This window comes from Indioceanicola profundi (assembly GCF_003568845.1).
In the GTDB taxonomy this organism is placed as follows: Bacteria; Pseudomonadota; Alphaproteobacteria; order Azospirillales; family Azospirillaceae; genus Indioceanicola; species Indioceanicola profundi.
In genome coordinates this window covers 277,420-334,095 of sequence record NZ_CP030126.1, presented here as the reverse complement: position 1 = coordinate 334,095, position 56,676 = coordinate 277,420, and the positions used below count along the sequence as shown (strand labels likewise).

Here is a 56,676-nt window from a genome sequence, read left to right as displayed (position 1 = left end):
GATGCCGGAATAGGGGTATCCGGCTGCGTCGTCGGGTTCTGAGCAGGGGCTTCGTCCTTCGACAGGCTCAGGACGAGGGTGGAGATGGTGGGGTGAGGAGCCGGCGCTGTCGCCCGACACCAACCACCCGCGCTTTCCTCACCCTGACCCTGTCGAAGAGTGAACCCGAAGGAGCACGGGCCGCCCAGACTTACCCCTGCGCCTGCGGGGTCGCCTTCGGCTTCACCGCATTGTGCAGGATGGTCTGCAAGGGGCCGTGCAGGAGCGGGTTGGCGGCCAGGATGCTGGCCCCGGACAGATGGCCCTTATGGCCGGAGATTTCCGACACGAAGCCGCCGGCCTCGGTCACCAGCAGGGTGCCGGCGGCGATGTCCCAGGGCTTCAGGTCCTTTTCCCAGAACCCGTCGAAGCGGCCAGCCGCCACATAGGCCAGATCGAGGGACGCGGCGCCCCAGCGGCGGATACCGGAAACCTGGCCGGCAAGAGCCTGGAGCTGGGCCATGAACGTGCCCATGTCGCCATGGCCCTTGAAGGGAATGCCCGTGGCGATCAGCGCGTCGGCCATGGTGCGGCGGGCCGACACGCGCAGGCGCTGATGGTTCAGGAAGGCGCCCGCCCCCTTCTCCGCCCAGAACAGCTCGTCGCGCACCGGCTCGTACACCAGGCCGGCGATGATCTCCCCGTCCCGCTCCAGCGCGATGGAGATGGCGAAGTGCGGCAGGCCGTGCAGGAAATTGGTGGTGCCGTCCAGCGGATCGACGATCCAGCGGTGGGACTTGTCCGATCCCTCGATCGTGCCGCCCTCTTCCATCAGGAAGCCGAAGGCGGGACGGGCCTTCTGCAGCTCCTCGCGCACCATGCGCTCGGCCTTGCGGTCGGCGGCGGAGACGAAGTCCGCCGGACCCTTGCGGGAGACCTGAAGCTGCTCGACTTCGCCGAAGTCGCGCACCAGGGCGCGGCCTGCCTTCTCGGCGGCCTTCGCCATGACATTGAGTACGGCCGAACGGGCAGCCATGGGCGGTCTCCTTCACGGATTTTCAAGAACAATGGCGCCCGTCCCCTGACAGGCACCGCGGACAGCGGACAACAGTCGAAAACACAAAAGGCACCCGGCGGAAAAGAGAAGGGCGCCCGCCGATAGGGCGGGCGCCGCGCTTCCGCTCGGGTCCTGGCCGGATCAGTCCTTGGCGCGTTCCAGATAGGAGCCGTCCTCGGTGTTGACCACGATGCGGGTGCCGGACTCGATGTGCGGCGGAACCAGGACGCGGACGCCATTCTCCAGCAGGGCCGGCTTGTAGGAGGAGGAGGCGGTCTGCCCCTTCACCACCGGATCGGCCTCGGTGATCATCAGCGTCACGGTCTGCGGCAGCTCGACCGAGAGCGGGGCGCCCTCGAAGCTCTGCACCTGCACTTCCATGCCGTCGTTCAGGAACACCTTGCCCTCGCCGATCACGTCGCCGGGGATCTGCACCTGCTCGTACGACTCCTTGTCCATGAAGGTGTACATGTCGCCGTCGGCGAACAGGAAGGTCATCTCATGCTCGTCAAGCCGGGCGCGCTCGACCGTCTCCTGGGTGCGGAAGCGCTCGATATTCTTGGTGCCGGTCCGCACATCCTTCATTTCCAACTGGATGAAGGCGCCGCCCTTGCCGGGCTGCACGATCTGGGTACCGGTGATCACCCACAGCTTGCCGTTATGCTCAAGGATGTGCCCCTTGCGCATGGTGTTCGCATTGACCTTCATGACACGTAATTTCCTAAGGTGGACTCGAGCGGCGCGGACCCTACCAGCATCGCCCAGAACAGGCAATGTCACGCGTGCGCAGCCCCGTCCGGCGTCCGGCGGGATTGAAACGGCTTCCGCCACAAGGCTTGCCCCGGCCATCCCGATCAGCCCATGATGTCCTTCCAGTTCAAACGGTTAATAAATTTCCACACGGAACAGGGTGGACATGAAGAGACAGAAACTGAGGGCCGGCCCGATCGCGGCGGCCCTGATGGGGCTGGCCGTGCTGGCCCCCGCGGCGGCCCAGCCGCAAGCGCAGGCCGCGTTGCTTCCGGGTCTGGACCCGACCCAGAACAGCGATCCCTTCCCCAGCACCTACCGGCCCCTTCCCTCGGTCACCACCGCCATCACCGGGGCCACCGTGCTGACCGGCACCGGCGAGGATGAGATCCAGGGCGCCACGGTGCTGATGCAGGACGGCAGGATCGTCGCCGTGGGAACCGATGTGGCGGTTCCGCCGGACGCCACCGTGATCGACGCCAAGGGCAAGTGGGTGACGCCGGGCATCATCGACGCCCATTCCCATCTGGGCGTCTATCCCTCCCCCTCCCTGCAGCCGCATTCCGACGGCAATGAGATGACCAGCCCGAACACGCCGGGCGTCTGGTCGGAGCATTCGGTGTGGCCGCAGGATGCCGGCTTCACCCGGGCGCTGGCGGGCGGCGTGACCTCGCTGATGGTGCTGCCGGGCTCGGCGAACCTGTTCGGCGGCCGCACGGTGGTGCTGAAGAACCTGCCGGCCCGCACCATGCAGGCCATGAAGTTCCCCGGCGCGCCCTATGGCCTGAAAATGGCCTGCGGCGAGAACCCGAAGCGGGTCTATGGCGGCAAGGGCCAGCCCCCCGCCACCCGCATGGGCAATGTGAAGGGCTATCGCGAGGCCTGGATCGGCGGGCAGGAGTACCGGGCCAAGTGGGACCGCTACCGCGCCGATCTCGCCAAGTACGACCGCGACCTGGAGGAGTGGCGCGGCAAGCCGGAGGCCGACCGCGGGCCGGAGCCGTCCCGGCCGGAACCGCCGACCCGCGACCTGGACAATGAGACGCTGGCCGGCGTGCTGGCGGGCGAGATTTCGGTGCAGAACCACTGCTACCGCGCCGACGAGATGGCGGTCATGGCCGACATCGCCGACGAGTTCGGCTTCAAGATCACCATGTTCCATCATGCCTCGGAGGCCTACAAGATCGCCGACCTGCTGGCGAAGCGGGATATCTGCGTCGCGACCTGGGCCGAATGGTGGGGCTTCAAGATGGAGTCCTATGACGGCATCGAGGAGAATGCGGCCCTGCTGCACAGCAAAGGCGTCTGCACGGTCATTCATTCCGATGACGAAACGATCATCCAGCGCCTGAACCAGGAGGCCGCCATCGCCATGGCCGCCGGTCGTCGCATGGGTATCGAGATCGACCGTGGCGACGCCATCACCTGGATCACCCGGAACCCGGCCAGGGCCATCGGAGTCCTGGACCGGACCGGCACGCTGGAGCCCGGCAAGATGGCGGACGTGGTGATCTGGAACACCGATCCCTTCAGCGTCTACGCCGTGGCGGAGCGGGTCTATATCGACGGCGGTATCGCCTATGACCGTTTCGACCCGAAATACAGGCCGCAGACCGACTTCGAGCTTGGCCAGGCGGGCAAGGAGGCCCGGCGATGACAACCCGCATCACCCACACCCTCGCCGCCGCCCTGCTGGGGTTCAGCGCGCTGACCTCGGCCGGTTCAGCGCTGGCCGAGACCATCGCCGTCACAGGCGCCCGCATCCTGACGATGGGGCCGGCTGGCGAGATCGCCAGCGGCACTGTCGTCGCTACCGACGGGAAGATCACCGCCGTGGGCGCCGATGTGCAGGTTCCGTCCGGAGCCCGGATCATCGACGGCGCCGGACGGATCGTGACGCCGGGCATCATCGCCGCGAACAGCACCCTGTCCGGGGTCGAGGTTTCGGCCCATGACGCGGCGGAGGATCTGTCTGCCGCCGACCCGGACCTGTCCGCCGCCTTCGACGTGCAGTACGGGTTGAACCCGAACAGTACCCTGATCCCCATCGCCCGCACCGGCGGCGTCACCCGCGCCATCGTCACGCCGGAGCTGCCAGGCGGGGACGAGGCGCATGGCATCGTCTTCGCCGGTCAGGCCGCGGCTATCCACCTCGCTCCCGGCTACGAGCTTCTGATGAAGCCGGGGGTGGCGATGGTTCTCGCCCTGGGAGAGGATGCGACGGAGCGGTCCGGCGGCACGCGCGGAACCGCCCTTCTGGCCCTGAAAGGGGCGCTGGAGGAGGCGCGCGCCTATCATGAGGACCCGGACGCCTATGAGGAGGGGGAGAGCCGCCCCTACCGTCAGTCCCGCGCCGACCTCAAGGCGCTGGGTTCCGTGATCCGCGGGGAGCAGCCGCTGCTGATCCGGGTCCATCGTGCCGCGGACATCCTGCAGGTGCTCCGGCTGGCCGAGGAGGAGCGGGTCCGGATCATCCTGGAAGGGGCTGAGGAGGCCTGGATGGTGGCCGACCGGATCGCTGCGGCCAAGGTCCCGGTGGTCGTGAACACGCTGGCCAACCTTCCTGCCCACTTCGAGACCCTGGGCGCCACGCTGGAGAATGCGGCGAAGCTGCATGCGGCGGGCGTCACCGTCGCCATCCAGGGCAGCCGCGCCGGCCACTATGCCCGCCAGACCCGGTACAATGCCGGCAACGCCGTGGCACAGGGCATGCCCCCTGCGGCGGCGCTGGCCGCAATCACCATCAACCCGGCGCGCATCTTCGGCCTGGACAAGCAGGTCGGCAGCATCGAACCGGGCAAGGAGGCCGATCTGGTAGTCTGGTCCGGCGATCCGCTGGAAATCTCCAGCCAGCCGGAGGCGGTGTTCATCAAGGGCGTGGAGACGCCGCTGGAGACCCGCGGCCGGGCCCTGGCGGAGCGGTACCGCAATCTCGACCCCGACGGCTATCCGCCGGCCTATCGGTAGCCGGTCGGTCGCTGTGTCGGACGGGTCGTCAGCCCGTCCGGCGCACTACAGCACGTCCTTCGGCAGCCGCAGCAGTTCCTTCCGGATTTCGGCCAGCCTGGGACGGCGCTGTTCGGAGAAGGGCAGCGGACGGCAAAGATGCATCGCCGTCAGGCCGATCCGGGCGGTCAACAAGCCGTTGATCATACCCTGCCCCAGCCTTGCGGAAATCGAAGCGGCCAGCGTGCCGCCCAGCGCATCCGCCACCAGCGTGTCGGACGCATCCGCTACGCCGGCCACACCGATATTCTCCGCCATGCGCCGCACCAGCCGGGCCGAGCCGATCAGACCGGGACGGGCCGCATAGAGGGTGGCGATTTCCCGCACCAGCCTCATGTTGCGCCAGAGCACGATGGCCGCATCAAGCAGGGCGGCAGGGCTGAGGGCGGTTGCGATGCCGACATCGCGGCTGGCATTCATGACCAGCCGGTAGGCCGCCCGGTCCAACGGGGAGAGCAGCGTGCGCTCCGCCAGGTCCAGCACCTCCCGGTCGTCATGGGCGTCGTTCAGGCTGGCGCGCAACTCCGCATCCGCCTTGGCCAGTTCCGGCCGGCCGGAATAGAGCCCCTGCACCCGGCGGAGCAGAGGCTCCGCCCCGCCATGCCCGCCCTTGGAGCGGAGCATCGCCGCATCCAGCCGCAGGGCGTCCACCTTGCGCAAACGGGCGAAGGTCCGCCATTCCCGCCCGGCCAGCACGCCGAGGCTGGCGACCGCGATACCCGCCAGCCCGGACAGCGCCCCGCCCAGCACGGGCGAGAAGGCGAAGGCGCGGGACACCATGTCCACCGTATCGAAGCCGATGGCCGTTGCGACCAGCAGGGCGACCGACCCGGCGAACACCTTGGCGGCGCGCAGCCGGCCCTTGCGGCGCTTCGGCGGCGGCAGCACCTCTCCCTGGAGCGGCCCGGCATCGTCAAGCTCCACCGGGGCGGGAACAGCGCGGGCCGGGTCGAACTCCATTGGCGGAATCCAGCCGGGCGGCCTGTCTCCACCGGGGCCGTTCTCAGCGGTCTTGGTGCGGCGGTCGCTCATGCCAGTCGGTCCCCGATCAGGAACTGCAACGCCCGGTCCAGGCGGATATTGGCCAGACCCCTTCCGTCCTGGCCCAGGCCGGCGGGCGGCGCGAAACGGGTGAAGTTGAAGCGCCCCTCCCCCACCGGGCCGATTTCCCGATGGCTGGGCGGAATCTCGCCGGGGAAGAGGACGGTCGGCGTCGTGCGTCCCACCGGCGTGCCCTGGACGCAGGCCAGCTTCTGGCCCTGATAGTCGGTCAGCACGGTTTCGGTCGATTTGACGCTGGCGAGGGCCATGGTTTCCACATCCGCCCCTGCGAAGCGCGCGGCCGACAGCGGCGTCGCCAGAAAGCTTTCCAACAGGCTCTTCAGGTTTCCGTGCTGGCTGGATGCCACATGGTCGGCCTTGGTGGCCGCGAACAGAACCCGGTCGATGCGCGCCCCGCCGAGAAAGTTCAGCCAGCCTGATCGGCCGTGGCGGAAGCTTTCCATCGTGGCGGAGAGGGAGCGCTCCAGATCGTCGAGGCCCGGCGCCCCCGCATTGAGGGCGGAAAGGACGTCCACCAGCACGACCTGCCGGTCCAGGCGGGCGAAATGATCGCGGTAGAAGCGTCGGACCACGCTGTCCTTGTACCCCTCGAACCGCTCCGCCATCAGTGCGGCCAGCGAGCCGTGGCGGGGACGTTCCGCCCCAGGCATGGGACAGAATGTCAGGATGGGCGCCCCCTCCATCTCGCCGGGCTCGACGAAGCGGCCGGGTTGGATCAGGCTCAGCCCCACGTCGCTGGCGCGGCAGTCCTTCAGATAGTCGGTATAGAGTGCCGAAAGCCGGCGTGCCGTGGCCTCGTCAGCCGTATGATCCGGGTCCACCGCGTCCAGCACCTCCCGCCAGCGCCGGGACAGCGAATCGCGCGGGGGCCGGGCCGCCAGATCCAGCATGGTCCGCGACCAGCCGGCGAATTCCTGCTCCAGCATGGGCAGGTCCAGCAGCCATTCGCCGGGATAGTCGATGATGTCCAGCGTGCAGGTGGCGACGCCGCCCAGCCGGCGGCGCACCAGCCCGCCGGGACGGAAGCGGAGATCGATGCGGATTTCGCTGATCGCCTTGGTCTCCCGCGGCCAGGCCGGGGGATTGCTGGTCATCTCGGCTAGCCGACCTTCATAATCGAAGCGCGGAATGGCGGGATCGGGCTGCGGCCGCAGGCGGCTGGCGATGAACCGCCCCTGGGAGACCACGTCCAGGAAAGGCAGCCTTCCGCCCCCGCCCTGTCCCGCCGCCAGCAAATTGTTCAGCAGCGAGGTGACGAATACCGTCTTGCCAGACCGGCGCAGGCCGGTGACGCCCAGCCGGATCTGCCCGCCCGCGAGGCGGGCCGCCACCTGGGCCAGCCCGTCGGCTGCCCGAAGCCCCGCATCCCCGATCTCACCGAACCAGCCGCGTGCCACGCCCCCTCCGATCCCTCTACGCTCCTACCGAATTCCGCGATGCCATAACAGTCGGACTTGGATGTGAGGACCGTTGTGCAACATCGGCACGGATTAACATTCCTAACGCATTAATCGGATTGTCATGACAAAAACGGTAGTGGCACAGTAAATTGATTAGACCACGGCGCGAAGGGTCGCACGCGGAATGAAGGGATCTCCCCTGGGCGTTACCGCTTTCGAGCGGGCGCACGCATGGAACGGGTTGTGATGACCATGGTCGAGCCGCCTGCGAAGCTGCTGGTGCCCGGGGACGCCTCCATGGCCGTCGCCCGGAAGGGCAGCGTGCGTGAGACAGTCGCCCATCATGGCGCGCCGACAACCACCATGATCCCCCTCCGCAAGCGGTTGAGCTTCAAGCAGGCCCGTAACACGGCGCTGCTGACCCTGGTTCTGGGCTTCTTCCTGTCCTCCGCCCAGATCGCCATCGACCTGCTGGACATGGAGCGGCAGACCGACCAGCTCGTGGAGCAGGTGCTGAAGACCCTGCGCGAACCGGCGGCGGAAGCGGCGTACGCCTTCGACCAAGCGCTGGCGGAGCGCGTGCTGACGGGTCTGTTCGAATACCGGCCGGTCTTCCGCGCGGTGATCCTGGAGGATTTCGGCAACCAGCTCGCCATCATGGAGCGCCCGCAGGTGGAAGGCGGGCTGAAGTGGCTGGCGGAGGTTCTGCTGCCGCAGGAGAAGACCTTCTCCATCCCGCTGGTCATCGAGCGGCACAGCCAGAATGTCGGGGAACTGCGGGTCAGCGTCGACCGCTACATGATCGCGCTGGACTTCTTCCGCCGCGCCGGCGTGGTGCTGGGCACGGGCGCGGCCTGGACGGTGTCTCTGGCGCTGATCCTGGTGGTGATGTTCTACGTGTCCATCACCAAGCCGTTCCTGCGCATGTCGACCGCCATCGCGGAGGTGGACCCCGCCAACCCCGCCGGAAAGCCGGTCACTGTGCCGTCCCAGCATGCGGATGACGAGCTGGGGCTTCTGGCCAAGACCACCAACGACCTGCTGATGCAGTTCGATCGGTCGCTGCACGACCGGGAGCGTGCGGAAGGCGCACTGCGTGAGCGCGAAACGCGCCTGTCCGGCATCATGGACAATGTCGCGGACGGCATCATCACGCTGGATGAGGACCTCCGCATCGAGACCATGAATACCGCTGCGCTGGAGCTGTTCGCCTACGGCCCCGGCGAAGCGGTTGGACAGCCCTTCGTAACCCTGATCGAGGAGCGGGACTGGACCCGGGTGGCGATGGCGCTGATGGCCTGCCTGCGCCGCACGGCGGAGGATCGCCGCCGGGAATCCCGCGCCGAAATCCAGGGCAAGCGCAAGACCGGCGATGTCTTCGCCATGGCTTTCGGCGTCAGCCAGATGCGTCTTGGCGACCGCCGCACCGCCATCTGCGTGGTGCAGGACATCACCCAGCGCAAGCGCGCCGAGCATGCCCTGCGGGAAAGCGAGGAGCGGCTGAAGCTCGCCGTGCGGGCGACCCGCTCGGGCGTGTTCGACAGCAACTTCGTCAAGGGCACCTACTGGTGGAGCCCCGAATTCATCGAGATGCTGGGATACGACGCGGCCGAGGCGATGAACGCCAACGTGCTGATGGAAGCGATCCTGCATCCGGACGACCGGAACTCCGTGCTGGCCCACACGGAGAAGTACCTGTCCGGCGATGTCGGCGACTATCTGGCGCTCTACCGTCTGCGCCACCGCGACGGAAGCTGGGTGTGGATCGAGGCCCGCGGGCAGGCGATCCGGGACGATCAAGGCAAGCCGGTCCGCTTCACCGGCACCATGACCGACGTGTCCGACCGCAAGCGGTTCGAGGAGCAGCTGATGTATGTCAGCACCCACGACCCGCTGACCGGCCTTCCCAACCGCACGCTGGTGCAGGACCGGTTGCAGCAGGCCGTGGCCGCGGCCGGGCGCAAGGGCACCTGGGTGGCTGTGCTGCTTCTGGACCTGGATCGCTTCAAGCTGGTCAATGACAGCCTGGGGCATCAGATCGGCGACAAGCTGCTCCGCGCCATGGCGCAGCGCCTTTCCACCACCTCCCGCCCGTCCGACACCATCGGCCGGCTGGGGGCGGACGAGTTCATGATGGTGCTGGAGGATCTGTCGGAACCGCAGATGGCCGCCCGCATCGCCGAGACCATCCTGGTCGGCATGTCCCGCCCCTTCAGCATCGACGGCCACCAGCTCTTCATCAGCACCTCGATCGGCATCGCGCTGTTCCCTGGCGATGCGGTGGACATCAACGCTTTGATGCGCGATGCCGATACGGCCATGCACAACGTCAAGGCCTCCGGCGGCAATGGCTACCGCTTCTTCACGCCGGAGATGAACGAGGCCGCCGTGGCCCGCCTGTCGCTGGAGCACTCGCTCCGCGAGGCCCTGGACCAGGACCAGTTCTTCCTGCACTACCAACCCAAGATCGACCTGGAAACCATGGAGGCGGTAGGCGCGGAGGCGCTGATCCGCTGGAACCACCCGGAACTCGGGCTGGTGTCCCCGGCCAAGTTCATCCCCGTCGCGGAGGAAACCGGCCTGATCATCCAGGTCGGCGACTATGTCATGCGGCAGGCCCTGTCCCAGATCCGGGAATGGCAGGCACGCGGCTTCGAGCCGATGCCGGTGGCGGTGAATGTGAGCGTGCGCCAGATCACCTCCAGCGATTTCGGCCAGCGCGTCCGGGCCTTGCTGGATGAATACGGCGTCTCGCCGGAACTGCTTGAGCTGGAGATCACCGAGACGGCGATGATGTCCAACCTGGCCTACATCGTCGACGCCCTGAACGACCTGCGCGATGTCGGCATCCGTATCGCCATCGACGATTTCGGAACCGGCTATTCCTCCCTTTCCTACCTGCGGAAACTGCCGATCACGACGCTGAAGGTGGACCGCTCCTTCGTGTCGGAAGCGACGACGAACGCCGACACGGCCGCTATCGCCGCCACCATCATCGCCATGGGGCGGCAGCTCGGCCTGCAGGTCGTGGCGGAGGGGATCGAGACGGCGGACCAGTTGGAATTCCTGCGTCATCACAGGTGCGACCTGCTGCAGGGCTATTATTTCAGCCGGCCGCTGCCGCCGGCCGATCTGGAGGACCGGTTCATGCGCCGGATCGGCGTCCCGGCCGCTGCTATTTCCTAAACTCGGTATGGTTATAGTCCGCGGAAGCGGCTATGATTTCCCGTGGCATTTTTGCCAACGGTAGCGGCGAAGCTGCGCCCGTTGCCCCGGCCGGTGCAATGGGCCATTGACGCAACCGAATGGTACCCCTTACTGCTGAGTCTTGAAACGTCTGGGCTGCCGAAGTGCCGCTGGAGCAGCGGCGGAGCCCAAGAAGAAACGTTGAACGAGGAGGAACGCATGTCATCATCCCTTACGCCACAGGTGCGCCTGAATCGCCGGATCCTGGCCGGCGCGAGCGCCGTGGCGTTGCTGGCGCCCCTGTTCGCGGCGGGCTCCGCCCACGCTATCTCGTTCAACCGCGGCGACCTGTCCGGCAGCTTCGACACGACGCTGACCCTGGGCGCCTTGTTCCGCGTGCAGGATCGCGATCCCGATCTGGTCGGCGTGGCCAATGGCGGGCGTCAGCACTCGATCAACGGCGACAACGGAAACCTGAACTACGATAAGGGTCTGGTTTCCCTGGCCGGTCGCGCCACCCATGAGCTGACGCTGAATTACGGCAATGTCGGCGCCTTCGTGCGCGGCACCTACTTCCTCGACCTCGTCAATGTGAAGCGCGACAGCGACAGCTTCGGTCGGACTGGCGCGTTCCCGCTGTCGGACCAGGCCATCGAGCGCGTCGGCAAAGATTTCGACCTGCTGGACGCCATGGTCTATGGCGGCTGGGCCATCGGCGACGCCAGCTTCCTGAATGTCCGCCTGGGCAATCAGGTGCTGAGCTGGGGTGAGAGCACCTTCATCGCCAACGGCATCAATACCATCAACCCGGTCGACGTCTCCGCCCTGCGCCTTCCCGGCGCGGAGCTAAAGGAGGCCTTCGTTCCGGTGCCGATCGCCGATGTCAGCTTCAGCGTCAACGAGAACTTCTCGGTCGAAGCCTTCTATCAGTTCAAGTGGGACCAGACGGAGCCGGAGGCGGCGAACACCTATTTCAGCACCTCCGACGCGGGCAGCCCTGGTGCAGACCACCTGTTCATCGGCTTCGGCAACTATCTCTTCACCGACACCCGCGGCCAGGGCGCGGTGCCGGCCGGCAACGTCTTCCCGGAGGAACTCTATCCGAACCCGGCGCTGGACCCGTTCCGCGGCACGCAGTCCCTGACGCCGTTCGGCACCGTGGTGCCGCGGCTTGAGGACGATCTGCCGAAGGATCAGGGCCAGTATGGTTTCGCCGCCCGCTACTTCGCCCCCGAGCTGGGCGATACCGAGTTCGGCGCCTACTACATCAACTATCACTCCCGCCTTCCGGTGCTGAGCAGCATCCTGGGCACCCTGACCGAGTTCCAGGCCAGCCCGAGCACCTTCACGGAGGCGAGCGGCTACCGGATCGAGTATCCGGAGGACATCCAGCTTCTGGGCCTGTCCTTCAATACCACCATTCCCGGCGGCATCTCCCTGCAGGGCGAATACAGCTACCGCATGGACCAGCCGCTGCAGCTCGACGATGTGGAGCTGCTGCAGGCCACGCTGGCCGCCCCGACCATCGTGGGCAGCATCACCCAGGGTCAGGCAGCCGGTTCCGCCGCTGGTCAGACGGTGGCAGAGGCCCAGCTTGTCGCCGGCCTCCAGGCGGCAGGGCTAATTCCGGCAGGCGTAACCTTCGGCCAGATTCCGGCAGCGCAGCTCGCGATCATCGATGCCGCTCTCCAGGGCGGCGCCCTGGGGACCCCCACCTCCATTGCCGCCATCCAGGCTCAGGGCCGGGCGGCCGGTGCGCTTCAGGGTGGCAACACGGCCGCGGCCCAGGTCGCGGGGCTGTTCAATACCAACCAGATCATCCAGAAGATCGCGCGGGAACGCGGTGTCGGCCTGATCCCGACCGATGCGGCCGGGGCGAGCGCCTATGTCGCCCAGAACTACTTCGGTCAGCGTATCCAGGGGTGGGAGCTGTTCGACGTTTCCCAGTTCCAGATGACCGCCACCAAGGCCTTCAGCCGGTTCCTGGGTGCGGACCAGTGGGTGCTCGTGGGCGAAGCCGGCTTCACCTACGTCCACGACATGCCGGACGGCAGCGTGCTGCGGCTGGAGGGGCCGGGCACAGTGGTCGGCGGCAATCCGTTCTTCCTGGGTCGCGGCGGCATGCCCGAAGTGGCGACCGACGGCTTCGCCACGGAATTCAGCTGGGGTTACCGCGTAGCGGCGCGCTTCGACTACCTGAACGCCTTCTCCGGCGTGAATCTGTTCCCCTCGATCAGCTTCGCGCATGACGTCCAGGGCACGACGCCGACACCGCTGGGCAACTTCATCGAGGATCGCATGGCGCTCGGTCTCGGCCTGCGCGCGGTTCTGCGCGAGTCCATCACCATGGACCTGAACTACTCCTCCTTCTTCGGCGGGGGTGAGAACAACCTGATCAGCGATCGCGACTTCGTCTCCGTCAGCTTCAAGTACTTCTTCTGATCGCAGGATCGGGCGCACTTGGCCTGAAAAGACGTACAGCAGAACAATAATCGCGAAACAGGAGGAAACCCCATGATGCGCATGAAGGCCGCCCTGATGGGCGGCGCCCTGGCGCTGAGTCTGGTCCTGCCGGCGGCAGCCCAGGACCACACCGCCGCCGACCTCGGCAAGACCCTGACGCCCATGGGCGCGATCAAGGCCGCCAATGCCGACGGCACCATTCCGGAATGGGCCGGCGGCATCACCCAGCCGCCGGCCGGCTACGATCCGTCGAAGCAGCACATCGATCCGTTCACGGACGACAAGCTCCAGTTCACGATCAACGCCCAGAACATGGACCAGTACGCCGACAAGCTGCCGGAAGGCTTGAAGGCGATGTTCAAGACCTATCCCGAAACCTACAAGATGAACGTCTACCCGACGCGCCGCAGCGCGTCGTTCCCGGCCCATGTCTATGACGCCACCATCGCCAATGCGCAGTCGGCGCAGCTGGCGCCGGGCGGCAACGGCGTGCTGAACGCGAAGACCGGCACCCCCTTCCCCGTGCCGAAGAGCGGCATCGAGGTGGTCTGGAACCATCTGCTGCGCTATGGCGGGGAGAATGTGTTCCGGCAGTACGGTCAGGCCAATCCCCAGGCCGACGGCTCGTACACGATGATTTCCATTACCGAGAAGATCAAATATCTCTACGGCCGCCCGCAGGGGCCGGAGGGCAATACCGCGATCTACTTCCTTCAGGAAGTGACCGCGCCGGCCCGTCTCGCCGGTGAAATCCTGCTGGTCCACGACACCATCAACCAGATTGCGGAACCACGGTCGGCCTGGACCTATAATCCCGGCCAGCGCCGCGTCCGCCGCGCGCCCAACGTCGCCTATGACAACCCCGGCACGGCGTCGGACGGCCTCCGCACCTCCGACCAGCTCGGAATGTATAACGGCGCGCCGGACCGCTACGACTGGACCCTGGTGGGCCGGCAGGAGATGTACGTGCCGTACAACTCCTACAAGCTGCACAGCGCGGACGTCACCTACAACGAGATCATCAAGCCGAAGCATATCAACCAGGATCTCGCCCGGTACGAGCTGCACCGGGTCTGGGTGGTCGAGGGCAACCTGAAGCAGGGCACCAGCCACGTCTACGCCAAGCGCCGGTTCTACATCGACGAGGATAGCTGGCAGATCCTGGTGGCCGACCACTACGACGCCCGCGGCCAGATGTGGCGCGTGGCCGAGAACCACAACATCAACTACTACAACGTCCCGACCACCGGCGGCACGCTGGAGTGCATCTACGACCTCCAGGTCGGCCGGTACACCTGCAATGGCTTCGACAACCAGGAAGCTCCGTACCGTTACGACATGGAGTTCTCCGCCGGCGACTTCTCGCCGGACTCGCTCCGCCGCGCCGGCGTGCGCTGACCGCAGCCGAACGCCAAGGGCCGGCCGGGAAACCGGCCGGCCCTTTTTCTTTCAGCCCCACAGACGCGAACGCCCCGGACGGCAGGACCGCCCGGGGCGCTGCTTTTCCGCAAGGCGCCCGGCTTGCTTCCGGGCGACTTGCGCCGTCAGTAGGTGACCCGGATGCGGGCAGTGAAGGCGTGGTCGTCGCCATTGCCGCCGGAGACGGCCCCACGGTAGCCGACGGCGGCCATCAGGCCGTCCGACGCCTCCACGGCCAGCCCTGCGCCGACCACGGCCCGGTCGCGGTCGCCCGCCCCCGCCACGCTACGCACCACATCGCCGCCCGGCAGGATCGCGCGGACCTCCCGGTCATCATTGTAGAACTCATGCTCCCAGGCGAGTTCCAGGCTGGGAACGATGGCAAGGGCATCGCTGCCGAAGCGGCCCGACGCCTGCACGCCCAATTTGCCTTCGAAGGACTCGGCCTCCATCCGGCCGACCTCCAGCGCCAGCGGGCCGGCCTGATCCTCCTGGTACCCGTCCATCTCCACCCTGGCGTACCGCAGCTCCGCCAGCGGGCCGAAGCCGAAGCTGCCGACGCCAAAGCTGTAGCCGGTGGTGAAGCCGACGCCATAGGTGTGGGCGTTGGTATCGCCCTCTCCCACCGGGAGCGGCGCGAAACCGGTGGAGCGCGAGACGCCGAGGTCGTCGAAGCTGTAGCCCATGAAGGCATCGGCCCAGAGCCCGCCGGTCGCCATGGTGGCGTAGGCGGTCAGACCGTAGCTCTTCGTGTCGATGGTGCCGGCGCCGTCATCCAGGTCCATCTCGCCATCGCCATAGCTGGCGGCGAGGCCGACGGTAAGATGCTGGTCGATCTGGTAATCCAGCCCGAGGCCGGCGTTCCAGGCATCCTGCTCATAGCCGAGCTGGCCGTCGAACGCATCGCTGTCCGCCGTCGCCCAGGTACCGAAGGTGTAGATGCCCCAACGGGCATCGGCCCCGGCCTGCACCGCCTGGATACCGACATTGTTGCTGCCCGTCCTGGCGCCCGCCATGCGGCCAGCGATGGCGTCGGTTCCCAGCTCGAACATGCTGAGGCTGAGCTGCGTCGCCGCGGCCAGAGCCTGCGGGCCGACCAGAGAGGTCACCATAGAGCCGTTCGCGAACTGCGCGATAAGGCGATGGGCCGCGCTGGTCGGGTGAACCGGGTCGAAGAAGACCGACCCCTGCAGGCCGGCTTCCGTGGCGCAGGCCCCGGTCGCGACCAGAACATCCGCCGCATTCGGCACGTAGCAGGGAACCGTCACATTGCTGAAGCCATAGACTTCCGGCCGGGCCAGCTGGTCCCGGAACAGGGTTTCGATGTCCACGATCACGACCGTGGCGCCGCTGGCCCGCAGGTTCTGCGCCACTCCGCTCATGGCGGCGGCATGCAGGGAGGAGAGCTGGTTGGCGCTATTGCGGGCGTCGGCCCCTGCCCCGGAGGTGGCCGGAATCTGTCCGAGCGGCGGCAGGTTGAACAGCAGGAAGTTCTGCGCTCCTGCGGCCCGCAACCGGCCGGCCTGCGTGCCCACGGAGGTCGCGACGCCGGTGATCGTGGCCGTCGCCTGGGCCGTCGACGGCGCGGTGGGCGATTCGAGAAGGGCGAGATAGTCGTTGCCCCCGATCCACAGCGCGAAGAGCTGGTCGCGGGCAATGGTCGGGCCGCCGGCGAGATAGGCATCGACCTGCGCGGTCAGATCGATGGGTAGGGTCCGGATGGAGCGGGCCCCGCCGAAGGCGCGGCTGGTGGCCGGAATGCCGGTGATATCGTCGAAATAATCGACCCAGACGCCGCCTGCGCTGGTGAAGCGGCCATCCACATAGGGCGCGCCGGGAAACAAGCCGAGCGGAACGAGATTGCCCGTATCGCTGAGACTGTCGCCGAAAACCGTGGTGGACGAGAAATCGAGCTGTTGCCCCATGGCCGGCATGGCGGCGGCCAACATGGTGGCGAGCGCGGTGGTGCCAAGAATCTGGCGGATCATAGGTTGAGATTCCCTCCCGATGCGGGGTGTTCCGTCACCCCTGTGTTTCACGCTCAGCCTAGCCGAGTCCGGATGGGGCGGGAAGGGAATGTATGAAGGAAAAATGACAGGTCGGACTGGTCCGGCCCCAATGAAAAGGCCGGGCACGCTTCCGCGCCCGGCCCGTCACGCATCAATGCGGACTGCTTACTTCGTCGCCTGCTCGAGATAGGCGATGACGTTGTCCAGATCTTCCTGCTTCTTCAGTCCGGCAAAGGCCATGCGGTTGCCCTTGATATAGCCCTTCGGGTCCTTCAGGTACTCGTGCAGGGTCTCATTGCTCCAGACCACATCGCTGCTGGCCATTGCGTCGGAATACTTGAAGCCTTCCGCGCCGCCGGCCTTGCGGCCGAACAGACCGTGCAGATTCGGGCCGACCTTGTGCGGACCGCCGGCTTCCACCGTATGGCAGGCCTTGCAACGGTTGAAGACCTTCTCGCCGGCGGCAGCGTCCTGAGCGGCGGCGGGCGCGGCCATGAAAAGACCGGCGGCAATCACCGGAAGGCAGAACGCGATGGACTTACGCATGGTGGCGAACCCCACTTCTGTTGGTGCGGAATTTTCGGGGACCGAGGCTACGCACCCCTACAGCTCACGTCAATGAACACCCGTTGCCGCACCCAATCGGGTAGGAACTGCCGCCTTAGAGCCCGAGATCGCGGCGGAGATGGTCCGGAAGGTCCGGCAGGATGCCGATCCGGCCCCGCATCTCCCGCGCGGCACCGCTCCCGGCCTCCGCGGCAGGCAGCAGATCATCCAGGCCGCCGAGCACCGTGCCCAGCCGCGAGGGCAGCCGCCCCGGAGAAGGTCCACCAAAGCAGAGCTTATGCATCGTATCCTCCTGTCGGTTTCTAAAGACCCCGCCCTGTGGCGACAGGCTGGATGTAATCCGGCTCGACGACAAACGAGCTTTGCCATAGGCTTCCGACAAGTTCAGCTTATGCACAGACGCCATGGCTTCCCGCCTTCCCCCGCTGACCGCCCTGCGCACCTTCGAGGCTGCGGCCCGCCATCTCTCCTTCACCAGGGCGGCCGATGAGCTGGCGGTCACGCAGGCGGCCGTGAGTTTCCAGATCCGCCAGTTGGAGGAGCATATCGGTGTCAGCCTGTTCCGCAGGATGACCCGCCGGCTGGAGCTCACCCCGCAGGGACGTGAGCTTGCCACGGCGATGACCGACGCGCTGGACCGCATCCGCGGCGCGGTGGAGCGGCTTCAGGTCACGCCGGATTCGGGAATCCTGTCCATCAGCGCCCTTCCGACCTTCGCCGCGCAATGGCTGGTGCCGCGGATGGGGCAGTTCAATATTCTGCATCCCGGCGTCGCCGTGCGGCTGGATGCGTCGAGCCGGCTGGTGGATCTGGAGCGCGGCGAGTTCGATGTCGCGATCCGTGCTGGACACGGCGCTTGGCCGGGGCTGGTGGCCGAGAGGTTGATGGCCCTGGAACTGACCCCCGCCCTGGCGCCCGGCCTTCTGGAACGGGCGGGCTCCATCGAAAGACCGGCCGACCTGCTGAAGCTGTCCTTCCTGGACAGCCAGGACCCGGTCGACCAGACCTGGTGGCGGCAATGGTTTGCGCTGTCAGGCACCCCGGTGGACCGGTTGCCGAGCGGATCGCAGTACGATACGCAACTCATCACCGGCCATGCCGCCTGCATGGGCCAGGGCGTGGCCCTGATCTGCCCGATCTTCTTCGCCGGCGACATCGCCGCAGGCCGACTGGTCCTGCCCTTCCCCGATCTGGTCCTTGAAACGGGTGTCGCCTACTGGCTGGTCTATGCCGAGCGGCGGCGGGAGGACCCGAAGATCCGCTCCTTCCGCGATTGGATAAGGACGGAGGTATCCGCCTGCGCCGGGCAGTGCGCCACGGTGTGAGCCGCCAGCCGGTCCCTCAGTGCCGTACCCACCGTGACAGGGTCAGGGAAGAGGAAGCGCCCAGTACGGCGGCGGCGCCGGCTACGCCCGCCGCTACCGCCGCTGCGATCATCCCCTCGTGCAGGGCTGCCGATCCGGCCCCGGCCGACAAGGCAGGCGCCAGATACGCCGCCAGAACGCCGGCCGCGAGAAGGGCCACGACGCCGGGCGCCTGTCGGGGCGCCACGGCAGACAACAGGAACGCGGCGCCGCCCAGCAGGGAGAGGGTCCAGGCCAGACTGGCGGCATCCTGATCCCAGATGCCGGCGGCAGTGCCAGCGCCAAGGGCCGTTACAGCCGGCCCGACGGTTTTCGCCATGGCAATCAACATCACGCACTCGCTTGGCCTACGGTTAGATCGGATGATCCGTCCCGATCGGGACCTGTCCATCCATGCTTCCGATAGAACCATGGGAATGCGGCGGAAGCCTGTCCGGCTCCTGGCCGGGGCTTGGCGTTTCGGAGGTGCCTAAAGCTCCTCCGAATTGCCGGCATAGGGCTCCAGCGCGCCGACCATATATCCCCTGTCCGCGGGAAAGCGCATGTTGGCCTTCGCCGACGCCATCTTGTCGCTGGCTGCCCAGACCAGGAACCGCCGGCCCGACACCCAGGAGGCGGAGACGTCTTCGGGCGGGTGCCGGGCGATGTCGGCGAACCGCGGATGGGCGATGGGAACGATGAAGGCCTGATCCCCCGGATTCCGCCGCTCGTCGAAAACGTACAGAAGGGTTTCCGCGCTTTTCTTGCGTTGGACGGTCTTCTCCCCGCTGTCGATCTGGCCGGTCAGCTCAACCAGTTCACGCTGCATCGCCCGCTCCTCACGGCGCAGGTCCAGCGTCGCTCTCGCCCGCTCCCGCATGTCGCGCCGGACCTCGCCAAGTTGGCGCAGGCGGGCGGCATGGCCGGCCTTGACCCGCCGGACATGGCGGGAAACGGACGCGAAGACCTGGGCCGCCGCCGCCAGCCCGCCCAGTATTCCCATCCATCCGGCCAGACTCATCATCGCCGCGCCGCCTCAGCCCGAAACCTGGAGCGCAGCGGGCGTTGCGGCGGGCAACGGGGCGATGACCTCCATCGTCTCCGTATCGTCCGCGGGCTCCGCCACTTCCAGCACGAAGAACCCGGTGGCGGGCGGAAAGGCGCGCTCGACGACGATCTTGGCGTCGCCGATCGTCGGCGCCCAGACATGCACCTGCTGCGCCCGCGCCCAGGATCGCGCCAGGAACGGATGCTCCTTCTGCTCAAGCTGGGCCCGCTGCACATGGCGATTGATCACCAGTGCGATGAAGCGGCGGGACGGGCGCTCCGCCCGATGGAACGCCTCCTCCTCTCCCAGGACGCGAACCAGGGATGAGCGGGATACCGACATGTCCGACAGGCGCTTCTGGACCATGTAGTGGCGGCGGCGCACGGATTTCACCTGCGCGTCCAGACGCACGAGGCGCGGCAGCATCTCGTCCCGCCGCGCGCGCGCCTTCGCCGCCAGCATCATCATCCGCTGTAGACGCTCCTCCAGCAGGCCGCTCCGCATGCCAGCCAGGATACGCTGCTCCGCAATATGCGCCCCCGCCAATCCCACGAGATAAGCGAGGCCGGCGATGCAGGCGAAGATCACCACCGCTTCGACCAGTTGCTCAACCATGGATGTTCAGACTTCCATGTTCCTCCCCATTCGGGTGAGGAGCATACACCCCTTCGGAGGGAATCCGAAGAGGTGATGCGCAACCGGAACCGCACTTGTGCGGATCAGCCTCCAGCCGGCTCCTCCCCGATGCGGACAGCCAGCTTGCCGGTGTTGCCGCCGGTGAACAGCTTGCGGAAGCTGGTCAGGACATTCTCCATGCCCTGGTCCAGATCGACCTTCCACTTGATCTTACCCTCGGCGATCCAGGGCCCCATCTCCCGGTACATCTCGCCCATGCGCGGGCCGTAATCGAGCACCAGGAACCCTTCCATCCGGGCGCGCTTGGCCACCAGCACGGACAGGTTCTTCGGCCCCGGCGGCGGCTCGGTGGCGTTGTACTGGCTGATCGCGCCGCAGAAGGGAATGCGGCCGCGGATGTTCAGAAGGTCCAGCGCCGCCTCCGTGATCTCCCCGCCCACATTCTCGAAATAAACGTCGACGCCCTTGGGGCAGGCGGCGCGCAGGGCCTTGCGCCAGCCGGATGCCTTGTAGTCCACCGCCGCGTCGAAGCCGAGCTCGCCGGTCAGCCAGCCGCACTTCTCCGCCCCGCCGGCGATGCCGACCACATGGCAGCCCTTGATCTTCGCGATCTGCCCGACGATGGAGCCGACGGCTCCCGCGGCGGCGGAGACCAGCACCGTCTCCCCCTCCTTCGGGCGGCCGACATCCAGCAGGCCGAAATAGGCCGTGGCGCCGGTCATGCCCAGCGGGCCCATATAGGCGGTGAGCGGCAGGCCGGGGATGTCGGGAAGCTTGGCCCAGCCCTGCCCATCCGTGACGAAATAATCGGCCCAGCGGCCGAGCCCGCTGACCAGATCGCCGGCCTGGAACTTCGGGCTGTTCGACTGGTCCACCACGCCCAGCACCAGCCCATGCATCGGCCCGTCCAGCGGCACCGCCGGCAGATAGCTGTCATACTGCATCCAGACAGCGTTGGTCGGGTCCAGCGACAGATAGATGGTGCGGACCCGGATCTGCCCCTCGCCCGCATCCGGAGCGGCGGACTCCCGCAGTTCCAGCACCTCTTCGAAGTTGCCGCCCTTGGGGCGGTCCTTCAGTATCCACTGGCGGTTCACGGCGGCTTCGCTCGGCATTTTTCCTCCCGTCTGCTTCTTCGCCGGCCTAGGGCCGGGCGCGCCAGCATCGGGCAAACGCGCCGCCCGCTCAAGTCCGGAAACGGACGGTCGTTCGATTTGCCCCATCGGGCGCGGCCGAATGCCCTGCAGGCGGGGGGCTTGGCGGGCCGGGAGGCATGGGGTAGGCTCGCCGCCATGGACAAGCTCGATATCCGGCTAATCCCGGCGCTGACCGACAATTATATCTACCTGATCCGCGATGTGGAGACGGGCGCCGTAGGCGTCGTCGACCCGGCGGAGTCGGAACCGGTGGAAATGGCCCTGGCCGATCTGGGCTGGCGGCTGACCACCATCCTGAACACCCACCACCATGCCGACCACACGGCCGGCAACCGCGACCTGAAGGCCCGCTGGCACGCCAGGGTGATCGGCCCAGCCGCCGACCGCGACCGCATCCCGGAGATCGACACGGCCTATGCGGAGGGGGAGGGCTTCAGCTTCGGGGTGCGCCCGGTGCGGGTCTTCGACGTGCCCGGCCACACCCGCGGCCACATCGCCTTCTGGTTCGAGGATGCGGATGCACTGTTCAGCGGCGACGCCCTGTTCTCCCTCGGCTGCGGCCGCCTGTTCGAGGGCACGCCGGACCAGATGTGGACCAGCCTGCTGAAGCTGCGCGCCCTGCCGGATTCCACCCGCGTCTATTGCGGCCACGAATATACCCAGTCCAACGCCCGCTACGCCCGCAGCATCGACCCGGACAATGCCGCATTGGCGGAACGTGCCGCCGAGGTGGACCGGCTTCGGGCCACGCTGCAACCGACGCTGCCCACCCTGCTGGGGCGGGAGAAGGCGGTGAACCCGTTCCTGCGCGCCGACGACCCGGCCATGGCCGCCGCCATGGGCATGGCGGGCGCCAACCCGGTTGCGGTCTTCGCGGCCATCCGGCGGGGCAAGGACAACTACCGGGGCTGAGCCCCCAGCGATGAGAGAAGACGCGAATGAAGCTGCGCTACAGCCAGACCTCCCCCTATGTCCGCAAGGTTCTGATGCTGGCCCATGAGGCCGGGCTGGCCGACCGGATCGAGCTGGTGCCCACCGACGTCTGGGCGCCGGACAGCCCCATCGTGCGCGACAACCCGCTGGCCAAGATCCCCTGCCTGGTGACGGAGGACGGGCTGGTCCTGTTCGACAGCCCGGTGGTGGCGGAATATCTGGACAGCCAGCATGACGGGCGGAAGCTGTTCCCCGCCGCCGGGCGTGAGCGCTGGGTGGCGCTGCGCCAGCAGGCCATGGCGGACGGCATCTGCGACGCCGGCGTACTGCGCCTGCTGGAGGGCCGCCGGCCCGAATCCCTGCGCAGCGCCGACTGGATCGAGCGGCAGCGCCGCGCCATGGTCCGCACGCTGGACACGCTGGAGGCGGAGGCCGAGGCACTGCCGAAGCCCGACGCCCTGACCATCGGCGGCATCGCCGTGGCGGTCACGCTGGGCTATCTGGATTTCCGCTATGCCAAGGATGGCTGGCGGCACGGACGCTCCCGCCTCGCCCACTGGTTCGAGGGGGTGACGGTGCGGGAGAGCTTCAAGCTGACAGCTCCCCCGACGGAGTAAGCGCCGATGTATGGCAGCCTGACGCCCCGGCAGATCATCGACCTGCTGGGCATGCGGCCTCATCCGGAGGGCGGGCATTATGTGGAGACCTATCGCCATGCCCCGCCCGATGGCGGCCGGGGGGCGAGCACCGCCATCTACTTCCTGCTCCAGGCCGGGGAGTACAGCCACTGGCACCGGGTGGTGGATGCGGACGAGGTCTGGCATTGGCATGCGGGCGCGCCGCTGGTCCTGACCCTCAGCCCCAACGGGCACGATGCCAGCGCCCGCCATCTGGGCCCCGACCTCGCCGCCGGCCAGCGGCCGCAGCTCGTGGTGCCGGCCAACCATTGGCAAACGGCGGTGAGCCTGGGCGCCTGGACCCTGGTGGGCTGCACCGTCGCCCCGGCCTTCCGGTTCGAGAGCTTCGAACTGGCCCCGCCGGACTGGCGGCCGACACCGCGGAAGGCTGGCGGGGCGTAGTCTCCGCTGGCGTGGTCCGTGCCGGCGCGGTGCTCCACCTGCCCTTTCGTCCCCGCCCTACATCCTGCCGAACCCCACCCCTGCGCCCGCCTGGGATTGTCAATCGGACCTGCATCCCCCATAACCCTGCGCAACCGGTTCTCACAGTCCAGGCGAAGCACGTCCCATGGGATTCAATTGCGGCATCGTCGGCCTGCCCAATGTCGGCAAGTCGACGCTTTTCAACGCGCTGACCTCCACCGCCGCGGCGGAGGCCGCCAACTATCCCTTCTGCACCATCGAGCCGAATGTGGGCCGGGTGGGCGTACCGGACCCTAGGCTGGACAAGCTGGCCGCTATCGCCAAGTCGCAGAAGACCATCCCGACGCAGCTCGAATTCGTCGACATCGCCGGTTTGGTCCGCGGGGCCAGCAAGGGCGAGGGGCTGGGAAACCAGTTCCTGGCCAATATCCGCGAGGTGGACGCCATCGTCCACGTCCTGCGCTGCTTCGAGGACAGCGACATCACCCATGTCGAGGGCTCCATCGACCCGATCCGCGATGCGGAGACGGTGGAGACCGAGCTGATGCTGTCCGACCTGGACTCGCTGGAGCGCCGGCTGCCGGCCCTGCAGAAGAAGGGCAAGGGCGGCGACAAGGAGGCCAAGGCCCAGGCCGACCTGATGGAGCGGGTGCTTGCCGCACTCCGCGACGGCAAGCCGGCTCGCACGGTCGAGGTGGCGAAGGAGGAGCAGGAGATGTTCCGCCAGTTCGCCCTGCTGACCGGCAAGCCGGTCCTGTATGTCTGCAATGTCGAGGAAGCCAGCGCCGGCACCGGCAACAGCCAGTCGGCACGGGTGGCCGAAATGGCGAAGAAGCAGGGTGCGGCCAGCGTCGTGATCTCCGCCGCCATCGAGGCGGAGCTGTCCCAGCTCCCCCCCGAGGACAAGGCCGAGTATCTGGAGAGCCTGGGGCTGGACGAGCCCGGCCTGAACCGGGTGATCCGCGCCGGCTACGGCCTGCTGAACCTGATCACCTTCTTCACCGTGGGGCCGAAGGAGGCGCGGGCCTGGACGGTGCGCCGCGGCGCCAAGGCGCCGGAGGCCGCGGGCGTCATCCACACCGATTTCGAGCGCGGCTTCATCAAGGCCGAGACCATCGATTACGAGACCTATGCCGCGCTGGGCGGCGAAGGCCCGGCCAAGGAGGCCGGCAAGATGCGGATGGAAGGCAAGGAGTATGTCGTCCAGGACGGCGACATCTTCCATTTCCGCTTCAACGTCTGAGCAGCGGTCCTTTCCGCTCTTTTTCCGTCATCCGGGCGAAGGCCGGGACCCAGGGCGGCCGGCACCGCCCTCGGGACTCTGGGCCCCGGCTTTCGCCGGGGTGACGGATTTACGGAGGGGCCAGACCGCCCCCCGTTCAGAACCCGCTGCCGGGCTGCTTCAGGAACTCCGCCTCTTCCGGCGTGGTCTCCCGGCCCTGGATGGCGTTCCGGTGCGGGAAGCGACCGAAGCGGGCGACGATGGCCAGGTGCATGGCCGCATAATCCAGATAGCCCGGCTTCTGCGTGCGGGTCGCGAAGAGCCGCACCGCCATGCGCTGCGCCTCCATGTCCTCCGCATGCTCGAAGGGCAGGTAGAGGAAGGTGCGCTGATCCTCCGTCATGCCCCTGTCGAACTCCCGCTCCACCGCCGTGCGGGCAACCTCCAGCGCCATGGCGTCGGTGGCGTACATGCGGGGACTGCCCCGGAACATGTTGCGCGGCGCCTGGTCCAGCAGCAGGCAGAGCGCCAGCGCCCCCTCCGGCGCCTCCCCCCAGGCCGCGAACTCGCCCGCCGCCGCCCGCTCATGGCATTCGAGCATCTGTTCCCGGCAGAGCGCGTCGAACGCCGGGTCCGCCGCGAACCAGCGCTCCGGCCCCGCCTCCGTGAACCAGAAGCGCAGGATGCGCACGATTTCCGCATAGTGCTGGCCCATGACCGCCTTCTCCTCAAATCCGCTCCGCCGCGGCAATCGGCGACGGGGCCGGCTGCCTGAGACTGCAACAGTTTCCGCGCAATCTTGCACGGAAGGACCGGTTGCCGCACCTCTCGTCAGGCTTCCCGCCCCACCTCTTGACCAGAACCATGAAGAAAGCCCCGGAGCGGGATGCGCCGGGGCTTTTCGGTAGGCTTTCCTCGCGGCCGATCAGCGGCAGCAGGACGGTCAGGTCGGAGTGCTCAGTGCACGTCGGCCCAGACGCGGCGCTTGGCGGCGTAGAGCAGGCCGGCCAGGATGATCAGGAACATGATCACCGCGACGCCCATCTGGCGGCGAGCCTCCAGGTGGGGCTCGGCGGCCCAGGCCAGGAACGCGGTCACGTCATGCGCCTGCTGGGCGATGGTGGCCGGGGTGCCGTCCGCATAGGTGATCCCGTCATCGTACAGCGGCGGGGCCATGGCGATCACGTGGCCGGGGAAGTACTCGTTGTAGTACCCGCCCTCCGGCACGTTGAAGCCTTCCGGCGCGTCACGGTAACCGGTGAGCACGCCGTAGACATAGTCCTCGAAGTGCTCACGCGCCTTGACGATCAGCGACAGGTCCGGCGGGGCCTTGCCGTTGTTGGCCGCTGCCGCGGCTTTCGCGTTCGGGAACGGCGCCTTGAAGTGGTCGGATGGAATCGCCGGCCGGGTGAACATCTCGCCCGTATCGTCGGGACCGTCGGTCACTTCATACTGCGCCGCGATGGCCTTGACCTCTTCCTCGCTGAAGCCCAGAGCTTCGAGGTTGCGGTAGGCCACGAGGTTCATGCTGTGGCAGGCGGAGCAGACCTCCTTATAGACCTGGAAGCCGCGCTGCAGCGACGCCCGGTCGAAGGTCTTGAACATGCTCGTGAAGCTGTTCACGCCGCCATGGTGCCATTCCTGCTCCGGCGGAGCCGGCGCGGTCGCCGCCTCGGCGGTGGCGGCCAGGGCCCCCATGGCGCCGGTCAGCGCGATGCCGCCGGCGACCAGGAGGGACTTCAGGGAGGAGATCATCTTCGGGCGGTGCATCACGCCTTCTCCATCGGCTTGGCAGCGGCAGCGGCGGAGATGCGGCCCCCGCCGAGTACGGGCTGGGCGATGCTGGCCGGCAGCGGAAGCGGACGCTCAATGCTGCTGATGACCGGCAGGCCCAGGAAGAACAGGAAGTACAGGAGCGTGCCGACCTGCCCAATGATGACGTTGATGCCTTCCGCCGGGCGGCCGCCGGCATACATCAGCATGAAGAAGCTGACCACCAGCATCAGCACCCACCACTTGTAGATCGGGCGGAAGCGGTAGCTGCGCACCGGCGAGCGGTCCAGCCACGGCATCAGGCACCAGATCAGGATGGAGGCGAACATCAGCAGCACGCCGCCCAGCTTGGCCGGAACCAGCACCACGTCGCTGAAGGGCAGGCCGATGTTGAAGGTGATGGCGCGCAGGATGGCGTAGAAGGGCAGGAAGTACCATTCCGGAACGATGTGCGCCGGGGTCACCAGCGGATCGGCCGGAATGTAGTTGTCCGGGTGGCCCAGATAGTTCGGGGCGAAGAAGACGAAGGCCGCGAACAGGATCACGAACACCGTCAGCCCGAACATGTCCTTGGACGTGTAGTACGGGTGGAAGGGCAGCGTGTCCTGCGGACCCTTCGGCTCTATCCCCAGCGGGTTGTTGGAGCCCGTGACGTGCAGCGCCGCGACGTGCAGGAACACCATCGCCACGATCACGAACGGCAGCAGGTAGTGCAGCGCGAAGAAGCGGTTGAGGGTGGGGTTGTCCACCGAGAAGCCGCCCCAGAGCAGGGTCACGATGCTGTCGCCCACCACCGGGATGGCGGAGAACAGGTTGGTGATGACGGTGGCGCCCCAGAAGCTCATCTGGCCCCACGGCAGCACGTAGCCCATGAAGGCCGTGCCCATCATCAGCAGGAAGATCACCACGCCGATGATCCACAGCAGCTCACGCGGCTTCTTGTAGGAGCCGTAGAGGAAGCCGCGCAGGATGTGGATATACACCGCGATGAAGAACATCGAGGCGCCGTTGGCGTGGATGTAGCGCAGCAGCCAGCCGTAATTCACGTCGCGCATGATGCGCTCGACGGCATCGAAAGCCAGGCCGGTGTTGGCGGTGTAGTGCATCGCCAGGAAGATGCCGGAGACGATCATCGTCACCAGCACGAACATGGCGATGGCGCCGAAATTCCAGAAATAGTTGAAGTTGCGCGGAGTCGGGAAAACTCCGTACTCCTTCTGCAGCATCGTGAACACGGGCAGGCGCTGGTCGATCCAGTTCACCACCGGGTTCTTGAAGGATGATGTCGGGGCGTGAGCCATCGTGGCACTCCCTCCTTACTGGATCAGGTCAGCCGATACGGATGCGGGACTCGGACAGGAATTCATATTCCGGCACGACGAGATTGGCGGGCGCGGGACCCCGGCGGATACGGCCGGACGTGTCGTAGTGCGAGCCGTGGCAGGGGCAGAACCACCCGCCGTAGTCACCCTTCGCATCGCCGGTCTTCTGCCCCAGCGGCACGCAGCCGAGGTGGGTGCACACACCGACCATGACCAGCCACTGCGGCTCCACCACGCGCTCCTCATCGGGCTGCGGGTCGACCAGCTCGGCCAGATTCACGCTCCGGGCGGCCTCGATCTCCTCCGCCGTGCGGTGGCGGATAAAGACCGGCTTACCGCGCCAGGTGATGGTGATGGCCTGACCCTCGGCGATCGGCGTCAGATCCACCTCGGTGGAGGCCAGCGCCAGCGTGTCCGCCGCGGGGTTCATGGAATCGATGAACGGCCATATGGCAGCGGCAGCGCCCACGGCGCCGGTCGCGGCGGCGGCCAGGTAGATGAAGTCGCGGCGGGTCTGCCCCTCGCCGTCGTGGCCATGGGGGGCCTGATGGGTTGTCTCCGCCATCCTCTCGTCTCCTCGCATGTGCGGGCACCGGCAGAGGCGGGCGCCCACCCTTCTCACACTCTCCCTCCCGCGGCACCCAGGGGCGGAACCTGCGGCAGGAACCGGATCGGTCCCCGCCGGTTGCTTTTTCTTGCCCCCACCCCACCTTGCGGGAATGACCCGCTTGGATGCAGCGAAGTTCGGATAGGCGAACGGCCCGCCCGGACGGGTGTCCGGTCGCGTGGCTTCGATATACATGCCCGGTCGTGTGATGGAAAGTGCTGCCTCTCGCCGCACCTGCTGACAATTCGTCGCGCGCACCGTGTGGCGGCGGACGGGCTGCGGCGGCTAGAATATGGGTGATTTCCGCCCTTGGAGCCCAATCCCTTGCGCCTTGCCCTCTACCAGCCCGACATCCCCCAGAACACCGGCACCCTGATCCGGGCCGGCGCCTGCCTGGAAGTGGCGGTGGACATCATCGAGCCCTGCGGCTTCCTGCTGGACGATCGGCGGATGCGGCGCAGCATGATGGATTACGGGGCGGCGGCGGAGATCGCGCGGCACATCAATTGGTCCGCCTTCCTGGCCAGCCGCACCGGCCGGGTGGTGCTGGTGGAGACGCCGGAGGGGCCGGAGGACGTGCCCTATACGGCGTTCGCCTTCCGCCCCGACGATACGCTGCTATTCGGGCGCGAGAGTGCGGGCACGCCGCCGGAAGTGGCGGCCCAGTGCCATGCACGGATATTTATCCCCATGCGGCCGGGCGTGCGCTCGCTGAACCTCGCCGTGGCGGCCGCCATGGTGCTGGGAGAGGCGCTGCGGCAGACGGGGGGATTTCCAGGGCGGGGCTAGGTTTCCCTCCGCCCCCTTGGCCCCGGCGGGTGGGGCGGGTACATACAGGGCAAAGATCGAGGAGCGCCGCCGTGCAGAGTGCCACCCCTTCCCCCCTCCCCACTCCCGAGATCGTCGCCGAGCGGCAGGGGCGCGCCCGCGCCTGGTTCGAAGCCTTGCGCGACCGGATCTGCGCCGCGTTCGAGGCCATCGAGGATGAGTTGGCGAAGGGGCCGCATGCAGGGCTGCCGCCAGGGCGGTTCGAGCGCAAGGCCTGGGACCGCGCCAACTGGGACGGGGAGCCGGGCGGCGGCGGCGTCATGAGCGTGATGCGCGGCGGGCGGGTGTTCGAGAAGGTGGGCGTGAACGTGTCCACCGTCCACGGCACCTTCAGCCCGGAATTCCGGGCCAACATGCCGGGGGCTGGCGAGGAGGGCCGCTTCTGGGCCAGCGGAATCAGCCTGGTCGCCCATATGCGCAGCCCCGTGGTGCCGGCCGTTCATATGAACACCCGCCACCTGGTCACCCAGATCGCCTGGTTCGGCGGCGGGGCCGATCTGACGCCCATGTTCCTGGACAGCGCCGAGACCGAAGAGGACAAGGCCGAATTCCATGCCGCGCTGAAGGCCGCCTGCGACGCGCACGGGGCCGACTACTACGCGCGCTTCAAGGAATGGTGCGACCGCTATTTCTTCCTGCCGCACCGGGGGGAGCCGCGGGGCGTCGGCGGCATCTTCTACGACAATCTGGACACCGGCGACTGGGAGGATGATTTCGCCTTCACCCGTGCGGTGGGCGAGGCGTTCCTGGCGGTCTATCCACGCATCGTGCGCCGGCGCATGCACCTGCCCTGGACCGCCGAACAGCGGGAGCACCAATTGATCCGCCGCGGCCGCTATGTGGAGTTCAACCTGATCCATGACCGCGGCACCCTGTTCGGGCTGAAGACCGGCGGGAACATCGAAGCCATCCTGATGAGCCTGCCGCCCGAGGTGAAGTGGCCCTGAGCGGCGCATCACACCTGCCCTGCCGGTCTGCCGCATTGACTCGGGGGCGGGAGCGCGGCCAAGGTCCGGACTTTCGAACGCTTGCATTACGGACAGATGCCATGAGCCACGCCGATCTCGCCCGCACCATTGATCAGGCCTGGGAGGACCGGGCCGGTCTGGGTCCCGACAGCAAAGGCGCCGTGCGCGAGGCGGTCGAGACCGCGCTTGCCCTGCTGGATGGCGGCAAGGCGCGGGTGGCGGAGCCCGGCGCGAATGGCTGGGTGGTGAACCAGTGGCTGAAGAAGGCGGTGCTGCTGTCCTTCCGCCTGAACGACAACCAGGTGGTGGAGGGCGGTCCCGGCGGGGCGACCTGGTGGGACAAGGTGCCGTCCAAGTTCGTGGGCTGGGACGAGACACGCTGGCGGGCCGCCGGCTTCCGCGTCGTGCCGAACGCCGTGGTGCGGCAGAGCGCCTACATCGCCCCCGGCGTGGTGCTGATGCCCAGCTTCGTCAATGTCGGCGCCTATGTGGACAGCGGCACCATGGTGGACACCTGGGCCACCGTGGGGTCCTGCGCCCAGATCGGCAAGAACGTCCACCTGTCCGGCGGGGCCGGCATCGGCGGCGTGCTGGAGCCGCTGCAGGCCAACCCCACCATCATCGAGGATGACTGCTTCGTCGGCGCCCGGTCCGAGGTAGTGGAGGGCGTGGTGGTGGAACGCGGCAGCGTGCTGTCCATGGGCGTCTTCATCGGAGCCAGCACCAAGATCGTGGACCGCACCACGGGCGAAATCTTCATGGGCCGGGTGCCGGCCTACAGCGTGGTGGTGCCGGGCAGCCTGCCGGGCAAGCCCCTGCCCGACGGCACGCCGGGCCCGAACCTGTCCTGCGCCGTGATCATCAAGCGGGTGGACGAGAAGACCCGCTCCAAGACCGGCATCAACGAGCTGCTGCGGGATTGAGGCCGGGCTGCGTTCCGTAGGTCGGATCGAGCCTTGGCGACGATCCGACACGGTGCCGCCGCCCCGTGCGGGCTGGCGACGTCTTTCCGGTCTGCATCTTTCTTTGAGGCTGTGTCGGATCATCGCCAATGGCTCGATCCGACCTACGGGTAACCGAGACGCCATGACCACCGACCCCATCGCCCTTGCCCAGGCCCTGGTCCGCTGTCCCAGCGTGACGCCCGCGGATGCGGGGGCGCTGGATGTTCTGCAGCGGGCGCTGGAGGGCATGGGCTTCGCCTGCACCCGGCTACCGTTCGAGGAGCCAGGCACCGACCGGGTGGACAATCTCTATGCAAGGCTGGGAACGGAGGGGCCGAACCTCTGCTTCGCCGGCCATACGGATGTGGTGCCGGTGGGGGATGCGGCGGCCTGGACCGTCGATCCTTTCGGAGGCGAAATCATCGACGGGCGGCTTTATGGGCGCGGCACGTCGGATATGAAGGGCGGCGTCGCCGCCTTCGCCGCCGCAGTGGGGCGCTACCTGCAAAAGCATGGAAAGCCGGCCGGCAGCATCAGCCTGCTGATCACCGGCGATGAGGAAGGGCCCAGCATCAACGGCACCCGCAAAATGCTGGACTGGATGATGGAAACGGGCGAGCGGATCGACGCCTGCATCGTGGGGGAGCCGACCAATCCCAAGGCCCTGGGCGACATGATGAAGATCGGCCGGCGCGGCAGCATGACGGCCACCCTGACCGCCTATGGCGCGCAGGGGCATGTGGCCTATCCGCATCTGGCCGACAATCCCCTGCCCCGGCTGACGGAGGCGCTGCATTTGCTGAGCGCCAGCCCGCTGGACGAGGGCACGCCGCATTTCCAGCCCAGCACCCTGGCCATCACCACCATCGATGTCGGAAACCCCGCCAGCAACGTGATCCCGGCCAAGGGCACGGCCCGCTTCAACATCCGCTTCAACGACCTGCACACGCCGCGGAGCCTGGAGGCCCATATCCGCGATGTGCTGGAGGAGGTGGGCGGAGCCTGGGACCTGAAGATCCAGGTCAGCGGCGACGCCTTCCTGACCCCGCCGGGCGAGCTGTCCGCCCTGTTGGCCGACGCGGTGGAGGCGGAGACAGGACGGAGGCCGGAGCTGTCCACCTCCGGCGGCACCTCCGACGCCCGCTTCATCAAGGATCACTGTCCAGTGGTGGAGTTCGGGTTGGTGGGCGCCACCATGCACAAGGTGGATGAGAATGTTGCGGTGGCCGATCTGGAAGGGCTGACCGCGATCTATGCCCGTCTGTTGGAAAGCTGGTTCGAGCGGCGCGGAGCAAGGGCATGAGCGTGCTGGCCGAGGCGGCCTATGGGCTGTACGGGGCGTTGCGGCTGCTGCGGTTCGACACATCCGGCGCGCGCTATTTCCTGAATGACGGCGGGGCGGCGTGGCGCAGCTTCAGGGCGCTGTGGCTGTTCGTGCCGCTCTATGCCGGCTTCCTACTGCTGCTGAACGGCAACCGGTTCGAGAGCGGTGGCGCCGTGCTGCACTATCTCGGCATCAAGGTGGCGGTGCAGTTGGTGATCATGTTCGCCTATCTGCTGATCACCTTCCATCTGCTGGAGCTGATGAAGCGGGCGCAGCGTTTCCCCGCCTTCGTCGCCGCCTACAACTGGGCCACGGTGGTGCAGACCCTCATCGCCATCGTGGGCACCGGTCTGGCGCTCAGCCCCGGACTGGGGCTGGAGGGCGGGCAGGTGGTGCAGGCCGTGCTGGGGCTGTTCATCCTGGCCTATGCCGGCATGGTGGTGAAATCGGTGCTGGAACTGGACTGGATCTTCGCCGTCGGGCTGGTGGCGCTGGACATGTTCGTGACCCACATGGTGGGCAGCCTGTCCGACGCGGTGCTGGCGTCCTTGCGGGGGTAGGCTGGACAGGCGGCACTGTCCGGGTCAGGCCGCCATCAGCGCCGCAACAAAGGCCGCCAGCTTGGCCGGGTCCAGATCGCCGCCGTTACGCACGCCGGAGCAGAGGTCGACGCCGTAGGGGCGGACCTGGGCGATGGCCTGCCCGATATTGGCTGGCGTCAGCCCGCCGGCCAGGAACACCGGCCGGTCCACCGCCGCGACGATCCGGGCGGACGTCGCCCAGTCATGCACCCGGCCGGTGCCGCCCAGCTCCTTCACCGCCAGATCGGGCCGGCCGCTGTCCAGCAGCAGGGCGTCCACATGGGGAGCGGCCTCCCGCGCCTCCTCCACCGTGCGGTCGCCCAGCACATGCAGCACCTGCACGATCTTCACCGACGGGCAGTGGCGGCGCAGGGCGGCATAGGTGGCGACGGGCACCGAATCGACAAGCTGGACCGTGTTGGTGCGGCAGGCCCGCACATGCTCCACGATCCCGTCGGGATCGGTGCGGCAGGTCAGCAGGAAGGTCGCCACCGGCGGCGGCACCGTGGCAGTGATCTCCGCGATCAGCTCATCGGCGATGGGACCGGGGCCGGATGGCATCTCCGCCACCAGCCCCAACGCATCCGCCCCGGCGGCCACGGCGATACGGGCCTCCTCCACCGAGGAAATGCAGCACACTTTCAGGCGCGTTCTCATGATGGCGCGGATGGTGCCCCGCCGGCCGGTAGCCGTCAACGGGCGGAATGGCGTGGGCCGATTCTGCCGACGGGCCTCCCCCTTAGATCGCCTTGCTATGTCGCCCGCTCTCCGGGTCCAGGTAGCTGTCGAACAGGGCGGCGACGCTGCGGACCAGGGGCTTGGCCTCGTCGGGCACGGTCAGGCGGGTGCCGTCCAGGCGGATCAGCCCGTCCCGCTCCAGCTCCGCCAGCGATTCCGCCTTGGGCAGCAGGCCGGACAGGCCGGCCGGGTGGCGAACGCCGTAATCGGCGACATCGACGGTGAAATTGCACATCAACTGCTCAATCACATCGGAGCGCAGCCGGTCCTCCGCACTGAGGCGGAAGCCGCGGCCCACGGCCAGCCCGCCGGCGGCCACCGCCTTCTGGTAGCCCGGCACTGGCACGATGTTGGCGACGAAGCCCTGCGGCAGCCGGCCGATGGCGCTGGCGCCGAGACCGATCAGCGCATCCGCATCGTCGGTGGTGTAGCCCTGGAAGTTGCGGCGCAGCCGGCCCTGGGACGCGGCGCTGGCAATGGGATCGTCCGGCCGGGCGAAGTGGTCGAGACCGATGCGGATATAGCCCTCGGCCAGCAGGGTTTCCTCGATCCCCTGGTTCTGGGCCATGCGGGCGTCGGCGTCGGGAAGCGTGCTCTCATCGATCCGGTTCTGGTGCGCTTTGAAGCCGGGCATATGGGCATAGCCGAAGACCGACAGCCGGTCGGGGTTCATGGCGAGCGCCGTGCGCACCGTCTCGACACAGCTTTCCACCGTCTGGTGCGGCAGGCCGTAGAGCAGGTCGAAATTGATGGCCCGGATTCCGGCGCGGCGTAGCGCGGCCACGGCCTCCGCCGTCCGCTCCGGCGTCTGGATGCGGTTGATGGCCTGCTGCACCCGCGGATCGAAGCTCTGCACCCCCAGCGAGGCGCGGTTGATGCCGCCGGCCGCCAGCGCCGTCGGCATGCAATCAGTCAGCGTTCTCGGATCGATCTCCACCGCGCATTCGGCATCGGGCGCGAAGCTGTAGACCTTGCGCAGCGTCGTCATCAGCCGCACGAACTCGCCCGGCGGCATCAGCGTCGGCGTGCCGCCGCCGAAATGCAGATGCGTGACGCGCGGCCCCGCCGGCATCAGCGCCGCCACTGTTTCCGCCTCCATCGCTAGATGGGCGAGGTAGCTTTTCACCGGCCCATCATGCGGCACCACGGTGGTGTGGCAACCGCAGTACCAGCACATGGAGCGGCAGAAGGGCACATGCAGGTAGAGCGACAGGGTCGTGTCCGGCTTCAGCTCCGCCAGCCAGTCGGCATAGGCGGCGCTGTCCACATCCGGCGTGAAATGCGGCGACGGCGGATAGCTGGTGTAGCGGGGAACGCGCTGGGCACGATATTTGGCGACGAGTTCGGGACGCATGGGACACCTGTCGATGAGATGGCCGGAGAATGCGTCTCCCGGTGAACAATGTGCCTTGATGTAGCTCAATGATGGACGATTCAGGCCTTTTCCCCTTCGCCATCGGGGGCTTACCCTGCCGGCCGGGTAAAAAGAACGGAGGCGACATGGCACGGGGAATGAGGGCGGCGGGGCTGGCGGCCGCCTGGATGGCGCTGGCGGGGTCCGCCTGGGCGGAGATGCCGCAAGCCGGCGACCGGTTCACGGAGATGGACCTCTATCAGTTGGAATTCGCCAACGATCCGCAGATCAGCCCGGACGGCCGGTCCATCGTCTATGCCCGCATGTCCAACGACATCATGACGGACAAGACGGTGCCCAACCTGTGGATCCTGGACGCCGATGGCGGCATGCACCGGCCGCTGCTGACCGGGCAGGCGGCGGCCAGCCAGGCGCGCTGGTCCCCGGATGGCGGGCGCATCGCCTATGTCACCGCGGCCGAGGGCAAGCCGCAGATCCATGTGCGCTGGATGGATACCGGCCAGACCGCGCTGGTCACCCGCACGCTGGAAGCGCCGGGCGCGCTGGCTTGGTCGCCGGACGGGAAATGGCTGGCCTTCACCATGCTGGTGCCCAAGGAGCCCGAGCCGCTGGCCAAGCCGCCCAAGGCACCGGAAGGGGCGAAATGGGCCCCTGGCGTGAAGGTCATCGACAGCGTCGTCTATCGCCGCGACGGCGAGGGCTATGTGGAGCAGGGCTTCACCCATGTCTTCGTGGTGCCGGCGGAGGGCGGGACTCCGCGCCAGATCACCAGCGGTGACTTCAATCACCGCGGCACCCCGGCCTGGACGCCCGATGGACAGGCGCTGGTGATCAGCGCCAATCGCAATCCGGACTGGGAACAGGACCCGGTCGAAAGCGACCTCTACGAGGTTCGGATCGCCGATGGCAGCGTGCGCCGCCTGACCGAACGGGACGGGCCGGACAGCAATCCCGCCGTCAGCCCGGATGGGCGGTGGATCGCCTATACCGGCTTCGACGACCGGAAGATGGGATACCAGAACCACCTGCTGCACCTGATGGACCGGCGCAGCGGCGAGGTGCGGGTGCTGAGCCAGGAGTTGGACCGGGCGGTGGATGCCCCGCAATGGGCCGGCAACGACGCCGTCTTCGCCAGCTATGAGGATCAGGGCGGCGTGACGCTGGCCCGCTTCACCCTGGACGGCAAACATGCGGTGGTGACGCAGGGCATCGGCGGCACCAGCCCCAGCCGGCCCTACACCTCCGGCGGCTTCAGCGTCGCCGCGGATGGAAGCTTCGCCTATACCGTCGGCCGCTCCGACCGCCCCGCCGACGTGGCCGTGGGCAACCCGGCCGGCCTGCTGTCCGCCGCCGGCACCAAGGTACTGACCACGCTGAACGAGGACCTTCTGGCGCATAAGAAGCTGGGCCGAGTGGAGGAGATCCGCTATCCCAGCAGTGCCGACGGTCGGGAGGTCCAGGGCTGGGTGGTGTTCCCGCCGGATTTCGACCCGTCGAGGAAATATCCGCTGATCCTGGAAATCCATGGCGGCCCCTTCGCCGCCTACGGCCCCGATTTCTCGGTCGAGATGCAGCTCTACGCCCAGGCCGGCTATGTGGTGCTCTATACGAACCCGCGCGGCTCCACCAGCTATGGGGCGGAATTCGCGAACCTGATCCACCACAATTATCCGGGCCAGGATTATGACGACCTGATCAGCGGGGTGGACGCGCTGGTCGCCCGCGGCTTCGTCGATGAACAGAACCTGTTCGTCACCGGCGGGTCCGGCGGCGGCGTCCTGAGCGCCTGGATCGTCGGCAAGACCGACCGGTTCCGCGCGGCCGCGGTGGTGAAGCCGGTGATCAACTGGACCAGCTTCGCCCTGACGGCCGACTTCTACACCCTGTTCTGGCAGTACTGGTTCGCCGACTATCCCTGGAACGCCCAGGAGGAGTATTGGCGGCGCAGCCCGCTGTCGCTGGTGGGCAATGTGAAGACCCCCACCATGCTGCTGACCGGGGAGGCGGACCACCGCACGCCGATCAGCGAGACGGAGCAGTACTATCAGGCGCTGAAGCTGCGCGGCGTCGATACGGTGATGGTGCGGGTTCCCGAGGCCCCCCACGGCATCGCCCGCCGCCCGAGCCACCAGATCGCCAAGATCGCCAACATCCTGGCCTGGTTCGAACGCCACCGCACCGGCCAGACCGCTCAGGACGCCGGCGGGTCCGCAGCGGGCACGAAGGCGGAGTGAGGAGGGCGGGCGCGGGAGGGGCTGTTGTCATTCGGCCCGTCCCGCGCCATGTGCCTTGGATGATACGACGTCTCCCCTCCCCTGCCCGCATGCCGGCCCTGGTGGCCGGCGTTCTTCTTCTCATCGCGCCATCGACCGGCATGGCCGCCGATCCCGCGCCGCCGCCCGGCGGCTGGACTGCCGGCCTCCTGCGGGAGCATCCTCTGGCCGGGCGGGTGTGGTCTGCGCGGGATAAGGATTTCGTGCCGGCGGAGCGGGCGTTGCAGGATGCCGCCGGGGCGGAGCTGGTGCTGCTGGGGGAAATCCACGACAATCCGGACCATCACAGGCTCCAGGCCCATGTAATCGGGGCGATGGTCCGGGCCGGACGGCGGCCGGCGGTGGCGTTCGAGCAGATTCCGCGCGGCCTGCAACCCGCCCTGGACGCCCATCTGGCGGAAAAGCCGGGCGATGCGGCCGGGATCGGCGCGGCGGTGGATTGGACGGAGCGGGGCTGGCCGGACTGGGCGCAGTACCAGCCCATCGCCGATGCGGCGCTGGCGGCAGAGCTGCCCCTGCTGGCCGCCGACCCTGACGAGGCGGAGCGGCGCGCGGTGGGGCGCGGCGGGCTGGAGGCGCTGCCGCCGGAGCGGCGGGCGGAACTGGCGCTGGACCGACCCTATCCGGAGGCCTTCACCGAAAAGCTGGGGCGGACCATGGTGGAGGCCCATTGCGGGCTGATGCCGATCGAGGCCGCCGGCCCGCTGGTCGATGTGCAGCGGCTACGCGACGCCACGCTGGCCGACACCATGGTGCGGGCGGTCGAGGGCGGGGCGGACGGGGCCGTGCTGATCACCGGCGACGGGCACGCGCAGGAGGATCTGGCCGCCCCCTGGTACCTGCGCGCCCGCCTGCCGGAGGCGGAGATCGTCACCATCGCCTTCCGCGAGGTGGAACCGGACAGCACCGACCCGGCCGGCTATGTTGAAGCCGAACCGGAAGGCGGGCCGCCCTTCGACTATGTCTGGTTCACCCCGGCCACGGAGCGCGGTGATCCCTGCGCGGAGATGCGGGAACGGTTCGGGGGCGGCAAGCGCTGAAAACCAAGAATGGGGGAGGCATGTTCGGGAACGAGGCAGGGGAGCTGGCGCAGCGGATCGCGCGGGGTGAGGTGAGCTGCGAGGCGGTGGCCCGCCACGCGCTGGACCGGATCGTGGAGCGGGAGCCCACGGTGCAGGCCTGGGCTTGGCTGGACCCGGATGCCGCCATCGCCGCGGCCCGGCGGCTGGATCGGGCCGGCCCGCAGGGACCGCTGCACGGGCTGCCGGTCGGCATCAAGGACATCATCGATACCGGCGACATGCCGACCGCCTACGGCTCCCCCATCTATGAGGGGCACCGGCCGGTGCGGGATGCCAGCGCGGTGGCGCTGATCCGCGATGCGGGCGGGCTGCCCCTGGGCAAGACGGTGACGACGGAATTCGCCTATTTCACGCCGGGGCGGACCACCAATCCGCACGACCCGGCGCGCACGCCGGGCGGCTCCTCCTCCGGCTCCGCCGCCGCGGTGGCGTGCGGGATGGTGCCGCTGGCGCTGGGGACGCAGACGGCTGGGTCCATCATCCGGCCGGCCAGCTTCTGCGGCATCGTGGGATACAAGCCCAGCTTCGGCCTGCTGGACCGCACCGGCATCCGCCCCTTCGCCGAAAGCCTGGACACGCCCGGCGTGCTGGCCGGCAGCGTGGACGATGCCGCCTTCCTGGCGGGGGTGCTGGCCGGCCGCTCCTTCGATATCGAGGAGGCACCGCTGCGCATCGGCTTCTGCCGCACCCATGAGGCAGATGCAGCGGAGCCCTGTGTCTGGCCCCTTCTGGAGGAGGCCGTGCGCCGGCTGGGGCCGGCCGGGGTGGTGGTGCGGGAGGTCACGCTTCCGCCAGCCTTCGCGGGGCTGTTGCAGGCGCAGAAGGTGATCATGGCGGCGGAGGCGGCCCGCAGCAACGCGCCCGAACTGCGCACCGCCCCTGAGCAGGTCAGCGCCCGCCTGCGGGCGATCGCGGCCGCGGGGCGGGAGATCGCACCGGCGGAGCTAGATGCCGCCCATGAGCTGGCGGAGCGGGCGCGGCGCATCCTGCCGGAGGTGATGGGCGGCATGGACGCCCTGCTCTGCCCCGCTGCACCAGGGGAGGCCCCGGTGGGGCTGGAAGCCACGGGCGATCCCGTGTTCAGCCGGGTCTGGACCCTGCTGGGCCTGCCCTGCGTCACCGTGCCCGGCCTGCGCGGGCCGGCGGGGATGCCGGTCGGCGTGCAGCTTGTCGGGCGCATGCGGGACGATGCGCGGGTCCTGGCGGCGGCGAAGGTGCTGGAGCAGGTGTTGCAGGGATGAAAAGCTGATCGCCCCCTCTCCCCCGCGGGGAGAGACCGGGAGAGAGGGTGGTTCCGCCATCGCCGGACTTGTTCCGAGAAGGCTCCGATACCCCCTCCCCCCAGTCCTCTCCCCGGTAGGAAGAATGGGCTTTTCTTGATTGCCCACGCGGGAAGGTTCCGCCATATAGCGGCCCCATGCTGGACCTTGCCCATGAACGCCGCCTCGGACATTCGGATCTCTGCCTGCTCTGCGGGGTGGATGAGGCCGGGCGCGGGCCGTTGGCCGGACCCGTGGTCGCGGCGGCGGTGGTGCTGCCCTGCGCCTGGCTGGAGGGGCCGCTGCCGGACTGGTGCGGCGAGGTCAATGACAGCAAGCAGGTGAAGCAGGCCCGGCGCGAGGCGCTGTTCGAGCTGATCACCACCTCCCTGCCCCATGGCGTAGGCATCGCCAGCGCGGCGGAGATCGACGAGCTGAACATCCTGCAGGCCACCCTGCTGGCCATGCGCCGCGCGGTGGAGGCCCTGCCGGTGCGGCCGCATGCGGCGCTGGTGGATGGGAACCGGCCCCCGGCCCTGCCCTGCCAACGGGTGGAGACGCTGGTGGACGGGGATGCGCTGTGCCTGTCCATCGCGGCGGCCAGCATCGTGGCGAAGGTCACACGCGACAAGATCATGTGCGACCTCGCCGCGAGATACCCCGGATATGGTTGGGAGCGCAATGCAGGCTATGGAACAGTGCAGCACCGGGACGCGCTGCGCACCCTTGGCGTCACGCCCGAGCACCGGCGCAGTTTTGCACCGGTATCCCAACAACTTGCTCTAAACCTCTGACTCCACTGACTCTTGGGCGAAGATTACTGTTGACGCCGACTCGGGGCCTGACTCATTGTCGCTGAAACAGCGACCTGATTCGGGCCTCCCAAAATGTCCAAGCCTGCCGCCACGCCAGCCCCGCAACTGGCCACGAACCGGATTCTTGTGGGCGATTGCGTGCAACTCATGCGCGAGATGCCGGCCGGCAGCGTGGACATGGTCTTCGCCGACCCGCCCTACAACCTCCAGCTCAACGGCGACCTCATGCGCCCCAACCACACCCGCGTGGATGGGGTGGATGAGGAGTGGGACCGGTTCAGCGACTTCGCCACCTATGACCGCTTCACCCGCGACTGGATGGATGCCGCCCGGCACACGCTGAAGGATGACGGCACGCTGTGGGTGATCGGCAGCTACCACAACATCTTCCGCGTCGGCGCCATTCTCCAGGATCTGGGCTACTGGATTCTGAACGACATCATCTGGCGCAAGTCGAACCCGATGCCGAACTTCAAGGGCCGTCGCTTCGCCAACGCGCATGAGACGATGATCTGGGCGGCCAAGTCCAAGGACGCCAAATACTACTTCGCCTATGAGGCGATGAAGAATTTGAACGAAGAGCTGCAGATGCGCAGCGACTGGACCCTGCCGCTGTGCACGGGGGCCGAGCGGCTGCGCGACGAGACCGGGCAGAAGGCCCACCCGACGCAGAAGCCGGAATCGCTGCTGTACCGGGTGCTGATGTCCAGCACCAAGCCGGGCGATGTCGTGCTGGACCCGTTCTTCGGCACCGGCACCACGGGGGCGGTGGCCAAGCGCCTGCGCCGCCGCTGGATCGGGCTGGAGCGGGAGCATGACTATGCCCGCCTTGCCAACGCCCGCATCGCGGCGGTGGAGGAGGTGGCGGAACCGGAGCTGCTGGAGCAGCCCAGCAAGCGCAGCCAGCCGCGCATCCCCTTCGGCAGCCTGGTGGAACGAGGCATGCTGACGCCCGGCACCATGCTGTTCGACCAGCGCCGCCGCAACATCGCGAAGGTGCGCGCCGACGGCACGCTGGTGGCCCAGAACCATCTGGGTGAGCACAAGGGCAGCATCCACAAGGTGGGCGCGGCCATCCAGGGCCTGCCGGCCTGCAACGGCTGGACCTACTGGCACTTCCAGGAGGGTGGCAGCCTTGCCCCCATCGACGTGCTGCGCCAGAAAGTCATCAAGGAAATGCACTGAGCAGGCCGCGCCCATACCCCACCGGGCGGCGCGTCCCGTGACAAGGACCTGAAAAACGAAAGGCGCCGGGGAGTCATCCCTCGGCGCCTTTTGTGTATCGGGGCGGTTCCGGTGGAACCGCGCCCCCGTCGGACCTCACGCGGCCCGGCGGTACTCGAACTCGCCGACCAGGGCCCGCACATCCGCTTCCGTCGCCTCGGGCGACAGCAGCAGGGCGGCGCGGCGCGGCGACAGCTCGCCGGTGGCAACGCCGTCCAGCACGCTCCGCAGTTCCGCCTTGGTCAGGCAATCACGAAAATCCACACGGCCGGCGGCCCGGCCGGCCCCGTTCATGGTGCTCATTGCACCCTCCATCTGTTCGGTGAACGAATGCATGGTACCCCACCCTTGCAGTGACGCAAGACGCAGCCGCCCGACGGCGGCGCATGGCTCCCCCCAGCGCGCGCCATGCCCTCGTATGTTGTGGAGGGCTGCCGTCCAGGGCATCCGCGTGGCAACTGACTGACCGCTGTATGGTTCCTGCAAAAATGCCGGAAAACCGCACCCGGTTACGGAAAAATGACGTCAGTCCGCCGTGGCGGCGCGGGCGGCGGCGGCGATCAGCGCCTCCTGCTCCTCCATCGGGGCGGTGGAGCCGGCGATGAAAACGGCAATGGCAAGTGTGCGACCGTTTGGCGCGATCAGCAGCCCGACATCGTTGTTGGCCGGCGACAGCCCGTCCACCGTCCAGCCGCTGCCGGTCTTGTGCGCCACCCGCCAGCCCGGCGGCACCCCGGCCTTCAGCCGCTTCGTTCCGGTGGTGGTGGAGAGCATGATCCGCCGCAGCTCCGCCGTTCCGGCCTCCGACAGCATCCGGCCGTCATGAAACGCGGCCAGCAGATCCAGCATCCCCTCCGGCGTGGAGGTGTCGCGGGGATCGTCGAGATAGGCCAGCATGGAGGCGCGCCGGGCCGCGGGGTCCAGCGCACGGGCCGCTGCCTTGAAGGTCTCCCAGTCCACCAGCTCCGGCCGCCAGGGCAGGCCGTAGACGCCGGTCTGAAGCTCCCGCTCCGCTCGGTCGACCCGCACGCCGTCGATTCCCTTGGCACGCAGCAGCGCCGTCACCGCCTCTGGCCCGCCGATCATGCCCAGCAGCACGTCGCAGGCGGTGTTGTCGCTCTGCGCCACCATCAGCTCCAGCAGCTCCCGCACCGTGTCCTCCCCTGGCTGTCCGGCCAGCCGGTCGCGCAGGGGGCTCCAGGCCACCGACATGTCGGCCGGGGTGAGCTTGACGGTCTGATCCAGCGTCAATGCACCGCGATCCGCCGCGTCCAGCACGGCGATGCCGATGGGGAACTTGAACACGCTCTGCATCGGAAAGCGCCGGCCGCCGCCGACCAGCGTGGTGGCCCCGGTGGCCAAGTCCCGCACGCCGATGCCGACGCGTCCCGGATGCGCCGTCGCCAGATCGCTCAGAGCTTTCTCCAGCCCGGCATCCGTTGCGAAGGCGGGCAGGCCGGGCATCGCGGCCAGGGGAACCGTGGCGGCGGCAGTGAGGAATTGGCGGCGGGCGAGGCTCATCTCTTGCTCCTTGTTTTCGCGTTACCCTCCTATCCGAAAGAAGCGCGGCGATTTCTGGGCGGACGTGCCCCCGGATGCCCTGTTGGAAAAAGAAGGGGAGCCGCCCCATCTAGCATGTGCCGTGACTTGAGAGGACCCGCATGGATACGAGCCTGCCCGCCGCCGCTGCCGATGCCCTTGGCGCCCTGCCGAACTGGGACCTGTCGGACCTGTATCCCGGGCCGGACAGCGCGGAGTTGAGGACCGATCTGGAACATGCGGAGCGGGATGCCCGCGCCTTCTCCCAGCGCTATGAGGGCCGGCTGAAGGGCCTGTCCGGCGCCGATCTGGCTCGCGCCGTGGCGGAATATGAGCAGATCGACGAGACCATGAGCCGGATCATGTCCTATGCTGGCCTGATTTATGCCGGCGACCGGTCCGATCCGGAGAATGGCCGCTTCTATCAGTCCATGCAGGAGAAGGTGACCTCCATCTCCGTCCACCTGCTGTTCTTCACACTGGAGATCAACCGGCTGGACGATGCGGAGCTTGAGGCCAAGCTGTCGGTGCCCGATCTGGCCCGCTACGCCTCCTGGCTGCGTGACACGCGGCTGTACCGCCCGCATCAGCTTTCCGACGAGCTGGAGAAGCTGCTGCATGAGAAGTACGTCTCCGGCCGGGCCTCCTGGACCCGGCTATTCGACGAGACCCTGTCGGCCCTGCGCTTCCCCATCGGCGGCAAGGAGCTGACCAGTGCCGAGGCGCTGAACCTGCTGTCCAACCCCGATCCGGCGAAGCGGAAGGAGGCGGCGCTGGCGCTGGGCGATGTTCTGGGGAAGAATCTGCGGCTCTTCGCCCACATCATGAATACCATCGTCAAGGACAAGGAGATCGAGGACAAGTGGCGGCACTATGCCCAGCCCTGGTCCTCCCGCCATCTGGCCAACCAGGTGGAGGATGAGGTGGTGGACGCGCTGGTGGAGGCCGTGCGCAGCAGCTATCCCGACCTGTCCCACCGCTACTACGCCCTGAAAGCCAAGTGGTTCGGGCAGGAGAAGCTGGATTACTGGGACCGTAACGCCCCGCTGCCCGACGATGACGACCGGGTGATCCCGTGGGATCAGGCCCGCGAGCTGGTGCTGGACTCCTACGGGCGCTTCAGTCCGCAGCTCGCCGATCTGGGCCGCACTTTCTTCGAGAAGCCCTGGATCGACGTGCCGCCGCGGCCCGGCAAAGACCCCGGCGCCTTCGCCCACCCCACCGTGCCCAGCGCCCATCCCTATCTGCTGCTGAACTATATGGGCCGCACCCGCGACGTGATGACCCTGGCCCACGAGCTGGGACATGGGGTGCATCAGGTGCTGGCCGGCAAGCAGGGCCATCTTCAAAGCTCCACCCCGCTGACCCTGGCGGAGACGGCCAGTGTGTTCGGCGAGATGCTGACCTTCCGCGGGCTGCTGGAGCGCACCACCGATCCCAAGCGACGCAAGGCGCTGCTGGCCGGGAAGGTGGAGGACATGCTGAACACCGTGGTCCGCCAGATCGCCTTCTACGAGTTCGAGCGCCGGGTCCATACTGAGCGGCGCGAGGGCGAGCTGTCGGCGGAGCGGTTGTGCCAGATCTGGATGGATGTGCAGACGGAGAGCCTGGGACCGGCCTTCCGGTTCGAGGACAGCTACAAGCCCTACTGGACCTATGTGGGGCACTTCGTGCATGTGCCCTTCTATGTCTACGCCTACGCCTTCGGCGACTGCCTGGTGAACAGCCTCTATGCGGCCTATGAGGAGGCGGCGCGGCACAACGGCACCGACGCCTTCGCCCGCAAATATCTGGAGATGCTGTCCGCCGCCGGCACCCTGCACCACAAGGAGCTGCTGGCCCCCTTCGGGCTGGACCTGTCCGACCCGGCCTTCTGGCAGAAGGGGCTGGGCGTGGTCCGCGGCTTCATCGATGAGCTGGAGCGGCTGGAATAGTCTGTAGGTCGGTGCGGGCGGAGCAAGGGCCGACCTACAGTTTGCCCCTCTCTCCCCGGTGGGGAGAGAGGGGACGGTTTGAACACCTTACTCCACGCTCAGATACAGCGTCGGGTGGACGTCCAGCGGGTTATCCACCCAGCCCTTGATTTTGGGATTCACCAGCCGCTTCGAGGCGTAGGTGTAGACCGGGATGGCGGCATAGTCCTCGATCAGCATGCGCTCGGCCTGTTGCAGCAGGTCGCGCCGCACCTCCGCATCCGGCTCCGCCGCGGCGCGGTCAAGCAGGGCATCGAATTCGGGATTCGCATAGCCGGCAGGGTTCTCCGGCCCGATGTCGCTGCGGTACCATTCCAGGAAGACATTGGCGTCGTCATAGGCGCCGATATAGCCCTGGCGGGAGAGGCCGGGGAAATTCTTGGTGCGGCGGGTATCCAGGAACACCTTCCATTCCTGGTTCGTCAGCACCGTCTTCACGCCAAGCCGCTGCTGCCACATGGCGGCGAGCCCCACCGCGGTGCGCCGCTCCAGCTCCTTGGTGTTGAACAGCAGTTCCACCTCCAGCCCCTCGCCCTCCGGGTAGCCGGCGGCGGCGAGGAGCTTCTTCGCCTCCGCGATCCGCTTGTCCATGGGCCAGTCCGCCCAGGCCGGCGCCTGGGGCGTGTAGTCGGGCACGCCGGGCGGCACATAGGCATGGGCCGGCAACTCGCCGCCGCGGGTCAGCTTCTCGGTGATCGGCCCCCGGTCGATGGCCATGGACAGCGCCTGCATGATGCGCTTGTCATCCTTCCAGGGGCTCTTGGTCAGGTTCGGGGCGTAGTAGTAGGTGCCGAGCTGCGGATTGACCCGCAGGTGATCGGGCAGATTCTCCCGCACCCAGTCGATCTGGGCGGCCGGAAGGGTATAGGTGGTGTCCAGCTCCCCCGCCCTGTAGCGCTTCAGCTCGGTATCCTGGTCCTCGGTCGGGTGGAAATAGACCGCGTCGATGCTGGCCTTGGCGGCATCGCGGTGGTGCGGGTTGCGCACCAGCTTCACATAGCCCTGCGGCACATACCGGTCCAGCATGTAGGGACCGCTGGAGACCAGCTTGCCGGCGCTGAAGAAGCCGTTGCCCGCTGCCTGCATCTGCTTCGTCGGCAATGTCGCCAGCATGGGGTAGCTCAGCACCTTCAGCAGATAGGCGGTGGGCCGCTCCAACTCGATCACCACCGTGTGGTCGTCAGGGGCCGACACGCCCAACTCTTCCGGAGGCAGCTTTCCCTCGGTGATCTGCTTGGCGTTGCGGATCGGCCAGATGTAGTTGGCGTTGCGCGCCTGCGTCTCCGCCGGGTTCACCACCCGGCGGAGGGAGAAGACCACATCCCCCGCCGCGATGGGGGAGCCGTCGGACCATTTCAGACCGTTGCGCAGGCGGAACGTATAAGTCTTTCCGTCCTCCGACACGGTCCAGGACTCCGCCAGACCGGGCTTGGCGACGCCGTCCGGCCCGCGGACCATCAGCCCTTCATACATGTCGTAGAAGATCTGGGCTTCCGGCAGGCCGGTGGCGGTATGCGGGTCCAGCGTTTCCGGCTCGGCATAGTTTCCCCGTCTGAGCACCGTCTCCGCCAGGGCCGTCTGGCCTGCCAGGGTCAGGAGGGAAAGGGCGATCGCTGCCGTCCGGAATGGTCGCATCAGTAGTCCTTTTCTTGCTCCGCGGGTCTTCAACAGCCCAGGGCCGCTGGCGGCGCGCTTTATTCCCCGAAGCTGATGTAGCGGCTGGGGTGCAGGTCGAGGGCGTTGCCCTCCCAGCCCTTGATCTTCGGGTTCACCAGACGGCGGCGGGTGTTGTGGAACACCGTCATGATCGGGTGGTCGGCCAGCGCCAGCGCCTCCGCCTCCGCCATCATGGCCAGCCGCGCCTCGGGATCGGTCAGGGCGTTGGCCTTGTTCAACGCCGCGTCATAGGCCGGGTTCTTGTAGGCCGGCAGGTTCTGCTGCGCCACGTCGCTGCGCAGAAGCTGGAGGAAGGTGTAGGGGTCCGGATAATCGCCGATCCAGGCATAGAACAGGATGTCCTTGTAGGACTTCTCATTCCCGATGCTGGCGACCACGCGGAATTCCTGGTTGTTCAGCCGGGCCTGCACGCCGAGCTTCTGCTTCCACATGGCGGACACGGCGATCATGACCTTGCGGTTGTTCTCGCTGGTGGAATAGATCACCTCGATCTCGCCCAGCCCCTTGCCGCCGGGATAGCCGGCCTCGGCCAGCAGTTCCTTGGCGCGGGCGTCCCGCTCCGCCTGGGTCATGGCGCGGAAAGCCGGCATTGGGGGGGTATAACCGCCGACATCGCCGGGCGGCGTGAAGCTGTAGGCCGGCTTCTCATCCCCGCCGATGATCTTCTCCGCGATCACGTCCCGGTCGATGGCCAGGGACAGCGCCTCGCGCAGCTTGGCGTTCGACTTCCAGGGCTCGTTGTTCAGGTTGAAGGCGAAATAGTAGGTGGAATAGGTCTGGGTGGCCTTGTAGGCGTCCGGGAAGCTGTTCTTCGCCGTGTTGACCTGCGTGGTCGGCAGGGTGGAGGTGATGTCGAGCTCGCCCGCGCGGTACTGCTTGAATTCGGTGTCGTGGTTCTCGATCACGAAGTCCGTCACGCGCGGGATGGCCACCTGGTCGGCGTCGTAGTAGGTCGGGCTCTTCTCCAGCCGGATATAGGTCTGGGGCACGTTCTCCCGCAGAACATAGGCGCCGTTGGTGACCATGTTCTGCGGGGCCACGAAATCGTCGCCGAACTTCTCCACGCTCGCCCGGTGCAGCGGGCTCATGGCCGGGTGCTGCAGCGTGGCGAGGAAGTAGCCCGCCGGCTCATGCAGCGTGACCTTCAGGGTCCTGGCATCCACCGCCTCCACGCCCAGCGCATCCGGCGGCATCTTGCCGTTGGTCACGGCCTCTCCATTCACGATGGGCCAGACATAATAGGCGTAGGGGGCGGCGGTCTTCGGGTCCGCGAGCCGCCGCCACGCGAACACGAAATCCTCCGCCGTCACCGGACTGCCATCCGACCATTTCGCGTCGCGCAGGGTGAAGGTGTAGACGAGGCCGTCCGCGCTGACCTCATGGCTTTCCGCCATGGCCGGCCGGGCATTGCCATTCACGTCCAGGGTGAACAGCCCTTCGAACAGGTCGTAGAGCACGCGGGCCGCCGGGATTGTTTCCGCCTTGCTCGGGTCTAGCGTGTCGGGGGCGGGCCCCACGCTGCGCCGCAGCTCCTGCTGCGCCTGGGCCGGGGCCGCGGTCAGCGGCAGGGCGGCGGTGAGGGCCAGCGCGCCCAGCGCGGCGGTCAGCGACAGGCGGTGCAAACTCTTCAACATCTGCGGTTCGTCCTCTCCCGGTAGGGCGCCTTCCCGCGCGGTGCAACCGCCGGGAAATCTTCCGGCCGGAACCGTAGGACTCCGGGCAGGCAACCGCAAGCCATTCGCCCTGTTGTGCAGCTACTCACGTTGGCTGCTCCAGGCGGGCAGCCTCCCGCTCCATCAGCCACGAGAAGCGACGCGGATGTTCGACTGGATCGCCGACCCCCAGGCCTGGGCCAGCCTCGCCACCTTGACGGCGCTGGAGATCGTACTGGGCATCGACAACATCATCTTCATCTCGATCATGGCCAGCCGGCTGCCGACGGAACAGCAGGCCAGGGCCCGACAGGTCGGCCTGGGGCTGGCGCTGATCACCCGGTTGGCCCTTCTGGCCTCCATCGCCTGGATCGTGACCCTTACCCAGCCGCTGTTCCATTTCGGGGAGTTCGGAATTTCCGCCCGCGACCTCATCCTGCTCTGCGGCGGGCTGTTCCTGATCTACAAGGGCACGCAGGAAATCCACCATACGATGGAGGGCGAGGAGGAGCAGGTCGCCTCCCGCGCCGCCGCCAGCTTCGGCGCCATCGTCGGCCAGATCATGGTGCTGGACATCGTGTTCTCGTTGGACAGCGTCATCACCGCGGTGGGCATGGCGAACCACCTGCCGGTGATGGTGACGGCCGTGATCATCGCCGTGGGCGTCATGCTGTTCGCCTCCGGCCCGACCAGCCGTTTCGTGCAGGAGCACCCGACAGTGAAGATGCTGGCGCTGAGCTTCCTTCTGCTGGTCGGCGTGGCGCTGGTGGCCGACGGGCTGCATTTCCACATCCCGAAGGGCTATCTGTACTTCGCCATCGCCTTCTCGGTAGCGGTCGAGGCGCTGAACCTCGCGGCGACGAAACGGCGGCGGCGCGGGCAGGCGTCGCCCCATGTGCCGGGGGCGTGAGCGCTCTTACTCCTCCGCCTTCACCACCTGCGGCAGGCGCAGGGTGAAGCGGGTGCCCTGGCCCGGCGCGCTCCAGACATCGATCCGGCCCTGGAGCGTGCGGGTCACCAGATTGTAGACGATGTTCAATCCCAGCCCGGTGGAGCCCTGGCCGCGCCGGGTGGTGAAGAACGGGTCGAATATCCTGGGCAGGTCGGCCAGCGGAATGCCCCGCCCGTCGTCGCGATAGACCAGCACGATCTCCCCGCCCAACGGACGCACCACGGAGATGTCGATCCGTCCGGACCGCCCATCCTCGAACCCGTGCACGGTGGAATTGACGATGAGGTTGGTCAGCACCTGCCCCAGCGCGCCCGGATAGCTGTCCATGACGATGCCGTCCGGGCAGTGCAGGTGCACCAGATGGCCCCCCCGCTTCCAGCGCGGCCCGACGCTCATCACGATCTCGTCCAGATAGGGTCGGAGCTCGAAGGTGCGGCGCTGGTCCGACGCTTGGTCGGCTGAGACGTTCTTGAAGCTCTGCACCAGGCGCGAAGCCCGTCCGGAATTCACCTCCAGCAGATTCGCCGCCTCTCCCACCAGTTCCAGGAACTCGTCCAGATCCGCCTTGCGGAGGCGGTTCTCGTCCACCAGGGTGCGAAACTTGGAAAGTTCGGTCCGCAGATGGTTGGCGGCTGTGTAGGAGATGCCCACCGGCGTGTTCAGCTCATGCGCGATGCCGGCCACCAGACCGCCCAGCGAGGCCAGCTTCTCCGCCTGGATCAGGCTGTCCTGGGCGGCGCGCAGTTCCGCCAGCGCTGCCTCCGCCGCGGCGCGGGCGGCGGCGGCCTCCTCCACCTGCCGTACCCGTTCGGTGATCTCGGTATAGAGGGAGACCCAGCCAACGCCGGGCACGCGGTTGCGGCGGTACTCCACGACAGCGCCGGTGTCGGCGACGCGGAAGGTGCCGGCCGACTCGCCCGTCTCCCCGTCCGGCCGGCCGCCGGGAGCGAAGCGCATCAGGTGCCAGGCCACCATGGTCTCCCGCTCCTCCGCCGACGGCAACTCGCCGGGGGCGCGGGCGGACTGGAGCTGGATCAGCTTTTCGAGGATGGGGGTGGCGGCGATCTGCGCCGGCGAGAACCGGGCCGGATCGATGCGGATATGGTCCCAGTCGCCCCGCTCCGCCTGGAAGCGTAGCGTCTCCTCCATGGTGCGATGGCTGCGGATGACAGCGTCCGTGGTGCCGCCGATGACCGGATAGCGGCTGTTCCAGACAAGATAATTGAGGTTCTCGTCCATCATCACGAAGCCGCCGGGAATCGCCTCCACGGCGGCGGCCAGCCGAGCGGCCCCCCTCTCCGCCTCCAGCTTGGCGGCCTCGCGCTCCATCCGCGCCTGCTTCAGGTCGGTGATGTCGCTGTAGGTGGTGACGATGGCCCCGCCGGGCAGGCTGCCATCGGAGGATTCCGGGATGCGCTCCTCCACCCTGCGGTACCAGCGCCCGGCAATGCCGACCTCATCCACCGTGCGGCCGGTCAGCGCCCGGCGCTGGGCCATGCGCTGGGCGACATGGCGCTCCGGATCGACCGGCTCGTCGGTGCCGGTGCCGGTGACCAGCTTCAGGAGCAGCGCCTCCCGCATGATCCGTTCGAAGGACCAGCCCTGGATGGCTTCCACGCCCGGCGAGCCCGGAAAGAAGGAATGCAGGCGCGGGTTGGAGAAAATGGCCCGGTCCTCGCCGTCGCAGACCAGGATGCCATCGGAGAACCCCTCGAACGCCCGGCGCAGAACCGCCGCGTCGCGGTCGGCTACCCGCCGCTCCTGCCGCCGCCGCTCATTCGCGCGGCGCGGGCCGGCGTCGTCCGGTGGAACGGACGCGGCATGTCCGGGATCGCCCCCGCCGTCCTGCAATGCCGAGTCAGGCACATGCGGCCCGTGATCCATGCCCACCCCGCCCGGCTCAACCACTAACGTATCGGCAGCTTTTCCGTCCGATCATACAATTTGGGGTAGACTTTCGGAAGGGGTAAGTCAATGGGCCGCGGTCGGCTCCCGCCGCTCTGGCGCCCCATGGGCAGGCTGGGGTAAAGCAAGGCATGACCGCCCCGCCCCGCACCCGCCTGACACTGCGCCTGGATTTCCATCCGGACGGCCAGCTTGGCCCCGGAAAGGTGCGCCTGCTGGAAGAGATCGGGCGGCACGGCTCCATTTCCGGCGCGGGCCGGGCGCTGGGCATGTCCTACCGGCGGGCCTGGCTGCTGGTGGACGAGATCAACCGCACTTTCCGGAGCCCGGCGGTCGCAACCCGGCCCGGCGGCTCCGGCGGCGGGGGCGCTGCGCTGACCGACTGGGGTGAGCGGCTGGTAAAGCTGTACCGCGCGACGGAGGAGGCGGCGCGGCTGGGCGCGGCAGGCTGCATCCAGGAGCTGGAGCAGGAGCTGGCGGAGCAGCCGCCGCCCGCGGTATCGGACGGGCCGGACTGACCCCAGCCCGGTCAGCTTCCGGTGAGCGTCTGCCAGCTCCGCCACGCGACGGGGATGGCGATGCCCAGCAGGGCCGCGCCGCCGACGAAGGCCAGCAGCCATCCGGGCAGCACCAGGGCGAGCGCCAGCCCCAAGCCGGTCAGCAGCAGGAATAGCCCGATCATCCCCACCAGCGTGCCCGCCAGCATCAGGACCGTGCCCTGGGTGGTGGAGACGGCGACGTCGCGGATGCTGGCGAGGGCGTATTTCACGTCCAGCCGGACCAGACGGATCAGGTCGGTCACGAGCCGCCAGCCGAGATCGGGTAGCCGGGCAGTGCGGAAAAAGGGTTCGGCCGGGCGTTGCTGCATCCTGATGCCTGTCGTTGATGCCTGACCAGGGATGAACACCGCTGACGGGCGGACGGCACGGATCACGGTCAGGCTCCCTCGACCGCGACAGCCTTGATGACCGCCCAGACCTGCCTGCCGGGCGTCAGCCCCAGCTCCGCCGCCGCCTTGGCGGTGAGGCCAGCGGCAACCGGGTGGCCGGCGCAGTCCAGCGTGACCTGCACGGTGGCGGCGTCCGTCCGGTCGATGGCGGCGACCACGCCCGGAAGCGCGTTGCGGACGGAAAGGCCGTCCGGCGGGGCAAGGCTGAGCAGCACGTCGCGGGCACGGATGCGTACCCGCGTCTCCGTTCCCAGGGGCAGCTCCACGCCCGGCACGGTCAGCGTGCCGGCCGGTGTCCGCAGCAGGGTCAGCGCCCAGGCGGCGTCCCGCCCGGCGACCCGCGCCGGCAGCAGCACGCCCGCATCGTAGCCGCCGAGCCATCGATTCAGGGCCGGCCTGGCCGTCAGCTCCGACACCGGACCGGCCGCGACCGCCCGCCCATCGACCATGAGCACCAGCGTGGCGGCAAGGCGCGTCACCTCTTTCATCTCATGGGTGACCAGCACCATGGGGATGCCGCCCTGGTCACGCAGCCGCTCCAGGAACGGCAGGATTTCCGCGCGGCGCTGCCGGTCCAGACTGGCCAGCGGTTCGTCCAGCAGCAGCAGGCGCGGTTCGGCCAGCAGGGCCCGGCCGATGGCAACCCGCTGCCGCTCCCCGCCCGACAGGTGCCGTGGCCGGCGGTCCAGCAGCGGGGCGATCCCAAGCAGCTCCACGACCCGGTCGAATTCCCGGGCGTCGCCGCGCCGGCCGGCGACGAAGCGGCCGAAGGCCAGATTCCGGCGCACGGTGAGGTGCGGGAACAGCCTTGCCTCCTGGAACACATAGCCGACGCGGCGGCGATGGGGCGGAACCCAGCGGCGGGCGTCGGTGTCCAGCAGGACCTCTCCATCCAGGGCGATCCGGCCGCTGTCCGGGCGCAGCAGCCCGGCGATGGCATTGACCACCGTGGTCTTCCCCGCCCCCGAGCGGCCGAACAGGGCCGTGACGCCGGGACCGGCCGTGAAGGCGGTATCCAGGATGAAGCCGCCCAGTCGATGGTGCAGGCGGACGTCAAGCATGGGAAGGTTCCATCACGCCCCCTCCACCCGCCGCCGCACCCGGCGCGCAAGGACTTCCGACGCGATCAACGCGGAGATGGCGATCACGACGGAGATCAGGGTGAGGCGCAGGGCCGGGCCGTCGCCGCCGGGAACCTGCGTATAGCTGTAGATGGCGCTGGGCAAGGTCTGGGTGACGCCGGGGATGTTGGAAACGAAGGTGATGGTCGCCCCGAACTCCCCCAGCGCCTTTGCGAAGCAGAGGATGGCGCCGGCCAGCACGCCGGGCAGCATCAGCGGCAGGGTCACGGTGAGAAACACCATGACGGGCGGCGCGCCCAGCGTGGCCGCCGCATCCTCGAGCCTGCGGTCCACCGCCTCAAGCGACAGGCGCATGGCCCGGACCATCAGGGGAAAGCCCATGACGCCGGCGGCCAGCGCCGCACCGGTCCAGTTGAAGGCGAAGACGATTCCGAAATCGTCCAGGAACCCGCCGAGCGGCCCCATGCGCCCGAACAGCAGCAGCAGCATATAGCCCGTCACCACCGGCGGCAGAACCAGCGGCATGTGCACCAGCCCGTCCAGCAGCAGGCGACCGGGAAAGCGTCGCCGCGCCAGCAGCCATGCCGTGGCGAGGCCCAGGGGAAGCGCCGTGAGCGTGGCCCAGAAGGCCACCTTCAGGCTGATCCGCAGCGCCGCCGCCTCCTCCGCCGTCAGGGCCATGTCCATGCGGTCAGGATCCGTCCGAGGGGATGGTGAAGCCGTGGCTCCGGAATACCTCCGCTGCCGCCTCGCCGGACAGCCAGTCCAGCAGCCGGGAAGCCGCGTCCCCTTCCGCCATTGCGGTCAGGGCGGCGGGATAGACGATGGGCGGGTGGCTGGATGCCGGAAAGGCGGCGGCGATGGTCACCCCCGGCTCCGCCGCGGCATCGGTCGCGTACACGATGCCGTAGGGCGCCTCCCCCCGCGCCACCAGCGCCAGGGCGGCGCGCACATTTTCCGCCTGGGCAAGTCTGCCGGACAGGGCATCCCACTGTCCGAGGCTTTGCAGGGCCGCCTTGGCATAGCGTCCGGCAGGGACGGAGCCGGTGTCGGCCACCGCCAGCCTGCTGTCGCCCAGCGCCGCCGCCAAGCCTTCCACCGGCACCGGTTCCCGTCCCCTGGCGGCGACCAGCACCAGCCGGCTGCCCAGCAGGTCGCGGCGGCTGCCGGCGCGGATCAACCCCTGTGCCTGGAGATGATCCATCCAATCGCGGTCGGCGGAGATGAAGATGTCGGCCGGCGCCCCGGCTTCGATCTGCCGGGCCAGGGCGGAGCTGGCGGCGGTGGAAACCAGGACGCGCGTGCCCGTTCCGGCCATATATCGGGCGGCCAGATCGTCGAGCGCGGTTTTCAGGCTGGCCGCGGCGAACAGCGTCACCTGCTCCGCCGCCGCGGTTCCGGGCAGCATCAGGACGGCCAGGAGCATGGCCGCGATCAACGCACGCATTCCCTTCCTCCAGCGGCATGGCAGGGCTGTATACGGACGAATACAACGCCGCGCCGCACCGCGCCAGCCCGGAGAAACGGGCGGAACGGTCAGACATGCGCCGGCAGGTCGATCTGGAAGCGGGTTCCCCGGCCCGGCGCGGTGTCCAGCGACAGTCCGCCGCGTAGCGGGCCGGTCACCAGATTATGGACGATATGCAGGCCGAGGCCCGTGCCGCCGGCGTTCCGCCGCGTGGTGAAGAATGGTTCGAAGGCGCGGTCGCGCACCTCCGCCCCCATGCCGTTTCCGTTGTCAGCCAGGACAATGCGGGCGCCGTCGCCATGGGCCGCGATGTCCAGCAGGATCTCCGGCTCCGCCACCCCGGCAAAGGCATGGGTGACGGCGTTGGTCACGAGATTCGTCACCACCTGGGCCAGCAGGCCGGGATAGGTGGTCACGGACACCGCCTCCGGCCCGCTGACCCTGATGTCCACGCCGCGCAGCCGGACCAGCGGGCGGATGGTCTTCACCACCTCCGACAGGTAGGGGGTGAGCTGGACGGTCCGCCGCTCCTCGCTGGCGCGGTCGGCGCTGACCTGTTTGAAGCTCTGGACCAGATCGGCGGCACGGTCGCTGTTGCGCGCGATCACGTCGCTCAACTCCCGCGCCATCTCGAGGAATTCGGAAAGGTCGGAGCGGCGGAGAGTCTGCTCCTCCAGCTTGGCGGTGACCTCCCGGATTTCCTCCTCCAACTGGGTAACGGAGGTGATGACGAGGCCGACAGGCGTATTGATCTTATGCGCGACGCCAGCAACCATGCGGCCGAGGGCCGCCAGCTTCTCAGAGCGCACGATCTCTTCCTGTGCGGCGCGCAGATCGCACAGCGTGCGCTCCAGCTCGTCCTTCTGGCGCGCCAGTTCCACCGTCCGGTTCGCCACAAGAAGCTCCAGCTCCTTGCGGCGGGCGTGCAGATAGGCAGTGCGGCCCCGGTACAGCCCGTATCCCAGCCCGGCCAGGGCCAGAAGCGCCATGGCCTGTACCCAGCGATACTGCCACCAGGCCGGCATGACCCGGACCGGCAGGGTGAAGGCGGCCTCTGCCCAGCGCCCGTCCTTGTTGGCGGCGCGTATCTCAAGCGTGTAGTCGCCCGGCGGCAGGCTGGTCCAGGTGGCGGTGCGGCGGGTTCCGTCCCGCTCGTCCCAGCCCTCCTCGAAGCCGGCGAGGCGGACGGAATAGCGGTTGCGGGCCGGACGGGCGAGGTCGAGGGCGGCGAACTCCACCATGAAGCTGCGCTCACCGGGATGGATCACCAGCGGGCCGGCCTGGGCGGCGTTGAACGGCTCCGCCGGCAAGGGCTGCCCACCCACCGTCAGCTCGGTCAGGCGCACCGGCGGGCTGAACGTCCAGTCGCGGAGATCGTCCGGCCTCACCAGCGTTACCCCGCCGCTGCCGCCGAAGGCGATGGTGCCGTCCGGCGCGGTGGTCACGGCGTTCAGCCAGTATTCCCGCACCACCACCCCATCGCCGGGGCCGAACCGGCGCACTGCCAGCGTGTCGGGGTCGATCACGGCGAGGCCGTCATCCGTGCTGGCCCAGATGCGGCCCTGCCGGTCCGTGGCCAGTGCGCCGATATTGCCGCTGGGCAGCCCGTCGGCCTTGCCGAGCCGGATGAAGGCCGGCATCTCCCGCCCCGCCGGGGCCGAGAGCGCCAGCCCGCCGCCCAGAGTTCCGGCCCAGATCCGCCCGGCGCGGTCCTGCAGCAGGGTGCTGACCAGCAGGGGCTTGCCATCGGGGTCGAGCGCCGCGTGCTCGATCCGCCCGGTGGCCGGGTCCAGCCGGTCGAGGCCGCCATCGGTGGCGAGCCAGATGCGGCCCTCCCGGTCGCGCAGGACGGAGTTCACCTCCGACGCGGCCAGCCCCTCCTCCGCCCGCCAGAGGGTCACCGTTCCGTCGGCCGCGATGTGGAAGACTCCCCGCCCGCCGCCGATCCAGGCGGAGCCGTCCGGCTGCGGGCGGATGGCGTAGATCTGGCCGTCGCGCAGTTCCGGCGGACCGTCCATCTGTACGGGAA

General features: G+C 68.0%; 51 protein-coding genes (2 of these 51 cut by a window edge). 24 read left to right on the top strand and 27 right to left on the bottom strand.

The window, feature by feature from the left end; translation table 11 throughout:
• On the top strand, positions 1–13 hold the end of the coding sequence (locus tag DOL89_RS01585) for a TIGR00282 family metallophosphoesterase (protein WP_119677575.1). Its footprint begins 827 nt before the window's first position; 13 of the gene's 840 nt are visible here — the last part of the coding sequence; its start codon lies beyond the left edge, outside the window; it ends in the stop codon at positions 11–13.
• A gap of 177 nt (positions 14–190) precedes the next feature.
• Here the strand turns inward: DOL89_RS01585 and DOL89_RS01580 are convergent, their stop codons facing one another.
• The gene (locus DOL89_RS01580; protein WP_119677574.1) at positions 191–1,015 is read right to left on the bottom strand and encodes an inositol monophosphatase family protein; all 825 of its coding nucleotides are present in this window, start codon (positions 1,013–1,015) and stop codon (positions 191–193) included.
• A gap of 162 nt (positions 1,016–1,177) precedes the next feature.
• Positions 1,178–1,744, bottom strand: a complete 567-nt coding sequence (gene efp, locus DOL89_RS01575) for an elongation factor P (protein WP_119677573.1) — start codon at positions 1,742–1,744, stop codon at positions 1,178–1,180.
• Between the two features lie 208 nt (positions 1,745–1,952).
• On the opposite strand from efp, the gene DOL89_RS01570 reads away from it, so the two are divergent.
• A complete protein-coding gene (locus DOL89_RS01570; protein WP_119677572.1) occupies positions 1,953–3,443 on the top strand; it encodes an amidohydrolase in 1,491 nt (496 codons plus the stop codon).
• Complete coding sequence (locus tag DOL89_RS01565; RefSeq protein ID WP_119677571.1) at positions 3,440–4,753, top strand: amidohydrolase family protein; 1,314 nt, start codon at positions 3,440–3,442, stop codon at positions 4,751–4,753. Before DOL89_RS01570 ends, DOL89_RS01565 begins: the two co-directional genes overlap by 4 nt.
• A gap of 45 nt (positions 4,754–4,798) precedes the next feature.
• On the opposite strand, the gene DOL89_RS01560 is transcribed toward DOL89_RS01565, so the two are convergent.
• The gene (locus DOL89_RS01560) at positions 4,799–5,824 is read right to left on the bottom strand and encodes a YcjF family protein (protein ID WP_119677570.1); all 1,026 of its coding nucleotides are present in this window, start codon (positions 5,822–5,824) and stop codon (positions 4,799–4,801) included.
• Entirely contained in the window at positions 5,821–7,251 is a 1,431-nt protein-coding gene (locus DOL89_RS01555) for a YcjX family GTP-binding protein (protein ID WP_119677569.1), read from the bottom strand. Before DOL89_RS01555 ends, DOL89_RS01560 begins: the two co-directional genes overlap by 4 nt.
• 249 nt (positions 7,252–7,500) lie before the next feature.
• Between DOL89_RS01555 and DOL89_RS01550 the strand changes: the two genes are divergently transcribed.
• The 3 genes from DOL89_RS01550 to DOL89_RS01540 all read left to right on the top strand — a co-directional run bounded on the left by DOL89_RS01550 (position 7,501) and on the right by DOL89_RS01540 (position 14,301).
• Positions 7,501–10,440 (top strand): EAL domain-containing protein, encoded by a 2,940-nt coding sequence (locus DOL89_RS01550; protein ID WP_119677568.1) that lies wholly within the window; start codon positions 7,501–7,503, stop codon positions 10,438–10,440.
• Between the two features lie 219 nt (positions 10,441–10,659).
• On the top strand, positions 10,660–12,882 hold the full coding sequence (locus DOL89_RS01545) for a DUF1302 domain-containing protein (protein WP_162937266.1): 2,223 nt from the start codon (positions 10,660–10,662) through the stop codon (positions 12,880–12,882).
• A gap of 72 nt (positions 12,883–12,954) precedes the next feature.
• Positions 12,955–14,301: a DUF1329 domain-containing protein gene (locus DOL89_RS01540; RefSeq protein ID WP_119677566.1), complete on the top strand. Its 1,347-nt coding sequence runs from the start codon at positions 12,955–12,957 to the stop codon at positions 14,299–14,301.
• 146 nt (positions 14,302–14,447) lie between these two features.
• On the opposite strand, the gene DOL89_RS01535 is transcribed toward DOL89_RS01540, so the two are convergent.
• The 3 genes from DOL89_RS01535 to DOL89_RS01525 form a co-directional block, all read right to left on the bottom strand.
• Positions 14,448–16,310: an autotransporter outer membrane beta-barrel domain-containing protein gene (locus DOL89_RS01535; RefSeq protein ID WP_119677565.1), complete on the bottom strand. Its 1,863-nt coding sequence runs from the start codon at positions 16,308–16,310 to the stop codon at positions 14,448–14,450.
• A 186-nt stretch (positions 16,311–16,496) separates the two neighbouring features.
• Positions 16,497–16,877 carry a c-type cytochrome gene (locus tag DOL89_RS01530; RefSeq protein WP_119680170.1) on the bottom strand — a complete coding sequence of 127 codons (381 nt, stop codon included), beginning with the start codon at positions 16,875–16,877 and terminating at the stop codon, positions 16,497–16,499.
• 115 nt (positions 16,878–16,992) lie between these two features.
• Positions 16,993–17,181, bottom strand: a complete 189-nt coding sequence (locus DOL89_RS01525) for a hypothetical protein (protein WP_119677564.1) — start codon at positions 17,179–17,181, stop codon at positions 16,993–16,995.
• 121 nt (positions 17,182–17,302) lie between these two features.
• Here DOL89_RS01525 and gcvA point away from each other — a divergent pair, with 121 nt between their 5' ends.
• The gene (gene gcvA, locus DOL89_RS01520) at positions 17,303–18,223 is read left to right on the top strand and encodes a transcriptional regulator GcvA (RefSeq protein WP_119677563.1); all 921 of its coding nucleotides are present in this window, start codon (positions 17,303–17,305) and stop codon (positions 18,221–18,223) included.
• Between the two features lie 16 nt (positions 18,224–18,239).
• On the opposite strand, the gene DOL89_RS01515 is transcribed toward gcvA, so the two are convergent.
• The 4 genes from DOL89_RS01515 to DOL89_RS01500 form a co-directional block, all read right to left on the bottom strand.
• Complete coding sequence (locus DOL89_RS01515; protein WP_162937265.1) at positions 18,240–18,581, bottom strand: hypothetical protein; 342 nt, start codon at positions 18,579–18,581, stop codon at positions 18,240–18,242.
• A gap of 150 nt (positions 18,582–18,731) precedes the next feature.
• Positions 18,732–19,265, bottom strand: coding sequence for a hypothetical protein (locus tag DOL89_RS01510; protein WP_119677561.1), 534 nt, complete (start codon positions 19,263–19,265; stop codon positions 18,732–18,734).
• A gap of 12 nt (positions 19,266–19,277) precedes the next feature.
• Positions 19,278–19,904, bottom strand: a complete 627-nt coding sequence (locus DOL89_RS01505) for a hypothetical protein (protein ID WP_119677560.1) — start codon at positions 19,902–19,904, stop codon at positions 19,278–19,280.
• A 104-nt stretch (positions 19,905–20,008) separates the two neighbouring features.
• The gene (locus tag DOL89_RS01500) at positions 20,009–21,040 is read right to left on the bottom strand and encodes an NADP-dependent oxidoreductase (protein WP_119677559.1); all 1,032 of its coding nucleotides are present in this window, start codon (positions 21,038–21,040) and stop codon (positions 20,009–20,011) included.
• A gap of 177 nt (positions 21,041–21,217) precedes the next feature.
• Here DOL89_RS01500 and gloB point away from each other — a divergent pair, with 177 nt between their 5' ends.
• The 4 genes from gloB to ychF all read left to right on the top strand — a co-directional run bounded on the left by gloB (position 21,218) and on the right by ychF (position 24,358).
• Positions 21,218–21,994, top strand: a complete 777-nt coding sequence (gene gloB, locus DOL89_RS01495; protein ID WP_119677558.1) for a hydroxyacylglutathione hydrolase — start codon at positions 21,218–21,220, stop codon at positions 21,992–21,994.
• Positions 21,995–22,020: 26 nt separating this feature from the next.
• A complete protein-coding gene (locus DOL89_RS01490) occupies positions 22,021–22,632 on the top strand; it encodes a glutathione S-transferase N-terminal domain-containing protein (protein ID WP_119677557.1) in 612 nt (203 codons plus the stop codon).
• Between the two features lie 6 nt (positions 22,633–22,638).
• On the top strand, positions 22,639–23,094 hold the full coding sequence (locus DOL89_RS01485; RefSeq protein WP_119677556.1) for a cupin domain-containing protein: 456 nt from the start codon (positions 22,639–22,641) through the stop codon (positions 23,092–23,094).
• A 166-nt stretch (positions 23,095–23,260) separates the two neighbouring features.
• Positions 23,261–24,358: a redox-regulated ATPase YchF gene (ychF, locus tag DOL89_RS01480; RefSeq protein ID WP_119677555.1), complete on the top strand. Its 1,098-nt coding sequence runs from the start codon at positions 23,261–23,263 to the stop codon at positions 24,356–24,358.
• A gap of 136 nt (positions 24,359–24,494) precedes the next feature.
• On the opposite strand, the gene DOL89_RS01475 is transcribed toward ychF, so the two are convergent.
• The 4 genes from DOL89_RS01475 to petA all read right to left on the bottom strand — a co-directional run bounded on the left by DOL89_RS01475 (position 24,495) and on the right by petA (position 27,997).
• The gene (locus DOL89_RS01475; protein WP_119677554.1) at positions 24,495–25,052 is read right to left on the bottom strand and encodes a DUF924 family protein; all 558 of its coding nucleotides are present in this window, start codon (positions 25,050–25,052) and stop codon (positions 24,495–24,497) included.
• 242 nt (positions 25,053–25,294) lie between these two features.
• Positions 25,295–26,107: a cytochrome c1 gene (locus tag DOL89_RS01470; protein ID WP_119677553.1), complete on the bottom strand. Its 813-nt coding sequence runs from the start codon at positions 26,105–26,107 to the stop codon at positions 25,295–25,297.
• A complete protein-coding gene (locus DOL89_RS01465; protein ID WP_119677552.1) occupies positions 26,107–27,411 on the bottom strand; it encodes a cytochrome b in 1,305 nt (434 codons plus the stop codon). The genes DOL89_RS01470 and DOL89_RS01465 overlap by 1 nt, the downstream gene beginning before the upstream one ends.
• 28 nt (positions 27,412–27,439) lie before the next feature.
• Positions 27,440–27,997, bottom strand: a complete 558-nt coding sequence (petA, locus tag DOL89_RS01460; protein ID WP_119677551.1) for a ubiquinol-cytochrome c reductase iron-sulfur subunit — start codon at positions 27,995–27,997, stop codon at positions 27,440–27,442.
• Between the two features lie 366 nt (positions 27,998–28,363).
• Between petA and DOL89_RS01455 the strand changes: the two genes are divergently transcribed.
• The 5 genes from DOL89_RS01455 (at position 28,364) to DOL89_RS01435 (ending at position 32,663) form a co-directional block, all read left to right on the top strand.
• Entirely contained in the window at positions 28,364–28,828 is a 465-nt protein-coding gene (locus tag DOL89_RS01455) for a tRNA (cytidine(34)-2'-O)-methyltransferase (RefSeq protein WP_119680169.1), read from the top strand.
• 71 nt (positions 28,829–28,899) lie between these two features.
• Positions 28,900–29,814 (top strand): oxygen-dependent coproporphyrinogen oxidase, encoded by a 915-nt coding sequence (gene hemF / locus DOL89_RS01450; RefSeq protein ID WP_404813475.1) that lies wholly within the window; start codon positions 28,900–28,902, stop codon positions 29,812–29,814.
• A gap of 101 nt (positions 29,815–29,915) precedes the next feature.
• On the top strand, positions 29,916–30,758 hold the full coding sequence (dapD, locus tag DOL89_RS01445; protein ID WP_119677550.1) for a 2,3,4,5-tetrahydropyridine-2,6-dicarboxylate N-succinyltransferase: 843 nt from the start codon (positions 29,916–29,918) through the stop codon (positions 30,756–30,758).
• A 163-nt stretch (positions 30,759–30,921) separates the two neighbouring features.
• Entirely contained in the window at positions 30,922–32,082 is a 1,161-nt protein-coding gene (gene dapE, locus DOL89_RS01440) for a succinyl-diaminopimelate desuccinylase (RefSeq protein WP_119677549.1), read from the top strand.
• Positions 32,079–32,663 (top strand): hypothetical protein, encoded by a 585-nt coding sequence (locus DOL89_RS01435; protein WP_119677548.1) that lies wholly within the window; start codon positions 32,079–32,081, stop codon positions 32,661–32,663. Before dapE ends, DOL89_RS01435 begins: the two co-directional genes overlap by 4 nt.
• A 24-nt stretch (positions 32,664–32,687) precedes the next feature.
• Here DOL89_RS01435 and DOL89_RS01430 read toward each other — a convergent pair whose 3' ends face one another.
• Both DOL89_RS01430 and hemN read right to left on the bottom strand, forming a co-directional pair.
• A complete protein-coding gene (locus tag DOL89_RS01430; RefSeq protein WP_119680167.1) occupies positions 32,688–33,341 on the bottom strand; it encodes a phosphoribosylanthranilate isomerase in 654 nt (217 codons plus the stop codon).
• A gap of 82 nt (positions 33,342–33,423) precedes the next feature.
• Positions 33,424–34,776, bottom strand: a complete 1,353-nt coding sequence (gene hemN, locus DOL89_RS01425; RefSeq protein ID WP_119677547.1) for an oxygen-independent coproporphyrinogen III oxidase — start codon at positions 34,774–34,776, stop codon at positions 33,424–33,426.
• Positions 34,777–34,922: 146 nt separating this feature from the next.
• On the opposite strand from hemN, the gene DOL89_RS01420 reads away from it, so the two are divergent.
• From DOL89_RS01420 to DOL89_RS01400, 5 genes are all read left to right on the top strand, one after another.
• Positions 34,923–37,031 (top strand): alpha/beta hydrolase family protein, encoded by a 2,109-nt coding sequence (locus DOL89_RS01420; RefSeq protein ID WP_119677546.1) that lies wholly within the window; start codon positions 34,923–34,925, stop codon positions 37,029–37,031.
• Between the two features lie 59 nt (positions 37,032–37,090).
• Positions 37,091–38,110 (top strand): ChaN family lipoprotein, encoded by a 1,020-nt coding sequence (locus DOL89_RS01415; protein ID WP_119677545.1) that lies wholly within the window; start codon positions 37,091–37,093, stop codon positions 38,108–38,110.
• 20 nt (positions 38,111–38,130) lie between these two features.
• On the top strand, positions 38,131–39,393 hold the full coding sequence (locus tag DOL89_RS01410; RefSeq protein WP_119677544.1) for an amidase: 1,263 nt from the start codon (positions 38,131–38,133) through the stop codon (positions 39,391–39,393).
• A gap of 176 nt (positions 39,394–39,569) precedes the next feature.
• Positions 39,570–40,205: a ribonuclease HII gene (locus DOL89_RS01405; RefSeq protein ID WP_119677543.1), complete on the top strand. Its 636-nt coding sequence runs from the start codon at positions 39,570–39,572 to the stop codon at positions 40,203–40,205.
• A gap of 93 nt (positions 40,206–40,298) precedes the next feature.
• The gene (locus tag DOL89_RS01400) at positions 40,299–41,411 is read left to right on the top strand and encodes a site-specific DNA-methyltransferase (protein ID WP_119677542.1); all 1,113 of its coding nucleotides are present in this window, start codon (positions 40,299–40,301) and stop codon (positions 41,409–41,411) included.
• A 135-nt stretch (positions 41,412–41,546) separates the two neighbouring features.
• Here the strand turns inward: DOL89_RS01400 and DOL89_RS01395 are convergent, their stop codons facing one another.
• Together DOL89_RS01395 and bla are read right to left on the bottom strand one after the other, a co-directional pair.
• Positions 41,547–41,753, bottom strand: a complete 207-nt coding sequence (locus tag DOL89_RS01395) for a hypothetical protein (protein WP_119677541.1) — start codon at positions 41,751–41,753, stop codon at positions 41,547–41,549.
• 222 nt (positions 41,754–41,975) lie between these two features.
• Positions 41,976–42,971 carry a class A beta-lactamase gene (gene bla, locus DOL89_RS01390; protein ID WP_119677540.1) on the bottom strand — a complete coding sequence of 332 codons (996 nt, stop codon included), beginning with the start codon at positions 42,969–42,971 and terminating at the stop codon, positions 41,976–41,978.
• 140 nt (positions 42,972–43,111) lie between these two features.
• Between bla and DOL89_RS01385 the strand changes: the two genes are divergently transcribed.
• Positions 43,112–44,923 (top strand): M3 family oligoendopeptidase, encoded by a 1,812-nt coding sequence (locus DOL89_RS01385; RefSeq protein WP_119677539.1) that lies wholly within the window; start codon positions 43,112–43,114, stop codon positions 44,921–44,923.
• A gap of 87 nt (positions 44,924–45,010) precedes the next feature.
• On the opposite strand, the gene DOL89_RS01380 is transcribed toward DOL89_RS01385, so the two are convergent.
• Positions 45,011–46,597 (bottom strand): peptide ABC transporter substrate-binding protein, encoded by a 1,587-nt coding sequence (locus DOL89_RS01380; protein ID WP_119677538.1) that lies wholly within the window; start codon positions 46,595–46,597, stop codon positions 45,011–45,013.
• A gap of 59 nt (positions 46,598–46,656) precedes the next feature.
• Positions 46,657–48,273 (bottom strand): peptide ABC transporter substrate-binding protein, encoded by a 1,617-nt coding sequence (locus DOL89_RS01375; RefSeq protein WP_119677537.1) that lies wholly within the window; start codon positions 48,271–48,273, stop codon positions 46,657–46,659.
• 184 nt (positions 48,274–48,457) lie between these two features.
• Between DOL89_RS01375 and DOL89_RS01370 the strand changes: the two genes are divergently transcribed.
• Positions 48,458–49,201, top strand: a complete 744-nt coding sequence (locus tag DOL89_RS01370) for a TerC family protein (RefSeq protein ID WP_119677536.1) — start codon at positions 48,458–48,460, stop codon at positions 49,199–49,201.
• 6 nt (positions 49,202–49,207) lie between these two features.
• Here the strand turns inward: DOL89_RS01370 and DOL89_RS01365 are convergent, their stop codons facing one another.
• Positions 49,208–51,127, bottom strand: coding sequence for a sensor histidine kinase (locus DOL89_RS01365; protein WP_162937264.1), 1,920 nt, complete (start codon positions 51,125–51,127; stop codon positions 49,208–49,210).
• Positions 51,128–51,279: 152 nt separating this feature from the next.
• Between DOL89_RS01365 and DOL89_RS01360 the strand changes: the two genes are divergently transcribed.
• Positions 51,280–51,666: a winged helix-turn-helix domain-containing protein gene (locus tag DOL89_RS01360; RefSeq protein ID WP_119677534.1), complete on the top strand. Its 387-nt coding sequence runs from the start codon at positions 51,280–51,282 to the stop codon at positions 51,664–51,666.
• 11 nt (positions 51,667–51,677) lie between these two features.
• On the opposite strand, the gene DOL89_RS01355 is transcribed toward DOL89_RS01360, so the two are convergent.
• From DOL89_RS01355 to DOL89_RS01335, 5 genes are all read right to left on the bottom strand, one after another.
• The gene (locus DOL89_RS01355; protein ID WP_162937263.1) at positions 51,678–52,082 is read right to left on the bottom strand and encodes a phage holin family protein; all 405 of its coding nucleotides are present in this window, start codon (positions 52,080–52,082) and stop codon (positions 51,678–51,680) included.
• Between the two features lie 2 nt (positions 52,083–52,084).
• Entirely contained in the window at positions 52,085–53,158 is a 1,074-nt protein-coding gene (gene modC / locus DOL89_RS01350; RefSeq protein WP_119677532.1) for a molybdenum ABC transporter ATP-binding protein, read from the bottom strand.
• Positions 53,159–53,170: 12 nt separating this feature from the next.
• Positions 53,171–53,866, bottom strand: a complete 696-nt coding sequence (gene modB, locus DOL89_RS01345) for a molybdate ABC transporter permease subunit (RefSeq protein ID WP_119677531.1) — start codon at positions 53,864–53,866, stop codon at positions 53,171–53,173.
• Positions 53,867–53,870: 4 nt separating this feature from the next.
• Entirely contained in the window at positions 53,871–54,626 is a 756-nt protein-coding gene (gene modA, locus DOL89_RS01340) for a molybdate ABC transporter substrate-binding protein (RefSeq protein WP_119677530.1), read from the bottom strand.
• 89 nt (positions 54,627–54,715) lie between these two features.
• Positions 54,716–56,676, bottom strand: partial view of a sensor histidine kinase gene (locus tag DOL89_RS01335; protein WP_162937262.1) — the 3' portion only. Its footprint extends 1,420 nt past the window's final position; only the last 1,961 of its 3,381 coding nucleotides appear in the window; the start codon falls outside the window, past its right edge; the stop codon is at positions 54,716–54,718.

Coding starts and splice junctions, on each gene's coding strand:
- DOL89_RS01580 (WP_119677574.1), bottom strand. CDS start 1,015: ATGGCTGCCCGTTCGGCCGTACTCAATGTCATGGCGAAGGCCGCCGAG.
- efp (WP_119677573.1), bottom strand. CDS start 1,744: ATGAAGGTCAATGCGAACACCATGCGCAAGGGGCACATCCTTGAGCAT.
- DOL89_RS01570 (WP_119677572.1), top strand. CDS start 1,953: ATGAAGAGACAGAAACTGAGGGCCGGCCCGATCGCGGCGGCCCTGATG.
- DOL89_RS01565 (WP_119677571.1), top strand. CDS start 3,440: ATGACAACCCGCATCACCCACACCCTCGCCGCCGCCCTGCTGGGGTTC.
- DOL89_RS01560 (WP_119677570.1), bottom strand. CDS start 5,824: ATGAGCGACCGCCGCACCAAGACCGCTGAGAACGGCCCCGGTGGAGAC.
- DOL89_RS01550 (WP_119677568.1), top strand. CDS start 7,501: ATGACCATGGTCGAGCCGCCTGCGAAGCTGCTGGTGCCCGGGGACGCC.
- DOL89_RS01545 (WP_162937266.1), top strand. CDS start 10,660: ATGTCATCATCCCTTACGCCACAGGTGCGCCTGAATCGCCGGATCCTG.
- DOL89_RS01540 (WP_119677566.1), top strand. CDS start 12,955: ATGATGCGCATGAAGGCCGCCCTGATGGGCGGCGCCCTGGCGCTGAGT.
- DOL89_RS01535 (WP_119677565.1), bottom strand. CDS start 16,310: ATGATCCGCCAGATTCTTGGCACCACCGCGCTCGCCACCATGTTGGCC.
- DOL89_RS01530 (WP_119680170.1), bottom strand. CDS start 16,877: ATGCGTAAGTCCATCGCGTTCTGCCTTCCGGTGATTGCCGCCGGTCTT.
- DOL89_RS01525 (WP_119677564.1), bottom strand. CDS start 17,181: ATGCATAAGCTCTGCTTTGGTGGACCTTCTCCGGGGCGGCTGCCCTCG.
- gcvA (WP_119677563.1), top strand. CDS start 17,303: ATGGCTTCCCGCCTTCCCCCGCTGACCGCCCTGCGCACCTTCGAGGCT.
- DOL89_RS01515 (WP_162937265.1), bottom strand. CDS start 18,581: ATGGCGAAAACCGTCGGGCCGGCTGTAACGGCCCTTGGCGCTGGCACT.
- DOL89_RS01510 (WP_119677561.1), bottom strand. CDS start 19,265: ATGATGAGTCTGGCCGGATGGATGGGAATACTGGGCGGGCTGGCGGCG.
- DOL89_RS01505 (WP_119677560.1), bottom strand. CDS start 19,904: ATGGTTGAGCAACTGGTCGAAGCGGTGGTGATCTTCGCCTGCATCGCC.
- DOL89_RS01500 (WP_119677559.1), bottom strand. CDS start 21,040: ATGCCGAGCGAAGCCGCCGTGAACCGCCAGTGGATACTGAAGGACCGC.
- gloB (WP_119677558.1), top strand. CDS start 21,218: ATGGACAAGCTCGATATCCGGCTAATCCCGGCGCTGACCGACAATTAT.
- DOL89_RS01490 (WP_119677557.1), top strand. CDS start 22,021: ATGAAGCTGCGCTACAGCCAGACCTCCCCCTATGTCCGCAAGGTTCTG.
- DOL89_RS01485 (WP_119677556.1), top strand. CDS start 22,639: ATGTATGGCAGCCTGACGCCCCGGCAGATCATCGACCTGCTGGGCATG.
- ychF (WP_119677555.1), top strand. CDS start 23,261: ATGGGATTCAATTGCGGCATCGTCGGCCTGCCCAATGTCGGCAAGTCG.
- DOL89_RS01475 (WP_119677554.1), bottom strand. CDS start 25,052: ATGGGCCAGCACTATGCGGAAATCGTGCGCATCCTGCGCTTCTGGTTC.
- DOL89_RS01470 (WP_119677553.1), bottom strand. CDS start 26,107: ATGCACCGCCCGAAGATGATCTCCTCCCTGAAGTCCCTCCTGGTCGCC.
- DOL89_RS01465 (WP_119677552.1), bottom strand. CDS start 27,411: ATGGCTCACGCCCCGACATCATCCTTCAAGAACCCGGTGGTGAACTGG.
- petA (WP_119677551.1), bottom strand. CDS start 27,997: ATGGCGGAGACAACCCATCAGGCCCCCCATGGCCACGACGGCGAGGGG.
- dapD (WP_119677550.1), top strand. CDS start 29,916: ATGAGCCACGCCGATCTCGCCCGCACCATTGATCAGGCCTGGGAGGAC.
- dapE (WP_119677549.1), top strand. CDS start 30,922: ATGACCACCGACCCCATCGCCCTTGCCCAGGCCCTGGTCCGCTGTCCC.
- DOL89_RS01435 (WP_119677548.1), top strand. CDS start 32,079: ATGAGCGTGCTGGCCGAGGCGGCCTATGGGCTGTACGGGGCGTTGCGG.
- DOL89_RS01430 (WP_119680167.1), bottom strand. CDS start 33,341: ATGAGAACGCGCCTGAAAGTGTGCTGCATTTCCTCGGTGGAGGAGGCC.
- hemN (WP_119677547.1), bottom strand. CDS start 34,776: ATGCGTCCCGAACTCGTCGCCAAATATCGTGCCCAGCGCGTTCCCCGC.
- DOL89_RS01420 (WP_119677546.1), top strand. CDS start 34,923: ATGGCACGGGGAATGAGGGCGGCGGGGCTGGCGGCCGCCTGGATGGCG.
- DOL89_RS01415 (WP_119677545.1), top strand. CDS start 37,091: ATGATACGACGTCTCCCCTCCCCTGCCCGCATGCCGGCCCTGGTGGCC.
- DOL89_RS01410 (WP_119677544.1), top strand. CDS start 38,131: ATGTTCGGGAACGAGGCAGGGGAGCTGGCGCAGCGGATCGCGCGGGGT.
- DOL89_RS01405 (WP_119677543.1), top strand. CDS start 39,570: ATGCTGGACCTTGCCCATGAACGCCGCCTCGGACATTCGGATCTCTGC.
- DOL89_RS01400 (WP_119677542.1), top strand. CDS start 40,299: ATGTCCAAGCCTGCCGCCACGCCAGCCCCGCAACTGGCCACGAACCGG.
- DOL89_RS01395 (WP_119677541.1), bottom strand. CDS start 41,753: ATGAGCACCATGAACGGGGCCGGCCGGGCCGCCGGCCGTGTGGATTTT.
- bla (WP_119677540.1), bottom strand. CDS start 42,971: ATGAGCCTCGCCCGCCGCCAATTCCTCACTGCCGCCGCCACGGTTCCC.
- DOL89_RS01385 (WP_119677539.1), top strand. CDS start 43,112: ATGGATACGAGCCTGCCCGCCGCCGCTGCCGATGCCCTTGGCGCCCTG.
- DOL89_RS01380 (WP_119677538.1), bottom strand. CDS start 46,597: ATGCGACCATTCCGGACGGCAGCGATCGCCCTTTCCCTCCTGACCCTG.
- DOL89_RS01375 (WP_119677537.1), bottom strand. CDS start 48,273: ATGTTGAAGAGTTTGCACCGCCTGTCGCTGACCGCCGCGCTGGGCGCG.
- DOL89_RS01370 (WP_119677536.1), top strand. CDS start 48,458: ATGTTCGACTGGATCGCCGACCCCCAGGCCTGGGCCAGCCTCGCCACC.
- DOL89_RS01365 (WP_162937264.1), bottom strand. CDS start 51,127: ATGGATCACGGGCCGCATGTGCCTGACTCGGCATTGCAGGACGGCGGG.
- DOL89_RS01360 (WP_119677534.1), top strand. CDS start 51,280: ATGACCGCCCCGCCCCGCACCCGCCTGACACTGCGCCTGGATTTCCAT.
- modC (WP_119677532.1), bottom strand. CDS start 53,158: ATGCTTGACGTCCGCCTGCACCATCGACTGGGCGGCTTCATCCTGGAT.
- modB (WP_119677531.1), bottom strand. CDS start 53,866: ATGGACATGGCCCTGACGGCGGAGGAGGCGGCGGCGCTGCGGATCAGC.
- modA (WP_119677530.1), bottom strand. CDS start 54,626: ATGCGTGCGTTGATCGCGGCCATGCTCCTGGCCGTCCTGATGCTGCCC.